A 56,549-nucleotide genomic window follows, 5' to 3' on the forward strand; every position below is an offset into this window, starting at 1 on the left:
ATGCAGCTGGAAGACATTCTTCGCCAGATCAATACCAAGTACATCGATGGTCATCATTCCTCTCCTTCGACTGCCGGTTGCACAACGATGCTCCGGGGTGGGAGAGCCGTCCATCCCATTAGCTGGCGCAAGGAATATGGCGGGCTGAAGACCGACCAGGCACGGCGGATGAAGGATCTGGAGAAGGAAAACCAACGGCTGCGCCGGGCGATCTCGGACCTGACGCTGGACAAGCTGATATTGCAGGAAGCTGCACGGGGAAACTTCTGAGCCCCGCGCGGCGACGGCGCTGCATCGATCATATACGACGGGATCTGCCAGTCCGGCTATCCGAGCGACGGATATGCCGGGTTCTAGGGCAGCATCGATCGACACAGCGTAAAGTGCCGCGTGGGGCGGATGACGAACAGGCGCTGACGGAGGACATCATCGCCTTGGCAAAGCAATATGGTCGTTACGGCTACCGCCGGGTCACGGCGTTGCTGTGCCATGCGGGGTGGACGGTGAACCATAAACGGGTCGAGCGGATATGGCGGCGCGAAGGGCTCAAGGTGCCGCAGCGCCAGCCCAAACGCGGGCGTCTATGGCTCAACGACGGATCATGCATCCGCCTGCGGCCTGAGTATCCTGGGCATGTGTGGGCCTACGACTTCGTCGAGGGGCGCACGCATGACGGCCGCAAGTTCCGCATCCTGACGATCATCGACGAGGCCAGCAGGGAATGTCTGGCGCTTATCGTTGCGCGACAGCTCAAACATGAGGATGTGCTGGCGGCCTTGGCGGACCTGTTCATCTCGCGCGGCCCGCCTGCACATATACGGTCAGATAACGTCCTATGTCGGGAAGCAGCAGCGGGCAAAGGCCAGCAGGTCTCGTTGCGCCGAGTGTAATCGGCGCTGATGATTTTTATGATCCAGATGGCTTCCATCGTCAAGGAATGCGCTCTCGGCCATAGCAAACACAGGATCCAGCAGCCGCGTGGGTCGTGGTCCTCACCGTCCTTAAAATGAGATACGGATGCCAGATGGAAGGCCCGAACATTATCTACAGGGTCGCGGTAGCGCCCTCACGGCTGCACAGAGAGGGGTCCTTCCATCTGGTGTCCGCCCGTTCGACGAACGGACGGTACTCGGTTCCCGTCTTGATGACGGCATGCGCAACGCGCGCCATTTTGGCGGTGAGCGCGGTCATCGCCTTGCGACGGCGATCGGGGTCGTTGGGATACCCGGCGACATAGCGCCCCAGCTTATCGCGGAAGCTGTTGTCGCGCTGGCGGATCGCGACCTGCGTCGCCATCCAGAATGTACGCCGCAACCGGGCATTGCCATACTTTGACAGCTTGGTCCGACCGCGGAACATGCCGGACTGACAGGTAGCGAGGTCGAGGCCACAGAACTTGAGAAACTGGCGATGATGGCTGAAGCGGCGCAGATCACCGGCCTCGGCAAGGATCGTCAGGGCATTGATCGGTCCGATGCCTGGGATCATCCGCAGAAGCTGATAATCGCGGTTCGCGGCCAGCGCGTCATGGGCGATCCGCTCAATCTCATTGCGTTGTTGGATCAGGGTACGAGCCTGAGCGACGACCATGCGGAACATCGTGATCGCAGTGGAATCCTCGTCAATCGGCAGCGCGATCGATGCAGAGGCGGTCTCATAGATATCGTTGACTACCCGGGCCTTGGAGACCTTGCGACCGATCAACGGCCAGGCCTGTTCAGTGAAGGCTTCGCGGCCGATCGAGATGATGCTCCCCGGCGTCGGGAAACGTTCGATCAGCGCCAGGAACCAGTCAGACCGGCTGTTGCCGGCGAAACGCTCGATCTCCGGGAAATACAGCGGCAGGTAGTGGGTCAGGATCCTATGCCAGGCCTGGGTCTTCGCCTTTGATATGGCTTCATGCGTCTTCGACATCTCCTGCAGATCGTTGATACCGGCTGCCAGCGGATCGACATAGCGCTGGGTCGCACCGATCCTCAACATATGCAGGATCACTTGCGCGTCCTTGGAATCGTTCTTGTCCCAGCCATTGTGCAGCGCTTCGCGCGTCCGGGCCAAGGCGACCGACGAGATCAGGCGCAACTCAAACCCGGCGGACAGCAATCGATGCGCCAGCGTGCGGTGATAGTTGCCAGTCGCTTCGAAACCGACAATCACGGGCTTGCCAATGATCGTCAGATCGTCGGCCAGGCGATCATAATCCGCCTTCGTCGCCATCACTGTCATGCGGCGCCGGCGGCCGCCCTCCGGTCGTTCAAGCAGAACTTCCTGGCGGTGCTTGGACATATCGATGGCTACCAGCACGGCGTCGGCGGGAGTAGAACTGCGCTTGGTCATGATCGGTCAGTCTCCAAAGGGTTGAGTCGACAACTTCACTTTAGAGACCTGCTGACCGGTCATGGCCGCCTTGATGAAGTCTGCGGGCGCTACGCGCCCTTGCCTCCATCAAGGCAATCCGGCCTTCAACAGGCCGCTTCCCAATGTGCTATGGGAGCGAATTTATCGCGACCGCTGTCCAGAAATGGCTGGGTCAGATCGGTGTGAAGACGCTCTACATCACCCCAGGATCACCATGGGAGAATGGCTATAACGAAAGCTTCAACGGGTCGCTTCGCGACGAACTGCTCAATGGTGAGATCTTCTACAGCCTCGCCGAGGCCAGGGTGCTGATCGAAGCTTGGCGGCGGCATTACAACACCGTCCGCCCGCATAGCAGCCTGGGATACCGACCACCGGCACCAGAAACGGCGACACCGCCATATCCGGCCTCCGGTTCCGCTTCGCTCCACCTCCGTCCGGATATGGCGGCGATGGGATTAATCCACTAACACTCCAATCGGTCCACTCGGTGGGGGCAGATCACCGGAGCATCCTTAGGTGGTCGATATTGACTATGAAGGGGAGGTGGACTGATGAACGGCGCGATCATCGCCCCCCTCGTCGTTTCCCTCACCCTCTTGCTAAGCTCGCACATTCGTTGCACTATGTAGGCGGCGGGCAGACCATTAGGTGGATGGTTTGCTATGGTTGAAGACAAGATCTTGAGATTGAGTGCAGTGATTGATGCGACCGGCTGCCCGAAATCCCTTATTTACCGCCGCATAAAAGACGGCACTTTCCCGAGGTCGGTGCGAATTGGCCCTCGCTCTGTCGGATGGCCAGCGTCACAAATACAACTTTGGATCCAAAATCCTGAGGGTTACGTCCAGACGTAACCGAACGGATAAAATGCCATTGCGTTTGTTCTTGCAGGTCGAATATCTGCCGCGCTTCAGTAGGTGCGGTTCCGCGTGATATTCAGGCGGCAACCTCATACCAGGTCAACAATTGCCCGGGCGGATAGGTGGTCAAGGCTGTCGCTGATCCAACGGGCATAGTGGCGCTCAATCATTGCCACCGACGTGTCGTGATTGGCAGCCACGAGCCTGATCGGGAGGCCGAATCGTAACCCGCGAACAATTGAGGAGTGCCGGAGAGCGTAAGGTATGACACCTTCAAGATTTACCTTCTCCATGAGATCAATCCACGGCCTCCGCATCTCGGATGGAGTCTTCCAGCCATGGCGACCCGCCCGTTCCCACGCTGCGGGTCCTGTCTGGCGATGATGCCATCGTTCCAAGAGAGGCGCATTGCTTTGCCTTCCTTGGCACGCGGCCCTAAGCACTCCCAGTACATCTTGACCGATCTGCATGCGAATATATGGCTTCGCCTTCCCCCGGCCCTTCGAGGAAGGAGGTATCAACAAGCGCGCATGACCAAACTGAACGTCGCAGACTCGCATTTTAACCAGTTGAGAAAATCTCGCGCCCGTCGCGGCCAAAAGCAAAACAAGGAGAGCGAAGTCGCCTTCCTCGTCATGCTCTTTCGCGGCCTGCACGATCTGACGAATTTGACGATCCTCAAGAACCTGATTCTCTCTCGCAACCTCTTCGTTGGTGGCCATTTCGGAAAAAGTGGGCTTCAGGCCATGCTTGACCGTAACCGCGAAATCGCTTCGGAGAAAACGGCGCTTCTCCTCATAAATGGCGTTAAGCGCGGCCCTGAAATCCGTTACGATCCGCGCCTTCGTCGTCCCCTTGATTCCCTTCAACCCCCTTTGCCACAATTTGAGATCTGCCTCAGAGAGTTCAGCGAGTTTTCGCGCGCACAATTTTTCATCACCAAGGACGTAGCGGGTAAGCTTAAACGATGCGGTGGAACGGACCGCCCTACCTACGCGCTCAGACACTTTTTCGTCGCTATCATTTATGTGGGCTTCGACCGCATCTCGGACTGTGAGCGAGAGGTCAAGGTCAGGCGCCCCCGCCTGGATTCCATCGAAGCTTTCGAACCAGTCGTTGGCACGATCAAGCGCTTGCTTCCAGTTGAATACCGACTGACCATCCGCTTCAGCCCTGTCATCCGCCTCACCGATTTTGATTTGGATATAATCGTCCGAAGCACCGGCCCTGCGGAAGCGCGCGAACCATGTCCCCTTACTCTTCCCGCGATAATAGCCGAGGTGCCGTCCCTCAGACACCACCCGCCAGTAAGGAAGCTTGCGGGATGCCAATCGCGCCCGCGCGCTTCGCTCCTGCAAACGAACCTCTCTGACAACTCGCCCCATCAGGCCACTCTCACTTCCTCAATAAATCCTCGATATTGCGCCATGTCGGCATCCTCAATAAATCCTCAATATACCTACTGGATCGCACAGACCCCTACAAGCATCAATTGTCGCAGAAACGGCGGAATTTCGTTAGTTTCAGGAGGCTTCAAGACGTCTGGCGCACTTCAAAATCTGGCTCTCTCACGGCTGAAACACGGGTTCGATTCCCGTAGGGGTCACCATTTCGGCGATTTTCCGCAGATTTGCGAGAAACTCCGGCAGGTGCGCCCATATCACGAGGTCAGGCGGTCCATTTAGGTGGTCCATATGAGCACTCGATTGCTCTCCCCCTTAAGGCGCAAAAACTCCTCGCAATATCGGTTCCGCATGGTCGTACCGCCCCATTATCGGGGGCAGATCGGCAAGGCAGAAATCAAGCAGTCACTCTGCACGGACGACCTCGGCGAAGCCCGACGACTGGGCACTGCTCGCCAACATGACTGGCTGAAAAAGTTCGAACTGATCGAGCTTGGACTCAAGGCACGGGACTCGCTTGCCGGCACGGATGCGATCGATGGCTATCAGAGGTGGCCGGGTTGGTCTGAACAGGGATCGGCATGGGATAAGTGGATCGTCTGCCGGTTTCGTGATCGAACTGCCGATATGGGGCGTCAAGGAGGGAGGGCGTAGCCCGACCGGAGTGACGCCCCATATCGGCGGCCAATTTCATGCTGCCATCGCCACCGGCAGATTGTCAAAATATGTCTGGTCCGGGGTCCTGGCGCCGAGGCTCGAATGCGGCCTCTTCGCGTTGTAAAAGTTCAGATAACGACCGATCGATGCCCGGGCTTCGCTGACTGCGGCGTAGGCGTGGAGGTAAACCTCCTCATATTTCACCGAGCGCCACAGGCGTTCGACCACCACATTGTCGCGCCAAGCGCCCCGACCGTCCATGCTGATGGCGATTTCCTCGCGCAGCAGCACGCTGGTGAAGGCGAGCGAAGTGAACTGACTACCCTGGTCGGTGTTGAATATCTCCGGCTTGCCGTAGCGCGCCAGCGCTTCCTCCAGCGCCTCGACACAGAAGTCGGCCTCCATCGTGATCGACACCCGCCAGGCTAGGACCTTGCGGCTGAACCAGTCGACAATCGCCACGAGATAGACGAACCCCCTCGCCATCGGGATGTAGCTGATGTCCGTTGCCCAGACCTGGTTGGGCCGCACGATCGGCAGCTTGCGCAACAAATAGGGGTAAATCTTGTGCCCCGGCGTCGGCTTCGATGTGTTCGGGCGACGGTAGATCGCCTCGATCCCCATCTTCTTCATCAGCGTGGCGACATGCTGGCGACCGATCTCGATGCCGTCCTGCCGCAGCAGATCGCGCAGCATCCGACTACCCGCGAACGGAAATTCCAAGTGCAACTCGTCGATACGTCGCATGATCGCCAGATCAGCCTCCGAAACCGGCCTGGGCAGGTAATAGACGCTGCCCCGGCTGATTCCCAATTCCCGCGCCTGTCGCGCCAGCGGCAAATTGTGCGAAGGATCGATCATCGCTTTGCGCTCGGCAACAGACCGGCCTTCCCGAGCGCGCCGGCCAAAAAATCATTCGCCAGCGTCAACTCGCCGATCTTGGCATGCAGCGTCTTCACATCGACCGGCGGTTCGGCCGTCTCCGATGCATTGTCCGAACCAAATACGCCTGCCGCGCCCTCCAGCAACTGGCTACGCCATGTCGTGATCTGATTCGGATGCACGTCAAACTGCTGCGCCAACTCGGCCAGCGTCTTCTCGCCCTTCACGGCAGCCAATGCCACCTTCGCCTTGAAAGCCGGGCTGTGATTCCGGCGGGGTCGTTTACTCATCGCTACTCCTGTCACGCGGCCATCCTGGCCGCCGTCAGGCAGAAAATCCACTTATCCTGCTGTCCAGATTCTCCAGGCCACCTCTATCTAACAGACTGTCCGTCGAGTTGGGCAGTATGGACAAAGCCATTTCTCACGAACGCGATGGGATCGCTCTGGCTGAAACAGACCATCTGAAATGCCCTATGGCGGAGGAATTGGGTCTTCAGTCCGGTGATAGCCATCCTCTGCCGGGCAGTCCCGACCCTGCCTATCGCCACCCATCGATGCAGGCGCTCATCCATTCACGGCACAATGCGACGACCGCGATGCGGAAAGGCGCCGTTTCCGGCAAGGGTGTACGAGGACTGGGCCGCCAAGCAGCCCGCTTCGGCGCGAAAGCGTTGCGATGAATGGCGCGTTTCGATCCGTCGTTTCGCCAAACTATTCGGCGACATCAATGTCGCCGATGTCGACCGGGACATGGTCATCGATTTTCGCGACGCGATGGCACGGCTGCCAACGCGGCCGAAGAAGCATGCGGCATGCTTGCCGCTGCTGGATCAGATCCGGCCGGGCCTACATGACGCTGGTTCGTTCGGCGCATAAATTTCTGGTCCATTGGATGCTGCAAAATCTTAAGCGGCATCTCGATGATGCGGACGCGATCTGAGAGCCCGAATCGGACTCCCTACTCGCCACGACCGAGATGGGCTGCTGAACCGCCTGTCACAGAACGCATGGCCGACTTTTGCACCGCGCGAGGTGGGACGTTATTCGGTCCCCTCGACCGTCGACGCATGCTGGAGGGTGAGAGGCGGCAATTGAATACCCAACGCGTTGAGAGTGCCAGCGCAGTGAACCACGGTGAGCGTAAGCATGGCGTCGCGATGGAATGATTTCGTGTAGCTCAGTACCCGCTGCGCCTGCGCCAGCCAGGCGAGCAGCGAAAGCTCATCACGGCCGAGCCAGCTAGTGCCGGGCACATTGACCCGCATGCCTGCGCGGTGCGCCAGATCACGAAGCCGACCAAATTGCGCCTCATAGAGGAACAGGGCCCGATCATCGGTCTGGTCTCCTCGCAGCATGCGGATGACGCGCTGTTCGATAAACGAACGGCGCTTGAGCGCCATCGCCGTTCGACGCGGCGATCCTCGGGCGATTATTGCCAATGAGACACTCTCTCAATGAAGGTTTTCAGGACATGAAAAATTCGACGGGGACCACCAGTTCGATGCTGTCGCCCTTCACCTCTTCAGGCGGTCTGGGCAGCGGCGCGGCGCGCTTGGGCAGGCTGAGAGCCTCCTCGTCGAGGGAGCGGACGCCCGAGGACCGCTCCAGCCGGACAGACAAGACCTTGCCATCGCGGTTCATGACGAAGCGGATATAGGGCACGCCCTGCTGGCGCCGGAACGCCGCCTCCCGCGGATAGCGCTTCACCTTGTTGAGCGCGCCCAGCACAAGGCCTTCCCAACTGGGTTTGGCATCGCTGGCCTTCTACGCGGGCGGTGCCGGCTTGGTTTCCGGAGCCGTGGTCTTTTCGATCGGCGGGTCGGGATCGATGACAGGCTTGGCCGCAACCAGCGTGACCGGGTTCTGGCTTGGGATCGCGATTTCGGGAACCTCGATCCTGGGGCGATCGGGCTGAAGCTGCGCCTTTTCCTTCTGGACCTGCTCGGGGCCTGGGGGCGCCTGCCGCTGCGGTTCGGGCGGTGCGGCTGGAGCGGCAATGTCGAACAGGCTGAGCGCGGGCGTTGGCTTTGCTGCAGTGTAGACCTGCCAGGACAAAAACAGGCCAGCGGCTATGACCATGGCGACGCAGCAAACCCCGCCCATTCCGAACAGCCGCGTCTGAAGGCTCATGGGCTGGTCCGCATAGCGACCCGACGGCCCCCATTCTGACGCTGCTGATATCGCCCCCATATCGACGAGGCCCATCTGGCGGGCAGGATCGTCCGACGCATCATAGGCCAGAGGAGCCACCCGCGCGCTGCTGCGATTGACCGTCATGCTCTCATTTCCTCACCCAACGGGCGCGGTCGCTCGCCCTGGGCAGGCTGATCTCATCATGCTCGACGATCGCCTGATGGCCGGGCCCTATGTCGAACAGGACATAATAGGGGCCTTTGGGCCGCGCGAAGGTCAGCGTGCCATCCTTGCCCAGTTTGCCGGCCAGCAGCCGCCTGTCGGCATGATCAATTACCTCAAGGCGCTCGCCCTGTGCTGTTTCCCCTTCGGCATAGCCTCCCCGACACCGGACAGTCGCCGGGTCCAGCAACACGCATTTGAGGATCGGTTCATGCGCCAGCGCAGGCATCGACAAGCCGCCGATGATGACGGCCAGCCCACAGGCTAGAGATTTTCTCACAGCTGTCATTTCGTGCGCTCCTGATTGGCGAACCAAGTGACGGTCGCAGGCGAGACGGCGGCCATCGGCCACGATGTCTGATGGACCGCGCCGTCCTTGCCCACGACCGTCATCCATAATTCACTCCTGGCGGTGAGATTGGAGGGCAACTGGATCTGCGTCGAACGCTCCCAGCGCGCGCCCTCGAACGCAACGCCCGAAGCGCGCATGGCGCGTGGGCGATTGACCTTGAGGGTGACGCGCAGGATCTGGTTGTCGCAGCTTTCGCAAAAGCGCAGACGATAGGCTTTCATCGGCACATCCATGTCGACCAGTTCCGGGCCATCACGGTCAGTCTCGGCAAAAGTGAAAGTCCAGGGGCCGACCTGACCATGTATCGCATCCTCGCGTTGCAAGGGCTTGGTCTCCACCTGTGCGAAGGCAACGACGAAGGCCCCGGCGGTCGAAGGCAGCAGAAGCCAGCCGATCCAACGCCGCGATTGGCGGATCGGCACTTCGACCACCAGCGCGGTCTTCTTGCGCGGGCTACGCTCCGTGCTGGCCTTGACCGGCGGCTGCCACGGCCATTTCGGCAGGGCGAAGACGAGTGCGACCGCAGCGAGGCCAATCCATCCGGTCCATATGGCAATGCCGACTCCGGCCGTCACAAGCCCGGCGATGCCAAGCGCCAATGCGCCTGCCAGTAGCACCCAGCCACCAATTCGCGCGCCCAGGCGCCAATGCGGCGCGGGCACGATGCGCAGCAGATGTTTGGCATGGCGCTCCATGCCCACGGCCAGCGCCACAAAGCCAAGGAAGCTCAGCGCCAGCATGGAGAGATGCACGCCGCTCACGCTGCGCCTCCCGCACCGAGCAGCCATGCCGCCGCGCTCAGCAATGCCGTGCCGCACAGCACGACGCCCCAGATCCACCGCAGGCGACGGATATGGAAGGCCCAGATGACGAACCCCGCATAGAGCGCAAAGCTCAACATGGATGCGCTCAGCACCGCTTGCGCCTTGGGAAGCGGCCAGACGAGCGCGAGCAGCACGGTTGCGGCAGAGATCAGCGCATAACCGCCCAGAAATGCGCCTGCGACCCGCGATGCAACCGCCAGGCGGTAGCCCACGGAAACGGACTTGCCCCGGCTCATGCCTGCGCCGCCCGCAGCACGGGTTGACGGGCAGTCGTCGCCGGCACGGACCGCAAACGCCGCTGCACCTTGCGAGCCGTGAAGGCGAAGGCACCGGCGAGGCCCAGCATGGTGAGATCGAACCCGGCGAATACCCAGTCTCCCTCGCTCAGCGAGACCGGCAGACCCCGCCCGGTCGTCAGCGCATTCAGCAGCGGCACGCAGGCGAAAGCGGCGCAGCTTGCCCAGAGCAGTTCAACCCACGCCCTGCGCAGCGGACGGCCCAGCGCGTAGAACAGCGTACCCAGCCACAGCGCGAACAGGCTGTGATATTCCCAGGCCGCACGGTCCATCATGTCGACCGGAAGCAGTCGGTTGGCCCAAAAGAAGCCCGCTACCGCCAGCGGCAAGCCTGCAATCGTGGCGACGTTCAGGCTCTCGACCAGACGCACGCCGAACTGCTCCTGATGCCCGCGGTCTTCGTTCAGATGAAAGCGGCGCCGCTTGACGGACCACAGCACCAGTCCCGTACCGACCATCGCGCAGCCAAGCAGGCCGGACGCAAAATAGGCCCAGCGCCCCCACATATCGGCGTAGAGGCCTTCATGCAGGTTGAACAGCACGCTCTGTGTCACGCCCGGCGCGCCGCTGGAGCCTGGCTCATCGGGCAGGCGCTGGCCGGTGTCGGCGTTGAACCGCATGGTTGCCGCATCATTCCGCCCAAGGCCCATCGGGACGTGAGTGATTTCCACTGCCGGCCCCTCGCCTTCCATCCGCTCGACGGTGATCCAGGCGATCTGATCCATGCCCCACGCCTTGCCGGCCTGTGCGATCATGGGCGCGAGCGGTGCTGCCGGACGGCCTATCGGTGCATGCCTATGCTCTCCGCCTTCGTACAGTTCATCATAATAGGCCCCGCTCGTTTCCGGGTCGGTGCCGTAGACCACGTCCTTGCCGGCAGGCATGTAGGCGAAGAGAAAGAAGACCAGCCCGCTATAGGTGATCATCAGGAAGAAGGGCAGCGCCATCACGCTGACCACATTATGCGCATCCAGCCAGGAACGCTGGCCCTTGCCGGGGCGGAAGGTGAAGAAGTCCTTGAAGATCTTCTTGTGGGTGATGACCCCGCTGACGATCGCCAGCAGCATCAGCATCGTGGCCATGCCGACGATCCGGATCGCCCAGTCATAGGGCAGGTAGTGCAGTGCATAGTGCATGCGGTAGAGGCCAAAGCCGCCCGCCGTCTCTCGCGGTTCGGGATCGGGCGGCAGGACGGCGCCGCTGGCCGGGTCAAGGCGCTCATTGCTGCTGGCGCCATAGTCATGCGTCCCGCTCGGCATTTCCTCCCAGCGGACGGAGAAATTCTGCCAGTCGCGGTCCCCCTGTTGCCGGTAGGGGAAGATGATCTGCCAACTCGCGGCGACCGGAGCGACTGTGGTCAATCGTTCGATGGCCCGGTTGGTCAGGATCGTGCGATCGACCTCAGCCGGCGCCACCGTGACCACCCGCTCAGGCTGCATCCAGCGGCTAATCTCCTGCTGGAAATAGCCCGCCGTGCCGGTCACGAAAACGAAGAACAGCAGCCAGCCTGCCACCAGTCCAACCCAGGTGTGCAGCCAGGCCATCGACTGGCGGAATGCGTCTTTCATGCGATTGCTTTTCAATACCGTTTGGAGAGCGTCTGTCAGTTAGACGTTTGACCGCTGCGGATTTTCACATTTTCTCTCGCAACGTGACACGGCCCATGCCCGCGCGTGGCTTGCTTGACCAAGCAGAGCGACCTCTGGAGCGGGGCCTTCGCCGCCATATCCCGCGCGAAACCTTCGACTGGGAACGCCAGAGGTTTCGCGCGGGTCATCGGCTCAGTAGGTTCCGCGCAGCGTGACCATGAAGTTGCGGGGATTGCCATAAGTCGCCGCGCTGCTGGTGGAGACGCGATACGTCTTGTTTGCCAGATTATCGAGGTAGACACCCAGCGTCAGATGCCGGTTGATCTCGTAATCGGCACTGGCGCCGATCACGGCATAGCCCTTGCGCAAGTCCGAGTTGCCGAACACGCGGACGCCGGCACCAAGGCGCAGCCCCTCCAGCGCATCAGGAAGCTGATAGGTGCTCCACACCCGCGCCGAATGTTTGGGCGCCCAGAGCAGGATCGGGCCGCCTTCGTCGTCTTCCTTGTTCTTGGTCACGTTGAACGTGTATCCAGCGGAAATCTGCCAGCTCTGCGTCAGCGCGCCTTTCAGTTCGGCGTCGAACCCCTTGCTGGTCTGAAGCTTCGCCACGCGCTGCATATAGGTGGTGCCATAGCCGGGGATGACGACCTGCCCCTGCGTTTCATCATTCACATAGACGTTGTTCTTCTCGATGTAGAACACCGAAAAGGCCGCCTGCAATGCACCTCCGTTGAGGTCACCCTTGACGCCGCCCTCGAAGTTGCGGCCGGTGGTCGGCTTGTCCGAAAAGCTGATCTGCGTGGCATCCTCGTGCCACTGGCCGATCGGCACGATGTTCTGCATCGGCTCGAAGATTTCGGAGTAGCTGGCATAGGTCGTCCAGTCGGGCGAGACGTCATAGGTGACGGCCGCGTAAGGCACGAACTTGCCGATCGTCTGGCCCCGGAAATTCTCGTTGCGGCTGTAGCGCCCGCCGATAATCACCTTGACCGGATCGGCAATATGCATGCCCAGCGTGCCCCAGAAGCCGTAACGGCTCGTGACCCAGCCGTCTTCGCTGTAGACGCTGCCCCAAGTGCCATATCCGCTCCAGGTGGCGATTTCGGCCTTGGTCGGCTTGGCGTAGCGATAATAGGTCAGATAGTCTTCGACCGTCACGCCGGCGATACTGCCGATCGGGTTGGTCGAATTGGCGTCGCTGCGCGACCAGTTCGCGCCGACGGCAACGTCGTGCTGCCGGCCAAACAAGGTGAACTTGCCCTTCAAATTGGCGTCCGCCATCGTCTGGTTGGAATAGCCGTGCGACATCCAGCGCATGAAGAAACCGCTGGGGACTGCCGCATCGGAATTGATGCCGATGCCATAATAGCCATAAAGCTCGTCGGAATCGACTTCGCTGCGGGTGAGGTTGACGGTCAGGTTCCAGTCGGGGCTGAAATCGTGGCTGGCCTTGGCGAAATATTGCAGGGTCTGCGCCTTGTCATAGGACCATTCGGGCATCCAGGAATCCCGCTTCGACAGGATCGGCAGATTCTCCGGCGTGCCGAGACTGCCCGAACGCCATGCCAATGTGCGTTCATATTTCTGCGTGTTCAGATCGTCATAGCTCAGGCCCGCCGACAGCGTTGTATGCGCGCCTGCGTCCCATTCAATGATGCCATAGCCGAACTTGTCCTTGGTATAGGCGCCGGTGAAATAGGAATCCGCGTCCTGCCAGCCCGCCACCACGCGCGCCCGCAATGTGCCCGAAGCATTGAGCGGCCCGCCCACGTCAAGCTCGGCGCGGTAATTGTCCCAGCTTCCCGCATAGGCGGCGAACTTGATCTGGCGCTTGGTCGTCGGGCGCTTGCGCACAAGGTTGACCGTGCCGCTGGCGTCCCCGTTTCCCGAATAGAGTCCATCCGCACCGCGCATCACCTCGACATGGTCATAGGCGAGCAGATTGGGTAGGCCGACGCCGTTGATGATCGATTGCAGGCCGTCATGCATGCGCATGGGGCTGCCGCCGTCTATCGTCAAATTCTGCATCAGAAAGCCGCGCGAATAGAATACGGGGGTACGGGCATTATAGGAGGCCACGTAGACGCCGGTCACCTGATCGAGCGCGGCGGTCACGGTGGTGATATCCTTGTCCTCGATCTCCTGCGCGGTCAGCACCGTGACGCTGCGGGGGATGTCGCGCAGGCGCTGCGCCGACTTGCCGCCGACCTGTGCATATTGCCCGGCAAGGGACTTCGTACCCTCGGTCATCGTCAGGGCAAGATCCGCGCCATCGGTGCCGTTGGCCGTCATGGTTGCAGTTGCGCCCTCGACCCTCACCGGCCCCAGCTGGACCGCCCCCTCAGCCGATCTGGGCGCTCTTTCAAGCGTATAGGAGCGCGCACCGCTCTGCCGGAAGGTGAGGCCTGTTCCGACCAGCAGGCGCGATAGCGCCTCGGCCGGGCCATAGCTGCCCTGAAGGCCCGGACTGGCAATGCCGTTCGTCAGGTCTGCATCATAGATGATTTCGATATCGGCTGCCTCGCCAAGGCGGTTGAGCGCAACGGCCAGCGGCCCGGCAGGCACATTATAGCTGCGCCCCTGGGCATAGGCGCTCGTTGGCATGACGATCCCGGCGCCCAGCGCGGTCGTCGCGAGCAACGTCGCCGGAATGACAGTGCGAAATCCCGCCACAGCAGCCTTGCCGGCCTCTACAATCTTCACGTGTTAACCCCCAAAATTCAGGCATCTGATATGAATGGCAATTCGCTAATGCGAAGCGCCTTCAAGAACATGACGTCTCAAATCTCGAAGTGAGAACCGGGGAGCCGAATTTTTTTGTGGGTTCAGCCGTGAATGAAAATCACCCGGTCGGTGAGACGGATGGAAGCCAGCTTCAAGGATGCCTGGAGTGTGTCGAGCGCGGCGACGGGATTGTCGGTGCGGAAAATCCCGCTGACGCGCCGGTTGCCCAGATCGGTGCCGATGATGCCGATATATCCCGGATGATAGCGATTGAGTTCCGCCACCACGGCTCGCAGCGGCTGGTCCACGAAGACAAGCCGTTTGCGGGTCCAGGCGGAGACCGCATTTGCATCGACTATGCGAACGGAACCAACGCCGTTCCTGTCATATCTGACGGACTGCCCTTCCTTCACGATCGCGATGGAGGCCCCGGCGCCCGGCGCTGCCACGCGAACGCTGTGCAGGGTAACGGTAACCTGCGTCCTGTCGGCATGACGATCGACGATGAACCGCGTGCCCAGCGCCGTGGTCGTTCCGCCTTTCGCTTCGACCGAGAATGGGCGCCGGGGATCGCGCGCCACCGAAAAGGCGGCTTCGCCTTTCAGCACATGCACGATCCGGCGATCCGGCTGGTAATCGATGGATATGGCGCTGTCGGTATTGAGCTGGACCTGCGATCCATCGGCAAGGGTCATGGTGCGCTGTTCGCCCGTCGCCGTCATCGCATCGGACCGCAGCGCCGTCGGCCAGTCCCCGATCGCGCCCGCGACAAGAAGGGCGACGCTGGCCGCGACGGCCGGCGCAATCCATTTTCTTTTGCCTTCCGGTCGGCCGACCGGCGGATAGCCCGGCAATGGCGGCTCGCGGAGCCTGCGCTGCGTCACTTCCGAACGAATGGCCGGATGCCCCATGAAGTGCCACGCCGCACGGGCCTTTTCAAAGGCCGGCGGGTGACGGGGATCGCTGCCCAGCCATTGTTCCAGGGCCGCAATGCCATCATCGGTCAGGCCGGCATCCTGCTCAACCGTCCAGCGCGTCGCGGCATCCTCGATCGGATCCGGGGCATCGTCGTCAGCGCCCATAGTGCATTCCGATCGCTTCTCCCGCCTCAACCATGGAAATTTCACGCTCTCCATAATCATTGACGTTCGAAAGCGGCATCCGGACACTCCGCAAGCCAACAAATCGCCTCATTCGCTTTCCCCTAGTCGGGTCATGCAATGTCGCAAGGCCTGCTGGAGATGTCGGACGACCATGCTGCGGGAAATCCCTATCCGATGCGCAATGTCGTCCAGAGTAAGTTCGTCAAATTTGCGCAGGATGAAGATTTCTCTGGTTCGCGCGGGAAGTTCGTCGATGGCGGCCATCGTCACGGCCAGACGCTGGCGATCGGACAGTTCGGTATCGGCTCCAACCATGTCGGCCGGGATTTCCTCGGGGAGCGTATCGGCGGCGTGGAACAGGGCAGCATATCTGCCGTCCGCCCTGATGCGATCCTTCGCAAGATTGGCTGCCAGCCTGAACAGATAGGCCCGCTTGTTCAGGATTGGCGGATCATCCTCGATACGCTGCACCCTGAACCAGAGGCTTTGCGTAACGTCCTCCGCTGCCGGCCGATCGCGCAATATGCTTTCGACAAGTCGCAGGAGCGACGTGCGCTCTTGCAGGAGCAGGCGCGTAAGGGCTGCGGCGTTGTTGAGCATCGCTATCTGCCGACGCATTACGCACATTGATAATCGCTCGCAACAACTCATGTGCCGCTCGTGCATGACTGTTATTGGGGCGGTGTGTTCAATCACATACCGCGCTGTTCCTTGCTTTTGGCTGATGGACAGGGGCAGTGGTTGGCAACGACCCGACGTCCGCTGCAGGATGGATTGCAGCGATCAGGCTCTTCCTCTATGCGCCTTTTTGAGAATCGATCGCAATTGCTCTTCGCCGGATGGGCCTTGCGCATGTTCGCAGGAGCCGGGGGCGTTGAAACAAGCGACTATAGCAGCGCGATTATATGCGGCGCAGCGCCCGGCGCTTGTTGACTATGCCGCCAGCATCCTCGGTGATCGGGCCAGGGCCGAAGATATCGTGCAGGATGCCTGGATATCGTTCGCATCGATCGAAGACCAGAACGGGATCCAGAATCCGGATCGCTTCCTGCGGCGGATGATCCGCAATCTGGCGATCGACGCCCTGCGCCGGACAAGGCGCTATGATCGGATCGCAGGCGGCGATATGGAAGAGGCCGAACGCACGGTCCAGGACAATGCGCCAGGAACGGAGCAGGCCCTGATCGCCCGTCAGGAACTGGCTCGGGTGCAGAGGGCTTTGGCGCGCCTCCCCGAACGCCAGCGGCTGGCCATAGAGATGCACCGCATCGGCCGCTACAAGCTGCGGGAGATTGCGGAGCGGCTGGGCGTGTCCATTCCCTTTGTCCATGGCCTGATCGTGAAGGGGCTGGCGGCCTGTGACGACTATCGCGATGAGTGAACGGCCCATGCACATTTTCCTCCCCCCGCTTAAATTCCGCGCGGCCCGATCGTCTGTGGTCCTGTGGAGGAGCGCCATGCCCAGTCGTCCGATTTTTAGGGCGTGCCGGACTGGCGATGGAGGTGGTCTGTGACGGAAGAAAGCTTGCGCCTTGCAGCCGCCGACTGGCTCGTCCGCCTGCAGGAGCGCCCCGACGACGCAGCATTGAAGGATGCCTTCGACGACTGGCTGGATGCCGATGCCCGTCATGTCATCGCCTGGGCCAGGATGGCGGAAACGGCCGATGCCATCGCCGATGGCGAACCGGCGTTTCGGGACAGGTGGGACGCGGCTCCCGGCGCCATTCTGCCATCGCTTCCGGCGCCCGCGCCCCGCCATGCGGGGTGGCGGTTCCATGGCCGGCGCAGATTGACCATCGCGGCTGTGGCGGCAGTCTGCGTGGGCGTCCTGGCTGGGCCATCGTTGCTGCTGCACCTGCGCGCCGATCATCGCACCGGCGCGGGCGAAACCCTTATGGTGGCGATGGACGACGGCAGCCACATCCGGCTGGGCCCGGACAGCGCCATCGCGGCATCCTTCGACAAGGGGCATCGCGACATCCGCCTCCTGTCCGGGCAGGCATGGTTTGAGGTCCGACCGGACAAGGCCCGGCCTTTCCGGGTCATGGCGGGCCATGTCACCACTAGCGTGCTGGGTACCGGCTTCGACGTGCGGATGATCGGCACGACGACGTCGGTGGCGGTACGTCACGGTCGCGTGCGGGTGGAGGCCCGGGGCACGCCGGCGCGGGAACTGACGGCCGGCCAATGGGCCATGGCCACCGCCGACACTGCGCTGAAAACCGGGACCGAGCAGCCCGACCTTATCGGCGCCTGGCAGAGCGGCGATATTCTGGCGCGCAGACTGACCATAGCCGCCGCGATCGACGAACTGCGCCCATGGTTTGGCGGCCATATCATCGTCACCGACGCCAGCCTTGCAGCCCGCCCGATCAGCGGCATCTATCATGCCAATGATCCGGCGAAGGCGCTGGAAACCATGGTCCATCCCTATGGCGGGCGCGTCACCCGGATCACGCCCTGGCTGCTGATCGTTTCCGGTCGTTGACCGCGCGGAAAGATTTTCGACGGAAAATTACGGTCGCTGGTTAAAAGCTCCACCGCTCAGGCGTCCAGCGAGGGAGAGGAGTTCTTGCGAGGCAATAGCATGTCCGTAACCTCCTCGTGCAGTTGGAGGCAGAATTGACGGACGTTAGCATATTGGGGCAAAATTTCGGGCGCGCGCTGGCCATCGGCCTGCTCGCATCAACGGTGACGGGGGCAGCACTGCTGTCGCCCGCCATGGCGCAAACATCGCCCAACAGCGCGCAGCGCCGCATCAATGTGCCCGCCCAGCCATTGACCGATGCCGTCATCCTGTTCGGCCGCCAGTCCGGGGTGGAGGTGACGGCCGGATCCGATCTGCTGAACGGCAAGATCAGCAGCGCAGTTGCCGGTAGTTTCGCCCCGGCCGAGGCGCTGAGTCGCCTGCTGAGCGGCACCGGCCTGACCTTTCGCTTCATCGGCCCCAAATCGGTCGAACTGCACCCCGCTCCGCAGGCTGCCAATGGCACCGTGCAGCTTGGTCCGGTGCGGGTCGAAGGCGCGGATGGCGGCAGCGGTTCGGGCAGCTTCGCCGGCATCACCAGCGATCCGGTTGCGACCGAAGCCAGCGGTTCCTACACCATTCCTGCGATGAGCACGGCCACGAAGCTGTTGCTATCCCCGCGTGAAACGCCCCAGTCGCTGACGGTCGTCACCCGCCAGCGGATCGAGGATCAGGGTCTTGCCACGTTGAGCGACGTGGTCCGCGCCACGCCCGGCCTCTATCTCACCAAATGGGGCGGCGAGCGCTATCGCTTCAATGCCCGCATGTTCCAGCTCGACAACCTGATGATCGACGGCATGCCGGTGCAATATGAGGAGGCGGCGCTCTCCACCGGTATTCTCGACATGTATGACCGGGTGGAGGTCGTACGCGGCGCAGCAGGACTAATGGAGGGGGCTGGCACACCCGCCGGATCGATCAACCTGGTTCGAAAGCGCCCCACGCGGGAGACGCAGGCGATCTTCACGCTCAGTGCAGGCAGCTGGAACAATTTTCTGGGCACGATGGATGTGGGCGGCGCCGTCAACAGCGCAGGCACGCTGCGCACCCGTGCCGTGGTAACGTATCAGGACAAGGACAGCTTCATCGACGATTACCATAATCAGCGCATGTCGCTTTATGGCATAGTCGAGGCGGATCTGGGTTCTTCTACCCTGCTGACCGTGGGCGCCAGCTACAGCAATGAGGATAATCCCGGCGTCGACTGGAATGGCCTTGGCACGGCCGCGGACGGCAGCTTTCTGGACATAGCCCGCTCCACCCGCATGAGCCCCAGCTGGTCCTATTGGGACAAGAAGAGCGCGACCTATTTCGCCAATCTGGACCATGAATTCGGCAATGGCTGGAAGGCCCGGCTGGCCGCCACCGCAATCCAGAGCGAGATGTCGATGATCGGCACCTTCCTGTCCTATGCCACCTCCGCGGCCGGTGAAACGCGCTTCAATCTGGGCGGCGCGGCGCTCGCCTATCATTATGATCGCGACCAGCTGAGCCTCGATGGCTATGCCTCCGGTCCGTTGACCCTGTTCGGTCAGACCCACGAACTGGTCGTCGGCGGCAGCTATCGCAAGGCGACATGGGACGATATCGGCGCACCCACCGATTTTACCGCGGTCAGCTTCGACCCGCTGGACTGGGACCCGCGTTCCGTGCCCGCGCCCACCATCACGGGCGACTGGACCATGTATCTGCGTGATCAGAAGCGCGAGCAGATCGGCGTCTACTCCACCGCCCGGTTGTCAGTGACCGAACCCTTGACGCTGATCCTGGGCGGGCGTTTCGACTGGTTCAAGCAGCAACTGGCCAATGGCTGGGCCGGCGCCATCTACAGCACCGCCGATTACAAGGTGAAGGGGCAGTTCACGCCCTATGTCGGCGTGGTCTATGATTTCCACCGCAACCACTCGCTCTATGCCAGCTGGACGCGAATCTTCAATCCGCAGAACAACCTGACCCGGACTGGCGCGATCATCGCTCCGCAGGAGGGCGCGAATTACGAAGTGGGCGTCAAGGGCAGCTATTGGGATGGCCGCCTCAACGCCAGCCTGGCGCTGTTCCAGATCGAACTGACCAACCTGCCCATGGCATTGCTCGCCTCGGAATGCGCTGCCGGCCTCACCGCCTGCTACGCCCCCTCCGGCAAGGTCCGCAGCCGCGGCGTGGAGTTTGAAGTGTCGGGCGAACTTGCCAAGGGCTGGCAGCTTTCGGGCGGCTATACCTATAACAGTGCAAAACATCTGAGCAGTTCGAGCTATAATCCGACCGGTATCTATACCGATGGTACGCGCTACGGCACGAACCTGCCGCGTGGGCTGTTCAAGCTTTCGACGACCTATAGTCTGCCTGGTGCTTTCGACCGCTGGACGCTGGGCGGCACGTTGCAGGCGCAGAGCAAGATTTACAGCGCGCCCTATGGCGGCCTCGTCCAGCAGGACGGCTACGCGCTGCTCGACCTGTCGATCAAATATGCCGCATCCAGCCGGGCGACGGTGACGGTCAATGTGAACAATGTTTTCGACAAATATTATTACGAGAATGTCGGGGCACCCACCGGTTCCAACTTCATCGGGGCACCACGCAACGTCCTGGCGACGCTGCGCTACAAGATCTGATCGTCACAGCATGTGGCGCGCTGATGGCAGCGCGCCACATGCTGCCGGCTCATCTGCTTACAATGGCGGCCATCTCTATCGCGAAGGAATGGAATGGGGCGGCGTAATGGCCAACAAACTGCGGTCGAGTTGTACGGCACGAGCGTCTGCTTTCTTGAACTTTGGGCTCAGAACCAGACCGTCGACCCGTGTGTAGCGCATAGACATGTCGGAAGTCTCCCGGTCCATTTAACTGGTCCATGAGGCATCGAAATTGCTTATTGAACAATCTTATAACATACTGTTAAATATATCTCATCTGGAACACCGCCTCCCTCCCGTAGGGGTCACCAGCTTCGATCACATCTGACGAGCAACCGATATGCCGTCGCACTGGCGATCGCGTTTCTCTGCTGGCAGCTGCCCTACATCCCTAGCTCGCTCAGCCCCGGATGATCATCAGGCCGGCGCCCCTGCGTCCATTGGAATTTCCGCTCCGCTGCGCTGATCGGTGCATCATTGATGCAGGCAAGCCGTCGCTGCATCAGGCCACTCTCGTCAAACTCCCAATTCTCGTTGCCGTAGGAGCGGAACCAGTTGCCGCTGTCGTCATGCCATTCATAGGCGAAGCGCACCGCGATGCGATTGTCGGCAAAGGCCCATAATTCCTTGATCAGCCGATAATCCAGTTCGCGCTGCCATTTGCGCGTCAGGAAGGCGATGATCGCCGAGCGGCCATTGACGAACTCGGCCCGGTTCCGCCACTGGCTGAGCGGCGTATAGGCCATGGCCACCCTCGCCGGATCGCGGCTGTTCCAGCCATCCTCGGCCAGGCGCACCTTCTCGATCGCGCTCTCCAGGGTGAAGGGTGGCAACGGCGGTCTCACATTGTCCATCATGCGTCTCCCATCTTGGCAAGGCGATCCTGCAACGCCTGATTCTCGGCTTCCAGTTGCGCCAGCCGCTCATGCAGCGGCCGGACCGCCTGTTCGATCTCGCGCTCGGTGAAGCGCGGCGTGATATGCTGCGGGCAGTTCCAGTCGAACGCCTCCAGCCGCAGCCGGAAGATACGTTCTGCCCGCGCCTTGTAATCCTTGTCCATGACAAGATCGGTCAGCGCCGGATCGGCATCGAGCGCCAGCTTCTCGACATGGACATAGATTTTGAGCCGGGCACGGCGGGGATAGTCCATCAGGATCAGGCAGGCCCGGTCGTTCGCAGCGAGGTTGCCGGTGCTGATATATTGGCGGTTGCCGCGATAATCGGCAAAGGCCAGCGTCCGGTCGTCGACCAGCTTGAGGAAACCGGCCGGACCGCCGCGATGCTGGACATAGGGCCAGCCATCCTCCGACACGGTGGCCATGTAAAAACTGTCGCGGGCCGCCAGGAAATGGGCTTCATTGTCGGTGAAGCGGTCAAAGGCGCGATTGCCGCTGAACGCCGCCCAATGGGCGTACGCGCCCACCTCCGCCTGCGCCGCGCGGACGCTCGGCGTCGTGGCGATATCCAGAAAACCGTAGGACATGGTCTATCTCCCATCATCCGTCCGTTGCGGGGCCATGCATGACCATGGCCCCGCCGGGGGTTCAGCGCGCCGCGACCTTGCGGTCGAGGAAGTCGCGGATCAACGGCGCCATTTCATCCAGCTTGTCTTCCAGGGCGAAATGGCCGGTATCGAGAATATGCATCTCCGCATCGGGCAGGTCACGCTTGTAGGGATGCGCGCCGGGTTCGGGGAATATCTTGTCATTCTTGCCCCAGACGATCAGCGTCGGCGGCTTGCGTTCGCGGAAGAAGGCCTGGAACGCCGGGTAGAGCGGCACATTGGTGCGATAGTCGTAGAACAGGTCGAGCTGGATATCCTTGTTGCCCGGCCGGTCGAGCAAGGCCTGGTCCTGCACCCAATTGTCGGGGCTGATGCGCGACACGTCCCGCACACCATCGGTATATTGGAACTTGGTGGCGTCCAGGCCGACGAGCCAGGCCTGCGCCTCGCGATCCTTGGCCGATCCGCTCTGCCAATAGGTCTTGATCGGATCCCAGAAGGCGCCCAGCCCTTCCTCATAGGCATTGCCATTCTGGATGATAAGGCCGCTGACCCGCTCGGGATGCTTGATGGCGAGGCGGTAGCCGACCGGGGCGCCATAATCCATGACATACATGACGTAGCGCTGGGCGCCGATCTTGCCCATCAGCGTGTCGACCATGTCGGCATAATGGGCAAAGCTATAGGTGAACTGGCGATGGTCGGGCGCGTCGCTCTGGCCAAAGCCCGGATAGTCCGGCGCGATCACATGATAGCGGTCGGCGAGCAGCGGGATCAGGTTGCGGAACATGTGCGACGATGTCGGGAAGCCGTGGAGCAGCAGCACCACCGGGCCGTCGACGGGGCCGGCTTCGCGGTAAAACATCTTCACGCCATCGATGGTGGCGCTGCGATAATGGACGGTGGCGGCCGCAGCCTGCGTGGCGACGGCGCTGGCGGGCGCGGCGATCGCGTCGGCCGAGGCAGCGATGCCGGCGGTCGCCAGCAGCATCGAAATGACCAGTTTCTTCATCATGTCCTCCACCCTGTTGGGGTCGCTGAGCAAGGGCTTCAGCTTCTGGAGACAGAGATAATCCTTGCCCTCATTCCTGATAATTCGAGAAAATTGGAAGTCATTATTCCTATTTACGGAATAATTATCAGCCTTGCTGGAACAGCGGGTTGGCCCGCAACCGCTCGACCGCCAGATCGACGAAGCTGCGCACCTTGGCCGCCGCCCGCCGCCCTTCGGCATGGATGACATGGACCGGCAGCGGCTTTTCCATATGCTCGTCCAGCACCGTGACCAGCCGCCCGGCCGCCAGTGCCGGCTCGACCTGATAGGACAGCACGCGGGTCAGCCCCCAGCCCTGCTCGGCAGCGGCTATCGCCGCTTCATTGGTGTTGCAGAAAAGTTGGGGGTGGACGGTGACGCTGCTCCGGCCCTCCGGCCCGAAATGCCATTCGGGGGAGGCCCATGCCCCGGTCGGGCCGACGATGCGATGATGGACAAGGTCGGCCGGGGTCCGGGGCATGACATGCTGCTCGAAATAGGCCGGCGCGCCACAGATGACCCGCCGCACCGTCCCGACCCGAATGGCGCTCAAGCCCGAATCCGGCAGATGACCGATCCGGATGGCGACATCGATGCCCTCCTCGACGATGTTGACCAGTCGATCGACGAACAGGCTGCGCCCGGTCACAGCGGGAAAGCGATCCAGATAGTCGAGCAGGATCGGCAGCACATACATCTGGCCGAAGATCACCGATCCCGTGACGATCAGCGTGCCGGTGGGGTTGCCATGGGCGCCCGCCGCCGCCGCGTCCGCATCCGCCATCTCGGCCAATATCCGGCGACAATCGTCCAGATAGCCACGGCCTGCCTCGGTCAGTTTCACCGATCGCGTGGTCCGGGTCAGCAGCCGCACGCCTATCTCATCCTCCAGCGCGGAAATCGCCCGCGTCACCGCCGGCGGGCTCAGATGCAATTGCCGCGCGGCTTCGGCAAAACCGCCGGTTTCCGCCACGCGAACAAAGATCCTCATGGCTTGCCAGCGGTCCACACCATCCCCCTCGATCATCACTGCGGTCGAAAAGGATGCGCAGAACCCCATGCGCCGGTCAATCAGCAGGACTGACGCACAAGGTCCGTTGCGGGCGCAACAGAAACGATTATCTCATGGACCTCCACCCCTTCATCATGACGCCTCAGGGTCGCCCCCGATGGAAATGCACAAGGATCACGGATATCACCGCGGAACGATAACCAGGGGGACATGCCGTGCCGATCGACTACCGCAATATGGTTTGCCATGGCCGCCTGCTTTGCGCCTTGCTGCTGCTCCCCTACCCCGCGCTGGCCCAGGGCGATCGCGCCACATCCCCTCCCGAATTTGCCCGCCGTGCCGACAATCTGAAGCCGGGCCAATGGGTCTGGGCGCCACAGGTATCGCCGACCGGGCCGCTGCTCGTCTATGTCGATCTCTCGCGCCAGATCGCGACCGTCTATCGCAATGGCGTGCGCATCGCCGTGTCCACCATATCCTCGGGCAAGGAAGGCCATGCAACGCCGACCGGCGTCTTCACGATCCTGCAGAAGGACAAGGACCATCGGTCCAGCACCTATAATAACGCGCCCATGCCCTATCAGCAGCGCCTGACCTGGGACGGCGTCGCGCTCCATGCCGGCGGCCTGCCGGGCTATCCCGAAAGCCATGGCTGCATCCACCTGCCCTATAAATTCTCGCAGGAACTGTTCGCCATCACCAGCCTGGGCGCGACCGTGGTGGTTCAGGGCAATGCCGCCACCCATATGCGCACCAGCCAGGCGAGCCTGTTGTCGCCGATCAACGACAAGGGCGAGCAGGTCGAATATCGCCCGCTCAAGGGCGAGGAATATCGCTGGCAACCCGAACTGGCGACCAGCGGCCCGCTGACCATCATCGTCTCGAAGAAGGAGCAGCGGATCGTCGTGCTGCGCAACGGCACCGAAATCGGCCGCAGCGTCGCCGAGATCAAGGAGGGCGATCCCGGCTCCCATGTCATCACCCTCACCATGGGGAAGGATGGCAAGACCCACTGGCTCTATGTCGGCCTGCCGGGCCATGAAAATGATGTCGAGAATGTCGTGGACGAAGCGGTGCTGAACCGGGTGCGCCTGCCGCGCGGCTTCTATGACAAGATCCGCAGCCAGTTGAAGCCGGGCACCACCATCCTCGTCACCGACTCCAGCGTCGGCGCCTCGACCGGCGAGAAGCTCACGATCATGGACGCGGTCGCGCCCCAGCCCTGACCATCCATCAAGCATCGCCACGGCGGAGCCCTCTATGCTTGCGGGCGCCCATCCCCATGCGCACAAGCTATCGGAAAGAGCAGCATGCCACAGGAAAGGATGAGGATAATGCCCCGCTTCACCGCCGAAACCGCCATTGCCGCGCTGGAAATCGAGCAACTGGTGATCGACTGGGGCTATGATCTCGACCTCAACGGCGGCATGAATGTCGCGCCGCTCTGTAGCGACGATTGCCATTATCTGGTCGGCGGCACGCTGCATCAGGGCCATGGCCCCATCACCGCCTTCTACACCGCCCGCAACGAGCGGGTCGCCACCCAGCAGAAGGATGGCGTCCGCACCCAACGGCACACCATCACCAATATGCGCATTCAATTCCCGGCCGCCGACCATGGCAGCGCGCAGTTCATGCTGGTCAATTATTCGGGTGAGGGCAAGGCGCCGATCCTGAATCTGGTCGGCCCGACCATCGTCGCCGATTGCCGCATGGAATTCCGCCGGGATGCGGACGGCGAATGGCGCATTTCGCTGTTCGACAGCACGCCGATGTTCATCGGCAATGATCCGTTCCTCAACGCCGCCGTCGTCCGGAAATAGGGCAGTTCGCCGCCCGGCAAGGCTGACATGGAAATGCCGAACCCGGCGCACAATGTTACAGACATCGCCGCAATCTGAAATCGCCGGGCAAAATCACACGCAGACACTTCGCCTGACCAGCGTCAGACGCGGAGTGCAGCGTGATACAACAGCCGATCAATTTCCCGGCCCGGACCGAAAAGACAGACAGGAAGACGCAGTCGATCTGCTTCTTCTTTAACGCGCAGATCCATCATCTTCTGCACGCCATGCCGCTGGCACTGGAATTGTCGCATGATCCACGCTTTCGCGTCGATATCATCGCCGCCGGGGCCGATCATATTGCGCTGGCCCGCGACCTGGCGGCCCGTCATGGCGGCGGCCGGCTGAACTTCATCCATCTCGACAATATCTGGCTGCGCACCCTGTCCCATCTGTCGGGCCATGCCAGCCCGCCCAAGATCGCCACCCTGCTCGCCGCGCGCCGCCGCCTCGCCCGCTATGACGCGATCGTCGTGCCCGAACGCACCTCGCTGCTGCTGCGCCGGCTCGGGCTGGCGGACAGCCGCTTCATCCATACCTGTCATGGCGCGGGCGACCGCGCGGTCGGCTATGATCCGCGCATCGCCCTGTTCGACTTCGTCCTGCTGGCGGGCGAGAAGCAGCGCCGCCGGATGCTGGCACAGGGCCTGATCCGCGAGGATCATTACGCCATTGCCGGCTATGGCAAGTTCGACCTGACCCAGGGCCAGCGCCCGGCCAGCCCCTTCACCGACAATCGCCCGATCATCCTCTACAACCCGCATTTCTCGCCGCGCCTCTCCTCCTGGCAGGCGATGGGCATGGATGTGCTGCGCCAGTTCGCGGCCGATGACCGGTTCAACCTGATCGTCGCGCCCCATGTCCGCCTGTTCGACAATCGCCGCAAGCGCGCCGTAGCCGAGCGCATGCTGGCCGAGTTTGCCGGCCTGCCGCACATCCATGTCGACCTGGGCAGCCGGGCAAGCGTCGACATGAGCTATGTCCAGCTTGCCGCCGCCTATATCGGCGACGTGTCGAGCCAGATCTACGAATTCATCGCCACGCCGCGCCCCTGTCTCTTCCTCAACGGCCATGGCGCGCAGTGGCGCGACGATCCCAACTATGCCCATTGGCATTATGGCCCGGTCCATGAATCCGCCGATCGCATCCCGGACAAGGTCGCCGCCGCCATGGCCGCCCATGGCATGTATGACGCCGCCCAGCGACGCGGCCTGTCCGATACCTTCACCAGCGGCAGCGCGCCCGCCTCGGCGCGCGCGGCCAGGGCGGTCGCGGATTATCTGACGCGCGGCGCACCGGCCGCCAGCCCCGTTCCGACACCCTATAAGCTGCGGGAGGCGCTGCGCCATGGCTGATGCCGATCGCCGCCTCTGGCTCGTCGCCCGCGTCCATGCGCCCGATGAAGGCGGAGTCCAGACCTATGTGGCCGAAACCGCCCGCGCCTATGCCGCGCTGGGCTGGCGCGTCACCCTGTTCGCCAAATCCTCGGCCGGCCCGCGCCGGGTCAGCAGCGACGGCGTCGAACTGATCGATGTCGGCCCGGCCTCGCGCCTGCGGGTCTATGGCCGGCTGTTCCGCGCCATGGCCGGCGCCTGGCTGCGCGGTGAGCGCCCAAAGGCGATCCATGCCTGCACCTGGCGCGCAGCCCTGCCTGCCCTCGTCTTTCCCCGCCCCCTCATCGTGACGATCCATGGCCGGGAAGTCGGTCGCCCGGCCGGCGGTGCCTTCGCCCTGCTGCGGCTGGTGCTGCGCCGCGCCCGGCGCATCATCGCGGTCAGCGCCGTCACCCGCGACCTGCTGGTGCAGCGCCTGCCCGATCTTGCCGCACGCACCATCGTCGCCTGGAACGGGGTGCGCATGCCGGCCGACCGTCCCGCCACCGCGTTCCAATATGGCGACGCACCGGCCCAGATACTGACCGTCTGCCGCCTCGTCGCGCGCAAGAATATTCCGGCCGCGATCGACGCCGCCGCCGCCTGCCTGCGCGAGGAAGCCTCGCTCCACTACACCATCGTCGGCCGCGGCGTGGACGGCATCCGCATCCAGCAGACCGTGCGCCGCCACCAGTTGGAGGATCATGTCCGCCTGGCCGGCTATGTCTCCGACGCGGAACTGGCCGAGCAATATCGCGATGCCGACATCTTCCTCCACCCCCAGATCGCGCTGGAGGACGGCGCCGAGGTGGAAGGGTTCGGCCTCAGCGTCGCTGATGCCATGGCACATGGGCTGGCCTGCATCGTCGGCGCGGATGGCGGCCCGGCCGAACTGGTCCGCGATGGCGTCACCGGCCTGGTCGTCGACGGCAATTCCCCCGGCGCATTGCGCGCGGCGCTCGCGCTGCTGGCACGCGATCCCGCGCTCTGCCGCCGGCTGGGCGATCAGGCCCGGATCTGGGCCGCGAACAACCTGTCGTGGGAACGGCATTGTCGCCTCGTGCTGCACGAACTGCCGACCCGCCGCCCCGCCCCGTCTCGCAGCACGCCCGCACTCACCGAAGGAGGATAGGATGCGCATCTACAGGGGCCCCATCATCCATATCGGCTATCACAAGACCGGAACCACCTGGTTCCAGGATATTTTCTATCCCGCTGTCCGCAATCGTCGCTACCTGCCCCGCGCCGTCGCGCGGGCCGCCTTTCTGGAGGCCGGCGCGCTCCATTTCGAGCCGGACCAGGCCCGCCACAGACTGGGCCAGGACCGCGACGACATCATCCTGTGCGAGGAAAACCTGAGCGGCGGGCTGCATAATGGCGGGCTGGCCGGCAATCTTTCCAAGGATGTCGCCGGTCGCATCCGCGACACGCTGCCCGGCGCGCAGATCGTCATCTTCGTGCGCGATCCCTGCTCCGCCATCGCGTCCGCCTATCTCCAATATGTGAAGGGCGGCGGCACCTTCGGCATCCATCGTTATCTGTTCGGTCGCGACCGGCTCGGCCCGGTGGCGCCCGAGCGGGACGAGGCGCCCGGCTTCCGCCGCGAGCATTTCGACTATGCACGGCTGATCGCTTATTATGACCGGCTGTTCGGCGCGGACAATGTCCATGTCTTCCGCTATGAGGATTTTCGCGCCGATCCGCGCGGTTTCGCCGCTGCCTATGCCGCCCGTTTCGGGCTGGATGTCACGCTCGACCAGCTGGACTGGGGCACACGCAATCCGTCACCCGACCGGCTGCTGCTCTGGGCCTTTCGCGCCGCCAATCTCTTCACCCGGCGCGCCGTCGCGGACAAGGACTGCCTGCTCCATCTGCCCGGCTGGTATGGGCTCAGCCGCAAGCTGCTCCGCCGCGCCAATGCGTCGGGCCGCTTCGGCCGTCCACTGCGCATGCGCGACATATTGGACGAGGGCGCGATCGCCCATTTCAACGACTATTATCGGCATGGCGAGGCCGCCATTGCCGACCGACTGGAACAACAGACATGCCGCGACGCAAAATCACGCGACGGGATGGCCGGGCCGGCGCCGTCCTATGCTCGATCATGCAGAACAGCCACATCCTCCTTGCCGACGATGACGCAGCACTGCTGACGTCGCTGTCGGACTATTTCGGCCGCTATGGCTTCGACGTCGACACCGCCGCCAACCTCGCCGACATGCGCCGCCTTTCGGAAGAAGGTCATTATGACCTGTTGATCGCCGAACCGATGATGCCGGGCCAGCATACTGCCGGCCTGCTGCGCGAATTTGCGTTCGAGCGGCGCATTCCGGTCATCATCCACAGCCGCGCCAGCAGCGACATTGATCGCATCCTGGGCCTGGAAATGGGCGCGGAAGATTATCTGACCAAGCCCTGCAACGCGCGTGAACTGCTCGCCCGCGCCAATGCGGCGCTGCGCGCCCGTCGCCGCCAGGCCGATGCCGGCACCATGGCTATGGCCCCGCGCGACAATAGCTGGGTCGCCTTCCAGGGCTGGCGCTTCGACCTCACCACCCGCCAGTTGTTCGATCCGACCGGTGGCACCATCTCGCTGTCCGAGGGCGAATATCAGTTGCTGCGCGTCTTCGTCGCCAATGCACGCCAGGTGCTGAACCGCAACCAGTTGCTCGACCAGGTCTATGGCGCGTCGAGCGACCATTATGACCGCGCCATCGATGTCCAACTGTGCCGTCTGCGTCGCAAATTGTCGGCCGGCGGGCTCAAGGGACAGACGATCCGCACTGTGCGCAATGAAGGCTATATCTTCGTCCACCCCGTCACGGCTGGCAACACCGCCAACTGATCAAAATACAAGTCAAATTTATCACCCCGCATATGGAGATATGCGGGGCATTTTTCGTTATGAATACAATATAATTTTCAAATTTCTCAAATAATGAAATCAACTGAAACATACGCAACATTTCATAACATGATCAAATCTATCGCCATATCTGTTTTTTATTGGCAACAGATTTGTTAAACCTTTGTGAAACACGGCAAATCGCGTTGACGCACTTCGTCGCACGCATACAAATCTCTCCATCGGCTCGCGTCATCCCAAGGACAAACCAACAGGGCGCGGGCCGGGATAAAAATCCCAAGGGAGATTATTTTCATGCCATCTCACATCCTGCGGCGCCTTTCGGCGTCGACCATCCTGCTCGGCCTGGCGACCCCGGCCTTCGCGCAGACCAGCGCGGCGGATGACGGCGCGACCAGCGACACCATCGTCGTCACCGGTTCGCGCATCGCCCGCCCTGACCTGCAACAGGCATCGCCGATCGCGATCGTCAGCGCGCAGGAATTGAAGCTCAGCGGCAAGGTCAACGTCGAATCGATCATCAACGACCTGCCCCAGCTGATCCCCAGCACGACGGCGGCATCCAATAATCCGGGCGGCGGCGTGTCGACGGCGGACCTGCGCGGCCTGGGCGCCAACCGCACCCTGGTGCTGGTCGATGGCCGTCGCTACGTCTCCTATGACTCCAACCAGATCGTCGATCTCAACACCGTTCCGGCGGGCCTGATCGACCATGTCGAAGTCGTGTCGGGCGGCCGTTCCGCCGTCTATGGTTCGGACGCGATCGCCGGCGTCATCAACTTCGTGACCAAGCGCGACTTTTCCGGCGTCGAAGCAAACGCCAATTATCGCATCAACCAGGCAGGCGACGGCGGTACCTTCAACACCAACCTGCTGATGGGCGGCAATTTCGCCGACGGTCGCGGCAACGCCACCTTCTACATCGACTATACCAAGCGCGACGCCGTCCAGCAGTCGGCCCGCAGCTACACCAAGCAGGCCTATACCGATGACGGCGATGGCGGCCTGGCCGCCGGCGGCTCGGGCTCGATCCCCGGCACCCGCTTCGCCCTGGCCGGCACCCAGTATAAGTTCAACCAGGACGGCAGCTATTCGGCCTATGACGCGACGAGCGACGCCTACAACTATGCGCCGGACAATTATCTGCAGGTGCCCCAGAAGCGCATCCTGCTGAGCGCCCAGACCCATTATGACGTCAACGATCACCTGACCGTCTATGCCGAGGGTCAGTTCATCAACAATCGCGTCAAGAACCGCCTGGCGTCCACGCCGTTCACCGGCTCGGTCTCGCTCGACGTCGACTCCTCCTTCCTTTCGCCGGAATCGCAGGCGCTGCTGTCCGCAGCCGACACCGATGGCGATGGCTATGCCACCGCCGCCATCTATCGCCGCCTCAACGAGGTCGGCGCCCGCATCTCCAATGTCGACAACACCGCCTATCGCACCCTGATCGGTGCCAAGGGCCAGATTGCCGGCGACTGGAACTATGACGGCTATTACAGCTATTCGCGCACCAAGCAGGTCGAAACCCAGACCGGCAACGTATCGCGCAGCCGCGTGGAGCAGGCGCTCAAGACCACCTATGACAGCGACGGCAATCTGGTCTGTTCGGACACCAGCAATGGCTGCGTCCCGCTGAACATCTTCGGCGAAGGCAATATCAGCAGCGAAGCCGCCGCCTTCATCTCGATCCCGGTCAAGAATGTCAGCACCGTGACCGAACAGGTCGCCAGCTTCGCCGTCACCAACGGCAATCTGTTCGATCTGGGCGCCGGCCCGGCCGGCATCGCCTTCGGCGCCGAATATCGCTCCGAACATGGCAGCTATGATCCGGACTATGCCCTGTCCTCGGGCGACGTCGTCGGCTTCAACGCCGGTGAGGGCCTGTCGGGCGGCTATAATGTGAAGGAACTGTTCGCCGAAATCGACGTGCCGCTGCTCGCCGATCTGCCGCTGGTCCACAAGCTCGACTTCAACGGCGCCTATCGCTTCTCGCATTACTCGACCGCAGCCAAGAATGTCGGCACCTTCTCGGCCGGCCTCATCTACGCGCCGATCAAGGACGTCACCTTCCGCGGCCAGTATAGCCGGGCGGTGCGTGCGCCGACCGTCGCGGATCTCTATTCGGGCCAGTCGCAGGACTTCCCGACCGCGAACGATCCCTGCTCGACCGAGGACGCGACCACCAATGCCAGCCTGGCGGCCAGCTGCGTCGCGACCGGCGTTCCGTCGAGCGCGCTCGGCACCGACATCAACGGTGGCAGCTCGCAGATCGACTCGATCACCGGCGGCAACCCGAACCTGCGTGAGGAAAAGTCGGACACCTGGACCGCGGGCGTCGTGCTCCAGCCCAGCTTCCTGCCGCGCTTCAGCCTGACGGTCGATTATTACCATATCAAGATCGACAATTACATTTCGACGCCGGGCACCGCGAACATCATCAAGGCCTGCTATGGCGATCAGTCCAATGGCTGGACGCCCTATGACAGCAGCTATTGCTCGCTGCTGCCGCGCAACGAGAACAGCTATGCGATCGAGGGCGCGGAAAATCTCCTGTCCAACACCGGCGGCCTCAAGACCGAGGGCGTGGACTTCGAGATGAACTACAGCCTGCCGCTCAACTTCGGAGTGTTCGGCGCCAAGACCGGCAAGCTCAGCTTCCGCGTCGCGGGCACCCGTCTGATCCGTTACGACCTGAACCCGGTCGCGGCGATCCCGGAACTGAACCAGAGCTGTGCCGGTCGCTTCGGCGTCTATTGCGGCGATCCCTATTCCAAGCTGCGGCTCAACAACCGCATCACCTGGAGCAGCGGCCCGATCACCCTGGGCCTGACCCATCGCTATCTGTCGAGCGTCCGCGACGACGACGATACGACCACCTATACCGTCGAGAAGATCAAGGCCTACAACCTGTTCGACCTCGGCCTTCAGGTGCAGGCGACGGAAACCTTCGGCTGGTCGCTGGGCATGAACAACATGTTCAACAAGAAGCCGCCGATCATGGGCGACAACCAGCAGCAGTCGAACACCTATCCGTCGACCTACGACGTATACGGCCGCGCCTTCTTCGTGAACGCCTCGGTCAAGTTCTGATCGCTCTGCCGGACGGGCCTACTCGCCTGTCCGGCACCTGCCCCACAAAAAAGCGGCCGCCCTTTCGGACGGCCGCTTTTTCCTTTGATCGACCGGCGCCTCAGCGCGGCGGATTGACCACCACATATTGCACCGACGATCCGACATATTGCGGCTGATACCAGCTATTGCCGCACTGCGAATAGCTGATGCCGTTGACCACCACGGTCGAGCAATCCGGCGGAATGCTGCGCACGATCGACCCGATCGCCGCCGCCGTCAGCGTCACTGCGGCCGCGGTCGCCACCGGATGCCAGTGATCGTCCCAATCATCATCCCACCGGTCATGGCGATGATGATCATAATGGTCGTAGCGGTCCGGACCGCCCCCACGATGCCCACCGCCATGATCGACATTCACATGGACATTATTGACCGTGTTGTGATGCCGGTTGTGATTGACATTGTTGACCGATCCGCCGCGCACGCCCGGCCGCCCGCCGGGATTGGAATTGCCCGGCCGCGCCGCATGGCCGCCGCCCGAGGGCCGCGCCGGTCGTGCGCGCCCGCCGCCACCGCGATTACCGCGGTTCCGGGGCGGCGCCGCCTCTACCGTCGAAGCGGTCATGCCCAGCACCAGCGCCGCCGATGACAACATGACCCGACCGATGACGACCGGTTCAGCCATCAGGGCAAGCGATGCGATGATGGCCAGGCCGCGTTTTGCCTCCATGCTCATTTCGCCTCTCCCTTGCTCAGGTCCACCATGCGGATCGGATTGGCGCCGGCCGGCGCGGTGAAGGCGAGGTCAGCCGCCGACGGTCGCGCGCTGCCGTCCCAGCGCATCAGCGCGCTATATTGCGGCATCGACGGATCGTTCGTGTCGGTGATCACCATCTTGCAGGGCAACTGGCTGCTGTCCTCGATCCATATCTGCCAGTCGACCTTTTCCTGGCGGAAGGCATAATGGGTGCAGGTACGGCCATCGATCGTCTCGGGGCGGATGACATAGCCCGACTTTATGCGGCTGCGCAGCGTCTGGTCCGTGCCCCAGGTGAACAGGTCGGCCAGCGGCAGTTCGATGCCATAGGTGGTGCGCAGGCTGTCGAGCGACTGGCCGATCGAACCGGTCACCGGCACGCTGGCATAATAGTTCAGCCGCGGCGCCAGCACCGTGAACTTGCCGCCACCGAAATAATATTCGCGGTTCTGGATGTCGGATGTGGCGACGATCTTGAACGCGTCGGGCTTGTGGACCTGAATGTCCAGCGCACCGGTGAACTGCAGCTTCTGCCCGGTATCCAGCACCACTTCGGTCGTGACATCCGCCTTCAGCGCGAAGCCGGGCAGCGAGATCAGCTTGGCGCTCATCTTGTCCATGGCGTCCATCGCCGCCGGCTCGACCACGCCCGCCGCCGGCGCGGCAGTCTGCGCATGGGCAGTGGATGCGGCCAGCAGCGCCAGCGGCACACAGAGACATTTTATCCTAGACCTCATCACAAGCTCCTTCTGCCCGGATCGGACGCGCGGCGAGATGCGCGATGCAGCCATCGGACGCCATCTCCCTTGCTGCGGCCGACTATCGCTGTTCCGCCGATACGGCCCATCGGGATAATTGCCGATTTGGCCGCATTTCTTTCCGAGCAGGGCCTGAGCCTGACGGAGCATCAGGCGGAAAGTGCAGTCCTTCTTCCCGCCTGATGCATGACCACACCCGGGGGGATGGGTGGCAGTCATTTCATGGGCCGGTAGTCCCGGCCGATCCCTGCTGCCGGGTGGTCATTTGCGCACCATCCCGGCCTTGTCCTGTCGCTATCAAGCTAGAGCGCCGCCGGGGCCGGCCAAGTCGGGATTTGCCCTGATCGGCCTTTTGCGCCGATGCCCGTCATCCGGCGCGCGCCTAACATGCTGCTATCCAACGCTCCGCGCCGCTTTGCGCCCGCGCACCGGGAACAGATCGTTACTGTGCCGTCCCAGGGTTTATCATGATCGCCAATCCCCGACGGCACGCCTAGGATCACCGCAAGATTTCTCGCTGATGGAGCGGCGATCATGACGGAAGACATTCCCAATCTGCCAGCCGATCTGGGTGCAAAACGCACCGTCATGGCCGCGGATCGCACCTTGATGGCGTGGATTCGCACCTCGCTCTCGATGCTCAGCTTCGGCTTCACCATCTACAAATTTCTCGACGCCGCGACGGAGAAGACGGGCCATGGCGATTCCCAGAGCCCGCAGCATATCGGCCTGTTCCTCGCCGGCATGGGCACGCTGGCCATCCTGCTCGGCACATGGGGTTACTGGATGACGCTGTCCGACCTCAAGCAGACCAACCAGTTTCATCTGGGCCGGCCGGTGCTGGTCATGGCGCTGATCATGTGCGTGGCCGGCATCGCCCTGTTCGCGGCCATTGCGACACGCGCCGTATAGGCGCATCAACAGGATCGACAGACAAGGAGTATCGGTTGACCGTGCCATCCCCCCTCGCCCCTGCGGCCACTGCGCCGGACAACATGATCCATATTCCCGGCGGCCGCTTCATCATGGGGTCGGACCATCATTATCCCGAGGAAGCGCCGGCCCATCCGGTCGAGGTCGACGCCTTCTGGATCGATGCCACCCCCGTCACCAATCGCGACTTCCGTCGCTTCGTCGAGGCGACCGGCCATCGCACCACGGCGGAGATCGCCCCCAATCCGGACGATTATCCCGGCGCCCAACCGGACATGCTGCGCCCCGCCTCCTTGGTCTTCACGCCGACCGAACGCCCCGTGCCGCTGCATGACTGGAGCCAGTGGTGGCGCTATGTCTTCGACGCCGACTGGCGCCATCCGCTCGGCCCGGACTCCTCGATCGATGATCTAGACGATCATCCGGTGGTCCACGTCACCTATGATGACGCCGCTGCCTATGCCGCCTGGGCCGGCAAGGCGCTGCCCACGGAAGCGGAATGGGAATTTGCCGCGCGTGGCGGCGTCGATGGCCAGGAATTTGCCTGGGGCGACGAACTGTTGCCCGATGGCAAGGCGATGGCGAATTTCTGGCAGGGCAATTTCCCGTCCGAAAATCTGCTGATCGACGGCTATGAACGCACCTCGCCGGTCGGCAGCTTCCCCGCCAATGGCTATGGCCTGTCCGACATGATCGGCAATGTCTGGGAATGGACCGAGGATTTCTATTCCGCCCGGCACCAGGGCGATCCCTCGCGCCCCTGCTGCGCGCCGCGCAACCCGCTCAACCAGGCGCGCGAAGCCAGCTATGACCCGCACCAGCCGCACATCCTCATCCCCCGCCGTGTCCTGAAGGGTGGCTCGCACCTCTGTGCGCCCAGCTATTGCCGGCGCTATCGCCCCGCTGCGCGCCATGCCCAGGCGATCGACTCCTCGACCAGCCATATCGGCTTTCGCTGCGTGATCCGCGCCGCCTGACAGGCAGAAGGGGCGTCGCGCCGACCCGCACGACGCCCTTTCCTGTCAGAACCCGACCTGCATGAAGACCGCCGGGCCGCTAAACCGATATTTCATCCGCCCGGCCCAGCTATCCTTGTCGACATCGACGCGATAATTGACGTAGCGCCACATCGCGCCGACCCCGACATTCCGGGCAAAGCGCCAGGTCATGGCCGCTTCGGTGTTGAGCAGCCGGCCCTTATAATCGTCGACCTTGAGCGACAGATAATCCGCCCGCGCGCTCAGCGTCAGGTCGGTGGCGATCCGCTGCGTCGCGAACAGCCCCACCGTCGGCAGCGGCGCCAGCGCCTTGCGACGACGTTGCGTGCCGCTCACCTGCGTTTCCCCCAATCGGGCATCCCCCTTGAGCGTCAGGGTGAAATCGGTCGCATGCAGCCCCAGCGCCGCGCCGACGCGGGTGTCAGGGGTGCTCACGAACGCATAGCCGAAGGTCAGCCGGTAGACATCGCTATCGAAGCCGCTCTCCACCCGCACCCCGGCCGGATAGGTGACATCGTCAAAGACTATATCGCGCGCCACCGTCTTTGACCCGTTGCGGCTCAACGAATAATATTCGCCCATCACCGACCAGTTGCCGCCCAATCTGATCCCCGCCGCGACCTGCGGCAGTGCCTTGTGCTTGTCGAGATCAAGGTCCGATTCCAGGTCGATATTCGTGCCGCCATCCGGATTGGACGCGGGTGCGACCCGGACATGGGAACTGACCGATGGCCAATAGGCCCCCACCTCGATCCAATATTTGTCGTCGAGCGATTGCGCATGCACGGGCGCTGCGGCTACCCACGTCATCACGACACAAATGCCGCCAAGCCTGATGCTGTGACGCGCCATTTCGTCCTCCCTGTGGCCAGCGGCCGCTCATTTGATATGGCGACCATGACGCCTGCCCCCCCTTGTGCGCCCTTGCGTAGAGCTTGGGCATCGGGGTCATTGCCTAGGAGAGCGGAGAATGTTGCCGCGGTAAACCCGATGCCGTCATCACCATTGGCCTGTAAAGCGGCCGGAAAATGCCGTGCGGGCCGGTCCCCCCATCTCGGGGTAAATACCCGGTCGTCAAATCAGGCCGCTCAACCATCCATCGGCATGCGCGACTCAGGAGCGTCGCGCAGACCGCCGACCACATCCGCGCGTTACAGTAGGTATATTTCCTTAGACCTAAAATTATACATAAAACTCACATTTCTTCAAAGTATACAATGTCATACTTTAGTCCATTAACGCTGTTAAACGGCCATTTCCCATAGGTTTCGCGGCAGCAACCCGCCAAACATCCACCAATGCAGAAAGCATCTCAAGTTCGCGAAAAACTCCGACTTTTGCATCGCCTCGACCATTGCTACATAGAAATACCCCCGGTATACTTCCTGATAACAGGGTCGCTCGTTAGTTAGTCCATTTTCACGCGGCATTTGCCGCGCAGATGATCTTTACGCGCCGGGACTTTCGCCCCGGTCGAATGATACAGGGCATTTTAGCTGGTGAGGGAGACGTCATGCTCGAACTACATCAAGCGGGGGCACCCTATTATCCGGAGTTTTTCGGTGACGAACGTGGTAGTGCCACAGTTCCGGCGCCGATCTATCTGGTTCCGCCGAGTCCGTCCCATACAACATCCCGTGCAGAGCTGCAGCGACTGATCAACAGCATTCCGGTCAAGATCGTGGTGGTGGATCGCGATGCCTGCATCGTGGCCATCAATGGCGCCTGCCAGCCCTATCTCCGCGCCGTTGGCCTCGACCTGCATCTCGTGGCAGGCCAGAGCTACTATGCCGTCAAGGCGCGTTTCGCCGCGCCGCCGCAGGATGCCCGCAGCGTGAGCGAACATGTCGCCGCCCTCTGTCAGCACAACACGCCCTTCAGCCAGACCCTCAGCTTCCCGCTCGCCGGGCAGGACATCCGCATGGTCGTCCATGGCGAACGCCTGCCGGGCGCCGAGGATCTGTTCATCCTCAGCCATCTCGACGATGAAGATCCGGAAAGCGAAACCGCCAATCCCCGTCGCTACCACCTCTCGATGCTGCAGGCGGAGGAAGAGGAGCGCAAGCGGATCGCCCGCGAACTGCATGACGAAACGGCCCAGCAACTGGCCCTGATGCAGTTCAACCTCATGACGCTGCGCAACAGCGACATGAGCCCCCAGGCCAACGACGCCTATCAGGCCATGGAAATCTCGCTCAAGGCGATCCAGGACCAGGTGCGGACGCTCAGCTATCTGCTCCATCCGCCCGAACTGGCGGAGGATGGTATCGAGGCGGCCCTCGCCCATTTCACCCGCGGCTTCGCCCGCCGGTCCGGGATCCAGGTCGAATTTCGCTGCCTTTCGGGACCGATCAAGCGCGACCCGGACATGGAGATCGCCTTCTATCGCGTGGCGCAGGAAGCACTGGCCAATGTCTACAAACATGCCGATGCCCGCCACGCCGTCGTCCGCCTGCGACGGACCCAGACCAGCTTCACCCTGGAAATAGAGGATGATGGCCGGGGCGTGCCCGAACATATCCTCAACGGTCAGGGCCGCGACATCGTCGGCGTCGGCCTGTCGGGCATGCGGGAGCGGGTCGTGGCCCTCGCTGGCCAGTTGGAAGTCCGCCGCACCGGCGCCGGCACGCTCGTCACCGCGACCATACCGCGCCGTCGCCAGACCGACTGACCTCGCCTGATCGGCGGCGCAGGATCAGGCCCGCCCGCCGATCGCCCGCCGATCAGGGTTCGACGATATTGTTGCGCACCGCATAGCGCACCAGCTCCGCCGTCGTTCCCAGCTTCAGCTTGTGCATCGCCGCCGCGCGGTGGGTCTCGACCGTCTTCACGCTGATATCGAGCAGATGGGCAATCTGCTTGTTGATCTTGCCCTCGGCGATCAACTGAACGATCTCGCGCTCGCGCGGGGTCAGCGTGGCGACATTGCTGCCGGCCACGCTGCTCTTCACATAATGGTCGAGCAATGTTTCGGAGATCGCCGCCGAGAAATAGGGCTTGCGCAGCGACAGCGCCTCGACCGCCGACTGCAGATGCTGGCCGCTGTCGGACTTGAGCACATAGCCGCGCGCGCCCGCACGCAGCACCTCGACCAGCAGATCCTCCCGATCATGCATCGTGTAGATCAGTATTTCGATCCGCGGGAATTCCTGCTTGAGCGCGCGGGTCAGTTCCAGCCCGTTCATCAGCGGCAGCGAATAATCCAGGATCGCGATGTCCGGCTGGGTATCGCGCGCCGCTTTCAGCGCGTCATGCCCGTCCGATGCCTCGGCGACGATCTGCCAGCGATCCTGGGTTTCGAGGAAAGTCCGACCCCCCTGGCGCAAGGCCTGATGATCGTCGGCAATCAATATCCGCGTCAATGGCTTGCTCATCCCTTACCCCTGTCCACTCCCGATGGCGCCCATGATGAGCCCGCCTATCTTTGCGGCCCGCCCGCCTGAAACAATGGGGGTTTTCCCCCGCATCGGCCGATATTGCCCCGACAGCGCGCAAAGCCGCCAATATCGGCCTTTCCGTCATGGTCCACGTGGAGCCTGGCAGCGGAAAATCTGCCATGTCCCGCTTTGCTTGGCGAGAGGAAAGCATGGTTATCGTGCATTTTCCTGATCTTAGCATCGATCATAGGGTTTTCTGCGATGCGAGCGTCCCCCAACCGGATCGGGGATTATCCCGATGGCCCCACCCGCCGCGCCGATGGATGATGGCACCGGGCTTCATGGCCTTCAGGGAAATTGGGGACAGATGATGCGCAACGTGAAGACCTGCCTGCTGGGCGTTCTCCTGCCGCTGGCCGGTGCGATCAGCACCCCGGCGAAGGCCGTCGAGGGCGCAGCCAGCCTCTATGTTCCCGGCACCGGCGGCCCAGCGACCGCCGTGATGCCGCCGCTGGAGGGTGTCTATTTCGACGACACCATTTACATCTACAATGGCAGCGCGAGCGCCAGCAAGGAATTCGTCGTCGGCGGCAATGTCGTCGCCGGCCTCGATGCAACGATCGTCGCCGATTTCCTGACGACGCTGGTCGTGCCCTCCACCAACTTCCTGGGCGGCACATTGTCGATGGGCGTGACCGTGCCGGTCGGTGCGCCGATGATCGATGCCAATGCCGTCGTTACCGGCCCGTTCGGCAATCTGCGCAGCCTCAACGTCCATGATTCCGCGCTGGTCGTCGGCGATCCGGTGTTCAACACCATGCTCGGCTGGAAGGCGGGCAAGCTCCACATCCAGGCCAGTAGCATGGTCAACATCCCGGTCGGCCATTATCGCGAGGATCAGTTGGCCAATCTGGCGCTGCATCGCTGGGCGGTCGACACCTCGCTGGCGCTCAGCCTGCATGATGATGAGAGCGGCTGGGATCTGACCGGCAAGACCGGCGTCACCTTCAACGGCAAGAATGACTATACGGAATATGACAGCGGCAACGAGTTCCACCTCGAAGGATCGGTGGAAAAGGCGCTGTCGAAGAAATTCTCCATCGGCGCCCAGGGCTATTGGCTCAAGCAGATCAGCGATGACAAGAGCAGCGGCGCCCTGCTCGGTGCCTTCCGGGGTGAGGTGGTCGGCGTCGGCGGCACGGCCGCGCTCAATGTCACCATGGGCCGCTCGCCCGCGACCTTCCGCCTGCGCGCCTTCAAGGAACTCGACGCCACCAACCGCCTGAAGGGCGAGGCCTTCTTCCTCAGCCTCACCCTGCCGCTCTACATGAAGATGCCCCCGCAATAGCGCCGGGGCATCCCCTCTATAGCTGCCGCAGCGCCCTTGCGGGCCGCACCGACATCAGCGGGATCGATCCGGCAAGGCCGATCCCCAGCGTCAGCACCGCTCCGCCCGCCAGCGTCACCAGCACCACGCCCCAGTCGGGCGCCCAGCCAAAGCTGAACAGCTGCACCACCACATACCAGGCGGCGGCCCCACCCAGCAACAGCGCCACCAGCGCCAGCAGCCCGGCCAGCACGCCATATTCCAGCGCCTGCGCCCCCAATATCTGGCCGCGCGTCGCCCCCAGCAGCTTCAGCACCACGCTGTCATAGCTTCGGCTCTGCCGCCCGGCCGCGATCGCGCCGATCAGCACGGCGACACCCGCCAGCACCGTCACCGACGCCGCCGCCAGGATCGCCCCCGACATCTGGTCCAGCAAGCCGGACACCTGGCCGATCACCTGCCCCACCTCGATCACCGACGCGCCGGGGAAGCTCGCCAGCAGCGCGCTGGTCACCGCCTGCTCCTGGCGCTTGTCGGGCAGGCTGATCGTCGCGGTCAGGCTGTGCGGCGCCGACGCCAGCGTGCTCGGCGAAAAGACCATCACATAGTTGAAACCCATCGTGTCCCAGTTGATCTTGCGCAGCGACGCGACCCGCGCCTCGATCTCGCGGCCCAGGATCGACACGGTAATGCGATCGCCGACCCAGATGTCCAGCGCCTTGGCCTGGTCGGCGTCCAGCGACACCAGCGGCGGCCCGACATAGTCGCGCGGCCACCAGCGTCCTTCCACGATCTCGCTCCCCTCCGGCAGGGTCGCGCTATAGGTGACGCCGCGCTCGCCGCGCAGGATCCACGCCCCTTCCGGTTTTTCCTTGAGGTCGGCGACGCGCTTGCCCGAATAGCCGGTCACCGTGCCACGCAGGATCGGCACGACATTCAGCTTCGCCGCCGGCACGCGCCTGGCCATCAAGGCGCGAAACTGCGCCTCCGCCCCGGCCGGCATGTCGAGTATGAACAGGTTGGGCGCCTGTTTCGGCACGGTCCGGCCAATCTCCGCCTGGATGCTGGTCTGGATCGCCGCCAGCGTGACGAACAGGGTCAGCGCCAGCCCCAATGCCACGGTCAGCGCCGCGGTCTGCGCGCCGGGCCGATGGAGGTTGGCAAGCGCCAGCCGCAGCAGCGGCCGCCGCGCATGGGGCATGCGCCGCGCCAGCCACTTTATCCCCTGCCCCATCGCCAGCAGCAGCAACAGGGTCGCCGTAATGGCGCCCAGCATCGCCGCTGCGAACATCGGCGTACGCGCCGTCAGCAGCACGACCGCGACCAGCAGCGCGATCGCTCCGCCGACCAGCGCCAGCGTGTGCCGGTCGATCCGCCGCCGCCCGTCGACCAGAGTGCGCAGGATCGCCGCCACTGGCTCGGTCCGCGCACGGGCCAGCGGCGGCAACGTGAAGATCAGCGCGATCAGCAGGCCATAGGCGGCGCTCGTCGCCAGCGGCAGCGGATAGAGGTGGAAGCCCGGCGCCACCGGCAGCATGTCGCCCGCCGCCCAGACCAGCAAGGGCGGCGACAGCGCGCCCGCCACCAGCCCGGCCAATATGGCCAGCCCCGCAACCACCCCGATCTGCAGCAGATAGATGCGCTGGATATCGGCCGATGTCGCGCCCAGCACCTTGAAAGTGGCCAGCGCGCCGCGCTTGATCGCCAGATAGGACGCAACGCCATTGCTGACGCCGATCCCGGCAATCACCAGCGCGGCCAGGCCGATCAGCGACAGGAACTGGCCCATATTCTCGATGAAGCGGTTGGTGCCCGGCGCTGCCCGCTCGCGGTCCTTATATTCCCAGCCCTGCTCGACATAGCGCTTCTCCAGCCGCTCGCGCAGCGCCTGCGCATCCGCCCCGGCCGGCAGGCGCAGCCGATATTTGGCACGGTAGAGGCTGCCCGGCTGGATCAGTCCGGTGCGGTCCAGCCCGTCCATCGACACGATCGCCACCGGCCCCAGGGTAAAGCCCTCGCCCACCCGGTCCGGCTCGTCGGCGATGATCGCCGCCACCGTGAAATCGGCCGTGCCATAGCGCAGCGCGTCACCGACGCCGATCGCCATCCGCTCCGCCAGGGCCGGGCTGATCAGGATGCGGTCGGCCGCCAGCGGCGCATAGCGTCCATGCTGCAACGCCAGCGTGCCATAAAGCGGATAGGCATCGTCCACGCCTTTCAACTCGGTCAGCAGCGGCGGCGCCTCGAGCCCGCCGCCCTTGTGGACCATGGCGCGCAGCCGCACCGTCTCGCTCATCCGGCCCAGCCGCGCGATCGCCTGCTGGTCGCGTGCGTCCATCACCCGCTGGGTCATGGCTATCTCGACATCGCCGCCCAGGATCATCTGCCCCCGCGCCGAAATCTCGCCGGTGATCGCGCTGGTCAGGCTGCCGATCGCCGCCAGCGTCATCACGCCCAGGAACAGGCAGACGAACAGCAGCCGCAAGCCGCGGAATCCGGCATGCAGGTCGCGCCGCGCGATCCGCCAGCTTGCCCCCCACCCCAATGGCGTCACGCGGCAACCTCGCCGCTCAGCTGCCCGTCCCGCATCTCGACGGTCCGGTCACACCGCGCCGCCAGCGCCGGATCATGGGTGATGATCAGCAGGGTCGCGCCGCTCGCCTGCTGCCTAGCGAACAGCAGGTCGATGATCGCGGTGCCGGTCGCCTGGTCCAGATTTCCCGTGGGTTCGTCCGCGAACAATATCGCCGGATCGGGCGCCATGGCCCGCGCGATCGCCACGCGCTGCTGCTCGCCGCCCGATAGCTGGGCGGGATAATGGGACAGGCGATGGCTCAGGCCCACCGCCGTCAATTCCCGCGCCGCCCGCTCGAACGGATCGGCCAGACCCGCCAGTTCCAGCGGCACGGCGACATTTTCCAGCGCCGTCATCGTCGGCAACAGGTGAAAGGATTGCAGAATGATGCCGATCCGCCCGCGCCGCGCCCGCGCCAGCCCATCCTCGTCGAGCGCGCGATAATTGACGCCCGCCACGCTGACCGTGCCGCCGCTCGCCTGTTCCAGCCCCGACAGGATCGCCATCAGCGATGACTTGCCCGATCCAGACGCGCCCAAGATCGCCAGGCTCTCGCCGCGACGAATATCCAGGTCGATCCCCTTCAATATCTGCGTGTTGCCGAGCGAGAGGGTGACATTGCGCGCCTGGATCGCGATATGGGGGGCATCGATGGTCGCATGCATGAAGAAGGAAGGCTCCTTGGCGAACGGTTTCCGGCTATATGGGTTCTCGCTGCTGCTTGTCCAACTGCTCGCCGCCTGTTCCCCAACGAAGGAGCAGGCGCTTGCCCCCGCCGACAATAGCGCCGCGAACATGACAGCGAAGGCGACACAGCCAATCGCCGATGGCAAGCTGGTCGTTGTCTTCGGCGACAGCCTCTATGCCGGCTATAATCTTCAGCAGGATCAGGGCTTTGCGCCAATCCTTGAACAAGCCCTGTCACAACAGGGGATCAAGGCCCATGTCGTCAATGCCGGCGTGTCGGGCGACACCAGCGCGGACGGCCTCGCCCGCCTCGCCTTCGGCCTCGACGGCCTGCCGCGCAAGCCCGACCTGGTCCTCGTGGGCCTGGGCGGCAACGACATGCTGCGCGGCCTCAGCCCGCAGGCGACCCGGACCAATATCGACGCCATCCTGACCGAACTTGCCAAGCGCGGTATCCCGGCGATGCTGACCGGCATGATGGCCTCGCCCAATATGGGACCGGACTATGCCGCCGCCTTCAACCCGATCTATCCCGATCTGGCAAAGAAGCACGGCGTGCTACTCTACCCCTTCTTCCTCGACGGCGTGATCGGCCAGCGCAGCCTGCTGCTGCCCGACGGCATCCACCCCAACCCGCAAGGCGTCCAGCGCATCACCGCCAAGGTCGCGCCGTTGGTGGCCAGGCAGTTGGGGGAGTAGACCGCGGGCGAAAATCGGGTGTCCGTCAAAATGGCTAAAATGGGTGGGAACAAGACATTCCTCCCCGGCACGGGGAGGGGGACCGCTCGCGTAGCGAGTGGTGGAGGGGCACAGGCCGGATAGCGCAGCGCCAAGAGGCACCTGCCCCTCCGTCAGCGCTTCGCGTCTGTTCAATGGAGACCCGTGTCTCCATTGAACTCCCCGTTCCGGGGAGGAATGTCCACTTCTGGTCGTTAGCCGTCAAAGCCCGACATCGTCATTGCGAGCGTAGCGAAGCAATCCATCTCGCGCCGGTGGATTGCTTCGCTACGCTCGCAATGACGGGAGATGGTTGTTTTCAGATCCTCAGCCGTCCCCCAACACGCGCCCGCCTTTACCCCAGCCGGAATTCCGCCCAGATCGGCAGATGGTCCGACGCCTTGCGCGCGGCGGCGCTTTCGTGGACGCCGCTGTCGACCAGGCGGATGCGGCCGCAATGCATGATCCGGTCGAGCCGGGCGACCGGGCGGCGCGCGTGAAAGCTGCGGCCGCAGGGCGCGAAGCTGTAATGGCGGGCAAAGTCGGCCAGGCAACCGCGCTCGGCGCTCCATTCGTTGAGGTCGCCCATCAGCACCGTCGGCAGGGCATGACCCTGCGCCGCGGCATGGATCACCGCCGCCGCCTGCTTGCGCCGCCACAGGCCCGACAGGTCGAGATGCATGCCGAACACGCGCAGCGTCGCGCCCTTGATCGCGACCTCCGCCATGGTCGCGCCGCGCGGCTCCAGGCAGGGCAGGTGCAGCACGTCATAGGCGGCGACCTCCGCCTCCTTGCGGACGATGATGGCATTGCCGTGCCAGCCCATGCTGTCGGTCTGGACATTGAGCGGCACCGGCTTGTATCCGCTCTGGCGGTCGAGCAGCAGCGGCGGGATCGCGGCATAGCGTATGCCGAAGCGCCGGTCGGCCTCCTGCAGCGCGATGATGTCGGCATCCACCTCGTTCAGCACGTCGATCACCCGCTCGGGCGAGCGGCGGCGGTCGGTACCGATGGCCTTGCGGATATTATAGCTGGCGACGCGGATCGTGGCGGACATGCTGCTTCAATGCGCCAGCGGCGCGGGGGTTTCCAGCCTCGATGCAAGATCGCGTTTGTGTTCCTTTTATGTTCTGTTATGCGTGGACCATGGCCAAGGCAAAGCGCAAATTCGTCTGTCAGCAATGTGGCACCGTCTCCGGCCGGTGGCAGGGGCAGTGCGATGACTGCGGCGAATGGAACAGCATCGTCGAGGAAGCGGCCGAAACCGTCTTTTCCGCCAAGCATGACCTGCAGGGTGGTGGCCGGGCGATCACCCTGATCGGCCTCGACAGCAAGGTGGAACTGCCCGCGCGCACCAGCACCGGCATCGCCGAGTTCGACCGGGCGCTGGGCGGCGGCATCGTGCCGGGGTCGGCCACGCTGATCGGCGGCGATCCGGGCATCGGCAAGTCGACCCTGTTGCTGCAGGCGGCGGCGCGGGTCGCCTCGCGCGGGTTGACGGTCGCCTATATCAGCGGCGAGGAAGCGTCGGACCAGGTGCGGCTGCGCGCCCAGCGGCTGGGCCTGGGGAATGCGCCGGTGCAACTGGCGAGCGCGACATCGGTGCGCGATATCCTGACGACGCTGAGCGAGGGCGTGCCGCCCGCATTGCTGATCATCGATTCGATCCAGACCATGCATAGCGACCTGATCGAGGGCGCGCCCGGCACCGTCAGCCAGGTGCGCGCGTCGAGCCAGGAACTGATCAAATTCGCCAAGCAGCGTGGCACCGCGCTGATCCTGGTCGGCCATGTCACCAAGGATGGCAGCATCGCCGGTCCGCGCGTGCTGGAACATATGGTCGACACGGTGCTGGCGTTCGAGGGTGAGCGCAGCCACCAATATCGCATCCTGCGCGCGATCAAGAATCGCTTTGGCGGCACCGACGAGATCGGCGTCTTCTCGATGGTTGCCGAGGGGCTGGAGGAGGTCGCCAATCCGTCCGCCCTGTTCCTCACCAATCGCGACGAGACGGTGACGGGCGCCACCGTCTTCCCCGCGCTCGAAGGGACGCGGCCGGTGCTGGTCGAGATCCAGGCGCTGGTCGTGCGGCTGTCGAGCGGGGCAACGCCCCGGCGCGCGGTGGTCGGCTGGGACAGCGGCCGGCTGGCGATGATCCTCGCCGTGCTGGAGGCGCGCTGCGGCCTCAGCTTCTCGACCTGCGAAGTCTATCTCAATGTCGCGGGCGGCTATCGCCTGTCCGATCCCGCCGCCGACCTCGCCGTCGCCGCCGCTTTGATGTCGGCCTTGTCGGAACGGCCGGTGCCCGCCGATGTCGTGCTGTTCGGTGAGATTGCGCTGTCGAGCGAAATTCGCCCCGTTTCGCACACGCCGCTGCGGCTCCGGGAATCGGCGAAACTGGGCTTCAACCGCGCCTTCGTGCCGGCGTCGGGCGCGGATGGGGTGAAGGGGATTTCGGTCAGCGGCTTCCGCACCCTTGCACAGCTGGTTGACCAGATGCTCGGGCGCGGATAGCCAGCGCGGCATGAACGCCGTCGATATCCTCGTCCTCCTCCTCATCGGCGGTTGCGCCATATTCGGCCTGCTGCGCGGGTTCGTGACCGAAACTCTGTCGCTGATCGCCTGGGTCGCGGGCATCTTCGCGATCAGCCTGTTCCATGCCTCCGTCACCGAATTGCTGACCAGCTTCGTCGGCAGCGAGAGCGGGGCGGCGGTGCTGGCCTTCTTCCTGATCTTCGCCGTCACCTTCGGCGCAGGCAAGCTGCTCGCTCGCGCGATCGGCCAGCGCACCCGCCAGTCGGTGCTCGGCCCGATCGACCGGGTGCTGGGCGGCGGCTTCGGCGCGATCAAGGGCCTGATTGGCGCGACCCTGGTCTTCCTTGCCTTCTCCCTCGTCTACGACACATTCTACGGCAGCGGCGCGCGCCGCCCCGACTGGCTGTCCGACGCCCGCACCTATCCGCTGCTCAACGCCAGCGGCAAGGCGGTCAGCGAATTTGTCGACGAACAGCGCGCGCAGAAACCGGCGGAGTCCGATCCGGCGGCGTGACCGGGTTGGATGGCTTACGGCCATCCCACCGACGTCATGCTGAACTTGTTTCAGCATCCATCAAGCCTAACAAACCATTGGTCTATTGGGAGGAATGGACCCTGAAACAAGTTCAGGGTGACGATGATGGGATGGGCGGTGCTTGATCGAAACTCGATCCGTCAATCCCGCATGCCGCTGTCCTACAGATCTGCCCTGCTCTAAGCTGGGGCATGACGCTGCCGCTCATCCTGCCTCCGCTATCCATGCAAATGGCGCGCGACGGGTGCGTCGCTGTCGCTGCGCAGGTGCGCGGGTGGGGCCTTGTCGGCGCGCGCCGGGCGCGTCTGCCGAACCTGTCATGGCGCGTTACCGGTGCGTGGGCGGTGCATCATGGGGGCGAAGCAGGTGCAAATGCCCCGAAAAGGCCGTTTACACTGTGAACTTCGGTCGTGACCCGCGCGGAATTGTGTCCTTGGGCGGGCTACAGCCAGCCCTTGGCGCGATAGGCTTCGACCGTGGCCTTGATCCCTTCCTCGGTCGGGATTTGCGGCGTCCACAGCCGCTTGGGCGGCTGTTTGCGCTTGGCGACGACCCAGTCGGGATGGCAGAAATAATCGACCCGGTCGGGGGTCAGCTTGGCGTTGCGGCCGCGCACCAGCCGGTCGAGCCGGGCGGCGGTCGCCAGCAGCCATTGCGGCGTCGCGAAGGTGCGGACAGTGCGGCCCACGGCCCGGCCGATCGCCTGGCCGAATTCCTGATGGTCCCAGCCGCCGGGCGTCGCATCGTCCGCCTCATAGGTGCGGGTCTGGCTCTGCTCCTTTTCGCAGGCGAGCGTCAGCAGCAGGCGGGACAGATCGGCGACATGGATCACCGACAACCGGCCGCCGGGTGGCAGCAGCATGATGCCGCGCTTGGCCATGCGGAACAGTTCCAGCATTTCCTGGTCATTGGGGCCGTAGATGGCGGGCGGACGCACGATCGTCCAGTCGAGACCGCTGGCCTTGACATGGCGTTCGGCCAGTTCCTTCGACCAGCCATAGTCCGACATGCCCGGCTCGCGCGCGGCCAGCGAGGAGACATGGACGAGCCGGCGCACGCCGCGTTTGCGCATGGCGTCGACCACCGCCATCGTACCGCGCGCATTGCCCGCCTCGAACCCCTCTCGATCGGGCGCGTTCACGACGCCCGCGATATGGATCACGGCATCGGCGTCACGCACCAGCGTGTCGAGCGCGGCGGTATCGTCGAGCGAACCGGGCACCCATTTGAGATGCGCGCGCGGCGGCTGCGCCCGGCGGGTGAGGGCGTTGACCTGAAGACCGGCGGCCAGCGCCTGATCGAGCGTTTCGGCGCCGACGAAACCCGTCGCGCCGGTCATGGCAATTCTAAGGGACATAATAGGTCAGACCATCGCCATATGATCGCGATGGACCAGCACGGAGCGGGACATTTCGCCGAGCAGGGCGGGAATGTCCTCGCTGCGGCGGCCGGCGATCTTCGCGGCAGCCTCGCTGTCATATTCGGTCAGGCCACGGGCGATCACCCGGCCGTCCTGATTGAGAATGTCGACCACGTCGCCGCGCGCGAACACACCCTCGACCCGCGCGACGCCGGCCGGCAACAGGCTGTTGCCCTTGCCCAGAGCGGCTTCGGCGCCGGCATCGACGATGATCCGGCCAAGCACGGTGAGGCGGCCCGAGAGCCAGCCCTTGCGCGCGCCCTGGCTTTCGGCGGCCAGGAAGATGGAGCCGCGGCCGCCATTGGCCCAATGGCTGAGCGGGGCGTCGACCTTGCCCGAGATGATGGCGAGATGGGCGCCGGCGCCGGTGGCGATTTGCGCCGCCTGGATCTTCGACACCATGCCGCCTGATCCCATGCCCGAAGCCGAGCCGGTGTCGGCCATGGCGGCAATGCGCGCGTCGATGCGCTCTATCCTCTCGATCAGCATGGCATTCGCATCGGCGTGCGGGTTGGCGGTGTAAAGCCCGTCCACGTCCGACAGCAGCACAACCGCGTCGGCCCGTGCCGCCTGTCCGATGCGCGCCGCGAGGCGATCATTGTCGCCAAAGCGGATTTCCGCCGTGGCGACGCTGTCATTCTCGTTCACCACCGGCACGACGTCGAGCGCCATCAGCCGCTCCAGCGTGGCCGAGGCGTTGAGATAGCGGCGGCGATGCTCCAGATCGTCGAGCGTCACCAGCATCTGCGCGGCGGTGATGCCCTTTTCATGCAGCAGGCTGGCCCAGCATTGCGACAGGGCGATCTGGCCGGTGGCGGCCGCCGCCTGCGCATCCTCCAGGCTGCCGCGCCCGCCCTTGGGCAGCTTCAGCCGGCGCGCGCCCAGCGCGATCGCGCCCGACGACACGATGATGACCTGTTGCCCGGCCGCCTTGCGCGCGGCGACATCGGCCACCAGCGTGCGCAGCCAGTTGACGCGCACTTCCCCGGCCGGATCGACCAGCAGCGCCGACCCGATCTTGATGACCAGGCGGCGGACCAGGGCAGGGGGAAAGCCGGACAGAGTGTCGGTCATGATCGCTACTGAATAGGAGGGCGGGGTGATCCGTTCAGATCGGCGACCAGGTGGCTTCGCCGTCGCTGTCGTCGGCGTCGTCCTCTTCACGATCCTCGTCGAGCATTTCCAGCACGGCGTCGAGCAACGGCGTGACGCCTTCGCCGGTCGCGCCGGAGATGATGAAGACATCTTCCACGCCGGCCTGCTCGCGCAGCTGCTCGGCAATGTCTTCCATCAGTTCCTGGCCCAGCAGGTCGCCCTTGTTGAGCACGACGATCTGCGGCTTTTCGTCCAGCCCCCCGCCATAGGCGGCGAGTTCGTCGGTGACGATGCGGAAGGCTTCGACCGGATCGTCGCCGGTCGCGTCGATCAGGTGCAGCAGCACGCGGCAGCGCTCGATATGGCCCAGGAACCGGTCGCCGATGCCCGCGCCCTCGGCCGCGCCCGCGATCAGGCCGGGAATATCGGCCAGCACGAATTCGCGATCACGGTGCAGCACCACGCCAAGCTGCGGCTTGGTGGTGGTGAAGGCATAGGCGCCGACCTTCGCCTTGGTGTTCGTCACCTGGTTGATCAGGGTCGACTTGCCGGCGTTGGGCATGCCGACCAGGCCGACATCGGCCAGCAGCTTGAGCCGCAGCCAGACCCACATTTCCTGGCCCGGCCAGCCGGTGCCATGCTGGCGCGGCGCCCGGTTGGTGCTGGTCTTGTAGGACAGGTTGCCACGGCCGCCGTCGCCGCCGCGCAGGAAGCTCACACGCTGCCCCACCTCGGTGAAGTCGGCCAGGATTTCCTGTTCCTCATATTCGGGATAGCCGTCTTCGTCCTCGGTCCCCTCGATCGGCTGGGGATCGGACAGGATCTGGGTGCCGACCGGCACCTTGACGACCAGGTCGTTGCCGCCGGCGCCATAACGGTTCTTGCCCATGCCGGGCATGCCGCGCTGCGCCTTGAAATGCTGGGTGTAGCGGAAGTCGATCAGCGTGTTGAGGCCGGCCACGGCCTCGAAGATGATGTCGCCGCCCTTGCCGCCATTGCCGCCGTCCGGGCCGCCATATTCGACATATTTTTCACGCCGAAAGCTGACCGCGCCGGGACCGCCCCAGCCGGACTTGATATAGATTTTTGCTTGATCGAGAAAATGCATGGCGCGCCCATAGCGTCTTCTTGGGCAAAATTAAACCTTAGCTTGCGACACTTTTGCCGTCGCCGTCAACCGCGCTTCTTCGGTCAGGGCGGACACCAGGCTACGGGCCGCCAGTTCGCGCGCTTTCTCGCGGTTGAGGCCCAGTGCAGCGGCCATCGGGCCGCCCATCTGCGAATCGCCCAGCGCCAGCAGGACCAGCATCAGCGTATTGTCGCGGATCACCTCGGCCAGTTGCGGGCGCAGTGCCGTCGCGGCCAGCTTGTCGACCAGCCGGTGGATCGCATCCACCACCGGGTCAAGTGCATCCTCATTGCCCGACGCCAGCATCCAGCTGGCCAGCGCACCGGCGCCGCCTGCGTCGAACGCGTCGAAGGTCATGTCGACGATCCGCCGGGGTTCGACCTCGCCACGCCGGGCAGCGTTCACCGCGTCGCCGATCGTGGCGGTGATGGCGTCGGCCAGATAGCCGGCGAGCGCTTTTTGCAGGCCGGCGGCCGATCCGAAATGATGGAGCAGATTGGCGTGGGTGCGGCCGATGCGATTGCCCACCGCCTTCAGCGTGACGGCCTGCGGCCCCGCTTCCAGCAGCAGGTCGCGGGCGGCTTCCAGCGCAATCAGGCGACTTTCGTCGGGGCTGAGGCGCGAGCGCTTGAGGGGTATCGGTTCGGGCAACGTGTCTTGCCCATGACACAGGGGGCGGGGGAAGGCCATAGCCATGTGCGGGGTCGCTTGACCGGCCCATGCGCGGCCGCCCATAGATTGGCGATGACCGATGCACCCATCCTCACCACCGACCGCCTGATCCTGCGCCCGCACCGGGTGGAGGATTATCCCGCCTGCCAGGCGCTATGGGCCGATCCGGACGTGGTGCGCTTCATCGGCGGCGCGGCGCTCGATGCGCAGGCGGTCTGGTTCCGCATCCTGCGCTATGCCGGCATGTGGGCGCTGCTCGGCTATGGCATGTGGGCGATCGAGGATCGCGCCAATGGCGAATTGCTGGGCGAGGCCGGGCTGCTCAGCGCGGCGCGGGGGCTGGCCGAACTGGACGGCGTGCCGGAAGCGGGCTGGGTGCTCGGGCCGGCCGCCTGGGGGCGCGGCATCGCGACCGAGGCGATGGCGGCGATCTTCGCCTGGACCGATGCGCATCTGGCGGCGCCGTCAATCCGCTGCATCATCGCGCCCGACAATGGCGGGTCGATCAAGGTGGCGGAGAAACTGGGCTTTGCCGCGCTGGCCGAAGTCGATTTCCATGGCGCGCCGACCCGTGTCTTCGATCGGCCCTGTCAGAGGTGAGACGCGGGCGCCCTGATCGGCGCCCGCACACTCCAGTCAAGCGGCAAGCGCCGGCAGCGCGTCGCCATATAGGTCCAGGGCAAAGTCCACGCTCATGCGGGCGGCCTCGCCCTCGTCGAAGACCAGACAGTCGGCCTCGGCCCCGCGGGCGGGGCTGTAGCGCCGCTCGATCGTGCCATTGGCGCGGAAACCGATCTTGCGCAGGACATGGCCCGACGCGCGATTGTCGGCGAAATGAACGGCGCGGACTGCCGGCAGATTATGCGCGCGGGCGATGCTCATGACGGCGCGGGCCGCCTCCGTGGCGAAGCCCAGGCCCCAATAGGGGCGGGCGATCCAATAGCCCAGTTCCGGCGTGCCATCCTCGGCCTCATGGATGCCGCAGCCGCCCACCAGGCGCGGCGCGCCCTGGGTGCGGGTGAAGGCCAGCAGGCGCGGCATGCGCGAATCCTGCGGCAGCGCCAGGAAGGCTTCGGCATCGGCCAGGTCATAGGGGGCGGGTGCGCGGCTCAGATTGCGCAGGACCGCGTCATTGCCGATGGCCTGGGCCAGGGCGGGGGCATCTTCCATCCAGCCTGGCCGCAGCAGCAGGCGGGGGGTACGGGCGAACATTCACGTCTCTCCTCTTCGTGCGCGCCAATAGCTGCCAATCATGACGGCTTGACGACGGTCTTCTCTGGCTGAGCCCCGCCCGCACGACGCGCGAGAAGGCCAGTAGTTCCAGAGGTTTGAGGGAAATCGGGAGGAGTGCCCGGTGATGTTCGTCAGAACGGAAAAAGGGCGCTCCCTGTGAAGGGGCGCCCTTTTTTCCCTCGATCCCGATCGACGCACTTATGTGCGCAACCGATCAGGCGGGACGTCCCTTTTGCGAAGGACGACCCGTCATCGATCGTCCGTTATTCGGCTGCCGCGGCTACCGCGTCGACCGATACATATTTGCGGCCGAGCTTGCCGTCGTGGAACACGACGCGACCTTCGCCGAGGGCGAAGAGGGTGTGATCCTTGCCCATGCCGACGTTACGGCCGGGATATACGCGGGTGCCGCGCTGGCGAATGATGATGTTGCCGCCGATCACTTCCTGACCGCCGAACTTCTTCACGCCAAGGCGCTTCGACTCAGAATCGCGACCGTTACGCGACGAACCGCCAGCTTTCTTATGTGCCATGACCTAAACTCCTTATCTAAGCTGCGCTCAGGCGATCGACACGATCTTGAGGATCGTGTGATTCTGGCGGTGGCCGTTCTTGCGGCGATAGTTGTGACGACGACGCTTCTTGAAGACGATGACCTTCTCGCCCTTCGCCTGCGCAATGATTTCGGCTGCGACGGTCAGCTTGGCTGCGTCCTTCAGGTCGCCGCCTTCGCCGGCCAGCAGGACGTCGTCCAGCGTAACCTTGTCGCCGGCTTCGCCAGCGAGCTTTTCAACGACGATCTTATCTCCGGCGGCGACGCGATACTGCTTGCCGCCCGTGCGCACGATAGCGAACATGGCTTGGTCTCTTCTCGTTCAAATCTGCTTTACGCAGATCGTCGAGGACAAAAAGCCTGTTCGACCCGCGCGGGAATGTGGCCCGGTAGTGGAATGACTCGATTCTGTCAACCGCCATGGGCCCAGCTTGTGGGCTGGTTTTTGGCTCTTAGTCTTCCTACATCGGGGATGGAAGGGAATATAAGCGCCGATGAGCAGATTACATCCCCAGGATGCGACCGGCAAGGGCAGGCTGCCCTTCATCGCATCGCTGTGGGCTGCGATCCTGGTCGCGCTTCTGTGTGCGATCGCGCCGGACGGTCCGCCTTCCAGCAAGCTCAATGGCTCCGCCTTCAGTTCCGCCACGACCGGCGTGGTGCTCAAGGCGCGCTCGCTGCCCGCGCCGCATCTGGCCCGCGCGCCCCGCCCTGATGGGGATGGGGTCGCCTTGCCCTGGCTGCTGGCGGCGGCGCTCGCCCTCATGCTCTCCTGGCGCCGTCGGGCGCCCGACGCCCCCCTGCCGCTGCGGGCAGGCCGCTACAGCCATCTTCGCGCGCGGAGTCGCCGCGCCCGCGCCCCGCCTGCCTTCCTCTGACATTTTCCTCGCCCGCCATGGCGGGCGTCCGTCAGACAGAAGGAATTGAGATCATGCCCCGCAAAAGAAAGATGCGCGGTGGCCGGCGCAATCCGCCCGGCTGGTTCATGCCCGTCGTCATGGCAGGGCTCGGTGCCGCCGGCGCCCTGCTCTCGATCGCGATGCTCGGCATCGTCGAATAATAGACAATGTTCCGCGCCGGCGGCAGGATGAAGGCCTGCTGCCGGCGGACAGGGAAGGAATTTCATGCCCCACCACACGCCCCTTATCGGGACGATCGTTGCCGGCCTCGTCGTGGCCTTCATCATGGGCGCCGTCGCCCATCGCCTGAAATTATCGCCGCTGGTCGGCTATCTGGTCGCCGGCATCATGGTCGGCCCCTTCACCCCCGGCTTCGTCGCCGACAGCGGCCTCGCCAATGAACTGGCCGAAATCGGCGTCATCTTGCTGATGTTCGGCGTCGGCCTGCATTTCTCGCTCAAGGATCTATTGTCGGTCAAGGCGATCGCCGTGCCCGGCGCGATCGTGCAGATTGCGGTCGCAACCCTGCTTGGCATGGGCCTTGGCTATCTGATGGGCTGGCCGCTGATGGGCGGGCTGGTCTTTGGCCTGGCTTTGTCGGTCGCCAGCACGGTCGTGCTGCTGCGCGCGCTGCAGGGGGCGGACCTGGTCGAAACCCGGCGCGGCCGGATCGCGGTCGGCTGGCTGATCGTCGAGGATCTGGTGATGGTCCTTGCCCTCGTCCTGCTGCCGGCGCTGGCGGGGGTGATGAACAACGCCGATGCGGGCGGTGGGGCGAGTGCCCTGATCGCGCCGCTGGTCGGCACCTTGCTCAAGGTCGTCGGCTTCGTCGTGCTGATGCTGGTTGTCGGCCGCCGCCTCATCCCCTGGGCGCTGCACTGGGTGGTGCATAGCGGGTCGCGCGAGCTGTTCCGCCTCGCCGTGCTGGCCATTGCGCTGGGTGTAGCTTTCGGTGCCGCCATCGTATTCGACGTGTCCTTTGCGCTGGGGGCCTTCTTTGCCGGCATGATCCTGGGCGAAACCCCGCTCAGCCGTCGCGCGACCGAGGAGACGCTGCCGCTGCGCGACGCC

The 56,549-nt window shown here is 63.7% G+C and carries 54 protein-coding genes and 3 pseudogenes (1 of these 57 running past the window's edge); 26 read left to right on the forward strand and 31 right to left on the reverse strand.

Going from position 1 to position 56,549, the window contains the following annotated elements; genetic code table 11:
* Window positions 1–123: 123 nt before the first annotated feature.
* Window positions 124–830: pseudogene (locus CG471_RS09945) on the forward strand (IS3 family transposase); the annotation flags it as partial.
* Between the two features lie 210 nt (window positions 831–1,040).
* Here CG471_RS09945 and CG471_RS09950 read toward each other — a convergent pair.
* Window positions 1,041–2,337 (reverse strand): annotated as a pseudogene (locus CG471_RS09950) (IS110 family transposase).
* Window positions 2,338–2,489: 152 nt separating this feature from the next.
* Here CG471_RS09950 and CG471_RS09955 point away from each other — a divergent pair.
* Window positions 2,490–2,828, forward strand: a pseudogene (locus CG471_RS09955) (transposase); the annotation flags it as partial.
* Window positions 2,829–3,023: 195 nt separating this feature from the next.
* On the forward strand, window positions 3,024–3,215 hold the full coding sequence (locus CG471_RS09960) for an AlpA family transcriptional regulator (protein WP_099231769.1): 192 nt from the start codon (window positions 3,024–3,026) through the stop codon (window positions 3,213–3,215).
* A 95-nt stretch (window positions 3,216–3,310) separates the two neighbouring features.
* On the opposite strand, the gene CG471_RS09965 is transcribed toward CG471_RS09960, so the two are convergent.
* Window positions 3,311–4,606: a tyrosine-type recombinase/integrase gene (locus CG471_RS09965; protein WP_099231770.1), complete on the reverse strand. Its 1,296-nt coding sequence runs from the start codon at window positions 4,604–4,606 to the stop codon at window positions 3,311–3,313.
* A gap of 309 nt (window positions 4,607–4,915) precedes the next feature.
* Here CG471_RS09965 and CG471_RS09970 point away from each other — a divergent pair, with 309 nt between their 5' ends.
* Window positions 4,916–5,278: a DUF6538 domain-containing protein gene (locus CG471_RS09970; protein WP_180275660.1), complete on the forward strand. Its 363-nt coding sequence runs from the start codon at window positions 4,916–4,918 to the stop codon at window positions 5,276–5,278.
* Window positions 5,279–5,314: 36 nt separating this feature from the next.
* Here CG471_RS09970 and CG471_RS09975 read toward each other — a convergent pair.
* Window positions 5,315–6,453, reverse strand: a protein-coding gene (locus CG471_RS09975; RefSeq protein WP_099231772.1) for an IS3 family transposase whose coding sequence is annotated in 2 segments (ribosomal slippage) — window positions 5,315–6,186 and window positions 6,186–6,453 — 1,140 coding nt in all. Because the reading frame shifts where the segments join, the coding sequence is not laid out codon by codon here.
* 336 nt (window positions 6,454–6,789) lie between these two features.
* Here CG471_RS09975 and CG471_RS09985 point away from each other — a divergent pair.
* Window positions 6,790–7,041 carry a hypothetical protein gene (locus tag CG471_RS09985; protein WP_099231774.1) on the forward strand — a complete coding sequence of 84 codons (252 nt, stop codon included), beginning with the start codon at window positions 6,790–6,792 and terminating at the stop codon, window positions 7,039–7,041.
* Window positions 7,042–7,205: 164 nt separating this feature from the next.
* Here CG471_RS09985 and CG471_RS09990 read toward each other — a convergent pair whose 3' ends face one another.
* The 10 genes from CG471_RS09990 to CG471_RS10030 form a co-directional block, all read right to left on the reverse strand.
* A complete protein-coding gene (locus tag CG471_RS09990) occupies window positions 7,206–7,565 on the reverse strand; it encodes a hypothetical protein (RefSeq protein WP_099231775.1) in 360 nt (119 codons plus the stop codon).
* 64 nt (window positions 7,566–7,629) lie between these two features.
* The gene (locus tag CG471_RS31225) at window positions 7,630–7,893 is read right to left on the reverse strand and encodes an energy transducer TonB (RefSeq protein WP_257211490.1); all 264 of its coding nucleotides are present in this window, start codon (window positions 7,891–7,893) and stop codon (window positions 7,630–7,632) included.
* A gap of 36 nt (window positions 7,894–7,929) precedes the next feature.
* Window positions 7,930–8,442: a hypothetical protein gene (locus tag CG471_RS31230; RefSeq protein ID WP_257211491.1), complete on the reverse strand. Its 513-nt coding sequence runs from the start codon at window positions 8,440–8,442 to the stop codon at window positions 7,930–7,932.
* A 4-nt stretch (window positions 8,443–8,446) separates the two neighbouring features.
* On the reverse strand, window positions 8,447–8,809 hold the full coding sequence (locus tag CG471_RS10000) for a hypothetical protein (RefSeq protein WP_004207406.1): 363 nt from the start codon (window positions 8,807–8,809) through the stop codon (window positions 8,447–8,449).
* Window positions 8,806–9,633 carry a DUF3325 domain-containing protein gene (locus CG471_RS10005; RefSeq protein ID WP_099231776.1) on the reverse strand — a complete coding sequence of 276 codons (828 nt, stop codon included), beginning with the start codon at window positions 9,631–9,633 and terminating at the stop codon, window positions 8,806–8,808. The genes CG471_RS10000 and CG471_RS10005 overlap by 4 nt, the downstream gene beginning before the upstream one ends.
* Window positions 9,630–9,932, reverse strand: a complete 303-nt coding sequence (locus CG471_RS10010; RefSeq protein ID WP_099231777.1) for an iron transporter — start codon at window positions 9,930–9,932, stop codon at window positions 9,630–9,632. The genes CG471_RS10005 and CG471_RS10010 overlap by 4 nt, the downstream gene beginning before the upstream one ends.
* Window positions 9,929–11,560: a PepSY domain-containing protein gene (locus CG471_RS10015; protein ID WP_099231778.1), complete on the reverse strand. Its 1,632-nt coding sequence runs from the start codon at window positions 11,558–11,560 to the stop codon at window positions 9,929–9,931. The genes CG471_RS10010 and CG471_RS10015 overlap by 4 nt, the downstream gene beginning before the upstream one ends.
* A gap of 213 nt (window positions 11,561–11,773) precedes the next feature.
* Window positions 11,774–14,287, reverse strand: a complete 2,514-nt coding sequence (locus CG471_RS10020) for a TonB-dependent receptor (RefSeq protein WP_143560179.1) — start codon at window positions 14,285–14,287, stop codon at window positions 11,774–11,776.
* Window positions 14,288–14,409: 122 nt separating this feature from the next.
* On the reverse strand, window positions 14,410–15,390 hold the full coding sequence (locus tag CG471_RS10025) for a FecR family protein (RefSeq protein WP_180275661.1): 981 nt from the start codon (window positions 15,388–15,390) through the stop codon (window positions 14,410–14,412).
* Between the two features lie 108 nt (window positions 15,391–15,498).
* On the reverse strand, window positions 15,499–16,077 hold the full coding sequence (locus tag CG471_RS10030) for an RNA polymerase sigma factor (protein WP_306552739.1): 579 nt from the start codon (window positions 16,075–16,077) through the stop codon (window positions 15,499–15,501).
* Window positions 16,078–16,285: 208 nt separating this feature from the next.
* Between CG471_RS10030 and CG471_RS30595 the strand changes: the two genes are divergently transcribed.
* The 3 genes from CG471_RS30595 to CG471_RS10045 all read left to right on the forward strand — a co-directional run bounded on the left by CG471_RS30595 (window position 16,286) and on the right by CG471_RS10045 (window position 20,550).
* Complete coding sequence (locus CG471_RS30595) at window positions 16,286–16,792, forward strand: RNA polymerase sigma factor (RefSeq protein ID WP_037517457.1); 507 nt, start codon at window positions 16,286–16,288, stop codon at window positions 16,790–16,792.
* 129 nt (window positions 16,793–16,921) lie between these two features.
* Window positions 16,922–17,899 carry a FecR domain-containing protein gene (locus tag CG471_RS10040; RefSeq protein ID WP_180275662.1) on the forward strand — a complete coding sequence of 326 codons (978 nt, stop codon included), beginning with the start codon at window positions 16,922–16,924 and terminating at the stop codon, window positions 17,897–17,899.
* Window positions 17,900–18,033: 134 nt separating this feature from the next.
* Window positions 18,034–20,550: a TonB-dependent receptor gene (locus tag CG471_RS10045; protein ID WP_099231812.1), complete on the forward strand. Its 2,517-nt coding sequence runs from the start codon at window positions 18,034–18,036 to the stop codon at window positions 20,548–20,550.
* Between the two features lie 404 nt (window positions 20,551–20,954).
* On the opposite strand, the gene CG471_RS10050 is transcribed toward CG471_RS10045, so the two are convergent.
* The 4 genes from CG471_RS10050 to CG471_RS10065 form a co-directional block, all read right to left on the reverse strand.
* Window positions 20,955–21,425 carry a nuclear transport factor 2 family protein gene (locus tag CG471_RS10050; RefSeq protein ID WP_099231813.1) on the reverse strand — a complete coding sequence of 157 codons (471 nt, stop codon included), beginning with the start codon at window positions 21,423–21,425 and terminating at the stop codon, window positions 20,955–20,957.
* Entirely contained in the window at window positions 21,425–22,054 is a 630-nt protein-coding gene (locus tag CG471_RS10055) for a pyridoxamine 5'-phosphate oxidase family protein (RefSeq protein ID WP_099231782.1), read from the reverse strand. Before CG471_RS10055 ends, CG471_RS10050 begins: the two co-directional genes overlap by 1 nt.
* A gap of 61 nt (window positions 22,055–22,115) precedes the next feature.
* Window positions 22,116–23,087 carry an alpha/beta hydrolase gene (locus tag CG471_RS10060; RefSeq protein WP_180275665.1) on the reverse strand — a complete coding sequence of 324 codons (972 nt, stop codon included), beginning with the start codon at window positions 23,085–23,087 and terminating at the stop codon, window positions 22,116–22,118.
* Window positions 23,088–23,214: 127 nt separating this feature from the next.
* Window positions 23,215–24,099, reverse strand: a complete 885-nt coding sequence (locus CG471_RS10065) for a LysR family transcriptional regulator (RefSeq protein ID WP_257211492.1) — start codon at window positions 24,097–24,099, stop codon at window positions 23,215–23,217.
* A 236-nt stretch (window positions 24,100–24,335) separates the two neighbouring features.
* Between CG471_RS10065 and CG471_RS10070 the strand changes: the two genes are divergently transcribed.
* The 7 genes from CG471_RS10070 to CG471_RS10100 all read left to right on the forward strand — a co-directional run bounded on the left by CG471_RS10070 (window position 24,336) and on the right by CG471_RS10100 (window position 33,296).
* The gene (locus CG471_RS10070; RefSeq protein WP_099231783.1) at window positions 24,336–25,346 is read left to right on the forward strand and encodes a L,D-transpeptidase; all 1,011 of its coding nucleotides are present in this window, start codon (window positions 24,336–24,338) and stop codon (window positions 25,344–25,346) included.
* A 108-nt stretch (window positions 25,347–25,454) separates the two neighbouring features.
* Window positions 25,455–25,943 carry a nuclear transport factor 2 family protein gene (locus CG471_RS10075; protein WP_099231784.1) on the forward strand — a complete coding sequence of 163 codons (489 nt, stop codon included), beginning with the start codon at window positions 25,455–25,457 and terminating at the stop codon, window positions 25,941–25,943.
* 140 nt (window positions 25,944–26,083) lie between these two features.
* The gene (locus tag CG471_RS10080; RefSeq protein WP_099231785.1) at window positions 26,084–27,319 is read left to right on the forward strand and encodes a glycosyl transferase; all 1,236 of its coding nucleotides are present in this window, start codon (window positions 26,084–26,086) and stop codon (window positions 27,317–27,319) included.
* A complete protein-coding gene (locus CG471_RS10085) occupies window positions 27,312–28,469 on the forward strand; it encodes a glycosyltransferase family 4 protein (RefSeq protein WP_099231786.1) in 1,158 nt (385 codons plus the stop codon). Before CG471_RS10080 ends, CG471_RS10085 begins: the two co-directional genes overlap by 8 nt.
* Before the next feature lies 1 nt (window position 28,470).
* Window positions 28,471–29,490 (forward strand): sulfotransferase, encoded by a 1,020-nt coding sequence (locus CG471_RS10090; RefSeq protein WP_099231816.1) that lies wholly within the window; start codon window positions 28,471–28,473, stop codon window positions 29,488–29,490.
* On the forward strand, window positions 29,442–30,182 hold the full coding sequence (locus CG471_RS10095) for a winged helix-turn-helix domain-containing protein (RefSeq protein WP_099231817.1): 741 nt from the start codon (window positions 29,442–29,444) through the stop codon (window positions 30,180–30,182). Before CG471_RS10090 ends, CG471_RS10095 begins: the two co-directional genes overlap by 49 nt.
* Before the next feature lie 315 nt (window positions 30,183–30,497).
* A complete protein-coding gene (locus CG471_RS10100; protein ID WP_099231787.1) occupies window positions 30,498–33,296 on the forward strand; it encodes a TonB-dependent receptor in 2,799 nt (932 codons plus the stop codon).
* A 100-nt stretch (window positions 33,297–33,396) separates the two neighbouring features.
* Here CG471_RS10100 and CG471_RS10105 read toward each other — a convergent pair whose 3' ends face one another.
* Window positions 33,397–34,014, reverse strand: a complete 618-nt coding sequence (locus CG471_RS10105; protein WP_099231788.1) for a hypothetical protein — start codon at window positions 34,012–34,014, stop codon at window positions 33,397–33,399.
* A complete protein-coding gene (locus CG471_RS10110; RefSeq protein WP_180275664.1) occupies window positions 34,011–34,772 on the reverse strand; it encodes a DUF2092 domain-containing protein in 762 nt (253 codons plus the stop codon). Before CG471_RS10110 ends, CG471_RS10105 begins: the two co-directional genes overlap by 4 nt.
* Window positions 34,773–35,327: 555 nt before the next feature.
* Between CG471_RS10110 and CG471_RS10115 the strand changes: the two genes are divergently transcribed.
* Together CG471_RS10115 and CG471_RS10120 are read left to right on the forward strand one after the other, a co-directional pair.
* On the forward strand, window positions 35,328–35,705 hold the full coding sequence (locus tag CG471_RS10115) for a YidH family protein (protein WP_004207429.1): 378 nt from the start codon (window positions 35,328–35,330) through the stop codon (window positions 35,703–35,705).
* A gap of 83 nt (window positions 35,706–35,788) precedes the next feature.
* Window positions 35,789–36,703, forward strand: coding sequence for a formylglycine-generating enzyme family protein (locus tag CG471_RS10120; RefSeq protein WP_099231818.1), 915 nt, complete (start codon window positions 35,789–35,791; stop codon window positions 36,701–36,703).
* Window positions 36,704–36,748: 45 nt separating this feature from the next.
* Here the strand turns inward: CG471_RS10120 and CG471_RS10125 are convergent, their stop codons facing one another.
* A complete protein-coding gene (locus CG471_RS10125; protein WP_099231790.1) occupies window positions 36,749–37,576 on the reverse strand; it encodes an outer membrane beta-barrel protein in 828 nt (275 codons plus the stop codon).
* 661 nt (window positions 37,577–38,237) lie between these two features.
* Between CG471_RS10125 and CG471_RS10130 the strand changes: the two genes are divergently transcribed.
* Window positions 38,238–39,395 carry an ATP-binding protein gene (locus CG471_RS10130; RefSeq protein ID WP_099231791.1) on the forward strand — a complete coding sequence of 386 codons (1,158 nt, stop codon included), beginning with the start codon at window positions 38,238–38,240 and terminating at the stop codon, window positions 39,393–39,395.
* Between the two features lie 52 nt (window positions 39,396–39,447).
* Here CG471_RS10130 and CG471_RS10135 read toward each other — a convergent pair whose 3' ends face one another.
* Window positions 39,448–40,098, reverse strand: coding sequence for a response regulator transcription factor (locus CG471_RS10135; RefSeq protein WP_099231792.1), 651 nt, complete (start codon window positions 40,096–40,098; stop codon window positions 39,448–39,450).
* 301 nt (window positions 40,099–40,399) lie between these two features.
* Here CG471_RS10135 and CG471_RS10140 point away from each other — a divergent pair, with 301 nt between their 5' ends.
* Window positions 40,400–41,449: a transporter gene (locus tag CG471_RS10140; protein WP_099231793.1), complete on the forward strand. Its 1,050-nt coding sequence runs from the start codon at window positions 40,400–40,402 to the stop codon at window positions 41,447–41,449.
* Window positions 41,450–41,465: 16 nt separating this feature from the next.
* On the opposite strand, the gene CG471_RS10145 is transcribed toward CG471_RS10140, so the two are convergent.
* Together CG471_RS10145 and CG471_RS10150 are read right to left on the reverse strand one after the other, a co-directional pair.
* The gene (locus tag CG471_RS10145) at window positions 41,466–43,982 is read right to left on the reverse strand and encodes an ABC transporter permease (protein ID WP_099231794.1); all 2,517 of its coding nucleotides are present in this window, start codon (window positions 43,980–43,982) and stop codon (window positions 41,466–41,468) included.
* The gene (locus CG471_RS10150) at window positions 43,979–44,668 is read right to left on the reverse strand and encodes an ABC transporter ATP-binding protein (RefSeq protein ID WP_099231795.1); all 690 of its coding nucleotides are present in this window, start codon (window positions 44,666–44,668) and stop codon (window positions 43,979–43,981) included. The genes CG471_RS10145 and CG471_RS10150 overlap by 4 nt, the downstream gene beginning before the upstream one ends.
* Between CG471_RS10150 and CG471_RS10155 the strand changes: the two genes are divergently transcribed.
* Entirely contained in the window at window positions 44,667–45,389 is a 723-nt protein-coding gene (locus tag CG471_RS10155; RefSeq protein WP_099231796.1) for an arylesterase, read from the forward strand. The two genes, CG471_RS10150 and CG471_RS10155, sit on opposite strands and share 2 nt — an antisense overlap.
* A 373-nt stretch (window positions 45,390–45,762) precedes the next feature.
* Here the strand turns inward: CG471_RS10155 and CG471_RS10160 are convergent, their stop codons facing one another.
* A complete protein-coding gene (locus CG471_RS10160; protein WP_099231797.1) occupies window positions 45,763–46,464 on the reverse strand; it encodes an endonuclease/exonuclease/phosphatase family protein in 702 nt (233 codons plus the stop codon).
* Between the two features lie 89 nt (window positions 46,465–46,553).
* On the opposite strand from CG471_RS10160, the gene radA reads away from it, so the two are divergent.
* Both radA and CG471_RS10170 read left to right on the forward strand, forming a co-directional pair.
* Window positions 46,554–47,921 carry a DNA repair protein RadA gene (gene radA / locus CG471_RS10165; protein WP_004207917.1) on the forward strand — a complete coding sequence of 456 codons (1,368 nt, stop codon included), beginning with the start codon at window positions 46,554–46,556 and terminating at the stop codon, window positions 47,919–47,921.
* A gap of 10 nt (window positions 47,922–47,931) precedes the next feature.
* The gene (locus tag CG471_RS10170; RefSeq protein ID WP_099231798.1) at window positions 47,932–48,456 is read left to right on the forward strand and encodes a CvpA family protein; all 525 of its coding nucleotides are present in this window, start codon (window positions 47,932–47,934) and stop codon (window positions 48,454–48,456) included.
* 463 nt (window positions 48,457–48,919) lie between these two features.
* Here CG471_RS10170 and CG471_RS10175 read toward each other — a convergent pair whose 3' ends face one another.
* The 4 genes from CG471_RS10175 to CG471_RS10190 are packed head-to-tail and all read right to left on the reverse strand — an operon-like array spanning window position 48,920 to window position 52,811.
* Window positions 48,920–49,816 (reverse strand): NAD(P)-dependent oxidoreductase, encoded by an 897-nt coding sequence (locus CG471_RS10175; protein ID WP_099231799.1) that lies wholly within the window; start codon window positions 49,814–49,816, stop codon window positions 48,920–48,922.
* 24 nt (window positions 49,817–49,840) lie between these two features.
* Window positions 49,841–50,971, reverse strand: coding sequence for a glutamate 5-kinase (proB, locus tag CG471_RS10180; RefSeq protein ID WP_099231800.1), 1,131 nt, complete (start codon window positions 50,969–50,971; stop codon window positions 49,841–49,843).
* A 34-nt stretch (window positions 50,972–51,005) separates the two neighbouring features.
* Window positions 51,006–52,100 (reverse strand): GTPase ObgE, encoded by a 1,095-nt coding sequence (gene obgE, locus CG471_RS10185; protein ID WP_017499840.1) that lies wholly within the window; start codon window positions 52,098–52,100, stop codon window positions 51,006–51,008.
* A gap of 30 nt (window positions 52,101–52,130) precedes the next feature.
* Window positions 52,131–52,811, reverse strand: a complete 681-nt coding sequence (locus CG471_RS10190; RefSeq protein ID WP_037517135.1) for a TetR/AcrR family transcriptional regulator — start codon at window positions 52,809–52,811, stop codon at window positions 52,131–52,133.
* Between the two features lie 54 nt (window positions 52,812–52,865).
* On the opposite strand from CG471_RS10190, the gene CG471_RS10195 reads away from it, so the two are divergent.
* Window positions 52,866–53,393: a GNAT family N-acetyltransferase gene (locus CG471_RS10195; RefSeq protein ID WP_099231801.1), complete on the forward strand. Its 528-nt coding sequence runs from the start codon at window positions 52,866–52,868 to the stop codon at window positions 53,391–53,393.
* 36 nt (window positions 53,394–53,429) lie between these two features.
* On the opposite strand, the gene CG471_RS10200 is transcribed toward CG471_RS10195, so the two are convergent.
* The 3 genes from CG471_RS10200 to rplU form a co-directional block, all read right to left on the reverse strand.
* Window positions 53,430–54,005, reverse strand: coding sequence for a GNAT family N-acetyltransferase (locus CG471_RS10200; RefSeq protein WP_099231802.1), 576 nt, complete (start codon window positions 54,003–54,005; stop codon window positions 53,430–53,432).
* Between the two features lie 284 nt (window positions 54,006–54,289).
* The gene (gene rpmA / locus CG471_RS10205) at window positions 54,290–54,559 is read right to left on the reverse strand and encodes a 50S ribosomal protein L27 (protein ID WP_004207902.1); all 270 of its coding nucleotides are present in this window, start codon (window positions 54,557–54,559) and stop codon (window positions 54,290–54,292) included.
* Between the two features lie 27 nt (window positions 54,560–54,586).
* Window positions 54,587–54,883, reverse strand: coding sequence for a 50S ribosomal protein L21 (gene rplU, locus CG471_RS10210; RefSeq protein ID WP_004207901.1), 297 nt, complete (start codon window positions 54,881–54,883; stop codon window positions 54,587–54,589).
* 190 nt (window positions 54,884–55,073) lie between these two features.
* Between rplU and CG471_RS10215 the strand changes: the two genes are divergently transcribed.
* The 3 genes from CG471_RS10215 to ybaL all read left to right on the forward strand — a co-directional run.
* Entirely contained in the window at window positions 55,074–55,457 is a 384-nt protein-coding gene (locus CG471_RS10215) for a hypothetical protein (RefSeq protein WP_099231803.1), read from the forward strand.
* A gap of 53 nt (window positions 55,458–55,510) precedes the next feature.
* Window positions 55,511–55,639, forward strand: coding sequence for a hypothetical protein (locus tag CG471_RS31235; protein WP_257211493.1), 129 nt, complete (start codon window positions 55,511–55,513; stop codon window positions 55,637–55,639).
* Between the two features lie 64 nt (window positions 55,640–55,703).
* A protein-coding gene (gene ybaL, locus CG471_RS10220; protein ID WP_099231804.1) for a YbaL family putative K(+) efflux transporter crosses the window boundary here: on the forward strand, window positions 55,704–56,549 show its 5' portion. The gene runs 789 nt beyond the window's last position; only the first 846 of its 1,635 coding nucleotides appear in the window; the start codon lies at window positions 55,704–55,706; its stop codon lies off the right edge, out of view.

Origin of the sequence: Sphingobium sp. IP1, assembly GCF_002708645.1 — a bacterium.
Taxonomy (GTDB): domain Bacteria; phylum Pseudomonadota; class Alphaproteobacteria; order Sphingomonadales; family Sphingomonadaceae; genus Sphingobium; species Sphingobium yanoikuyae.

Coding starts and splice junctions, on each gene's coding strand:
- CG471_RS09960 (WP_099231769.1), top strand. CDS start 3,024: ATGGTTGAAGACAAGATCTTGAGATTGAGTGCAGTGATTGATGCGACC.
- CG471_RS09965 (WP_099231770.1), bottom strand. CDS start 4,606: ATGGGGCGAGTTGTCAGAGAGGTTCGTTTGCAGGAGCGAAGCGCGCGG.
- CG471_RS09970 (WP_180275660.1), top strand. CDS start 4,916: ATGAGCACTCGATTGCTCTCCCCCTTAAGGCGCAAAAACTCCTCGCAA.
- CG471_RS09990 (WP_099231775.1), bottom strand. CDS start 7,565: ATGGCGCTCAAGCGCCGTTCGTTTATCGAACAGCGCGTCATCCGCATG.
- CG471_RS31230 (WP_257211491.1), bottom strand. CDS start 8,442: ATGACGGTCAATCGCAGCAGCGCGCGGGTGGCTCCTCTGGCCTATGAT.
- CG471_RS10000 (WP_004207406.1), bottom strand. CDS start 8,809: ATGACAGCTGTGAGAAAATCTCTAGCCTGTGGGCTGGCCGTCATCATC.
- CG471_RS10010 (WP_099231777.1), bottom strand. CDS start 9,932: ATGAGCCGGGGCAAGTCCGTTTCCGTGGGCTACCGCCTGGCGGTTGCA.
- CG471_RS10015 (WP_099231778.1), bottom strand. CDS start 11,560: ATGAAAGACGCATTCCGCCAGTCGATGGCCTGGCTGCACACCTGGGTT.
- CG471_RS10025 (WP_180275661.1), bottom strand. CDS start 15,390: ATGGGCGCTGACGACGATGCCCCGGATCCGATCGAGGATGCCGCGACG.
- CG471_RS10030 (WP_306552739.1), bottom strand. CDS start 16,077: ATGCACGAGCGGCACATGAGTTGTTGCGAGCGATTATCAATGTGCGTA.
- CG471_RS10050 (WP_099231813.1), bottom strand. CDS start 21,425: ATGGACAATGTGAGACCGCCGTTGCCACCCTTCACCCTGGAGAGCGCG.
- CG471_RS10055 (WP_099231782.1), bottom strand. CDS start 22,054: ATGTCCTACGGTTTTCTGGATATCGCCACGACGCCGAGCGTCCGCGCG.
- CG471_RS10060 (WP_180275665.1), bottom strand. CDS start 23,087: ATGAAGAAACTGGTCATTTCGATGCTGCTGGCGACCGCCGGCATCGCT.
- CG471_RS10065 (WP_257211492.1), bottom strand. CDS start 24,099: ATGAGGATCTTTGTTCGCGTGGCGGAAACCGGCGGTTTTGCCGAAGCC.
- CG471_RS10075 (WP_099231784.1), top strand. CDS start 25,455: ATGCCCCGCTTCACCGCCGAAACCGCCATTGCCGCGCTGGAAATCGAG.
- CG471_RS10085 (WP_099231786.1), top strand. CDS start 27,312: ATGGCTGATGCCGATCGCCGCCTCTGGCTCGTCGCCCGCGTCCATGCG.
- CG471_RS10090 (WP_099231816.1), top strand. CDS start 28,471: ATGCGCATCTACAGGGGCCCCATCATCCATATCGGCTATCACAAGACC.
- CG471_RS10095 (WP_099231817.1), top strand. CDS start 29,442: ATGCAGAACAGCCACATCCTCCTTGCCGACGATGACGCAGCACTGCTG.
- CG471_RS10100 (WP_099231787.1), top strand. CDS start 30,498: ATGCCATCTCACATCCTGCGGCGCCTTTCGGCGTCGACCATCCTGCTC.
- CG471_RS10105 (WP_099231788.1), bottom strand. CDS start 34,014: ATGAGCATGGAGGCAAAACGCGGCCTGGCCATCATCGCATCGCTTGCC.
- CG471_RS10110 (WP_180275664.1), bottom strand. CDS start 34,772: ATGAGGTCTAGGATAAAATGTCTCTGTGTGCCGCTGGCGCTGCTGGCC.
- CG471_RS10115 (WP_004207429.1), top strand. CDS start 35,328: ATGACGGAAGACATTCCCAATCTGCCAGCCGATCTGGGTGCAAAACGC.
- CG471_RS10120 (WP_099231818.1), top strand. CDS start 35,789: ATGATCCATATTCCCGGCGGCCGCTTCATCATGGGGTCGGACCATCAT.
- CG471_RS10125 (WP_099231790.1), bottom strand. CDS start 37,576: ATGGCGCGTCACAGCATCAGGCTTGGCGGCATTTGTGTCGTGATGACG.
- CG471_RS10130 (WP_099231791.1), top strand. CDS start 38,238: ATGCTCGAACTACATCAAGCGGGGGCACCCTATTATCCGGAGTTTTTC.
- CG471_RS10135 (WP_099231792.1), bottom strand. CDS start 40,098: ATGAGCAAGCCATTGACGCGGATATTGATTGCCGACGATCATCAGGCC.
- CG471_RS10140 (WP_099231793.1), top strand. CDS start 40,400: ATGGCCCCACCCGCCGCGCCGATGGATGATGGCACCGGGCTTCATGGC.
- CG471_RS10155 (WP_099231796.1), top strand. CDS start 44,667: ATGAAGAAGGAAGGCTCCTTGGCGAACGGTTTCCGGCTATATGGGTTC.
- CG471_RS10150 (WP_099231795.1), bottom strand. CDS start 44,668: ATGCATGCGACCATCGATGCCCCCCATATCGCGATCCAGGCGCGCAAT.
- CG471_RS10160 (WP_099231797.1), bottom strand. CDS start 46,464: ATGTCCGCCACGATCCGCGTCGCCAGCTATAATATCCGCAAGGCCATC.
- radA (WP_004207917.1), top strand. CDS start 46,554: ATGGCCAAGGCAAAGCGCAAATTCGTCTGTCAGCAATGTGGCACCGTC.
- CG471_RS10170 (WP_099231798.1), top strand. CDS start 47,932: ATGAACGCCGTCGATATCCTCGTCCTCCTCCTCATCGGCGGTTGCGCC.
- CG471_RS10175 (WP_099231799.1), bottom strand. CDS start 49,816: ATGACCGGCGCGACGGGTTTCGTCGGCGCCGAAACGCTCGATCAGGCG.
- proB (WP_099231800.1), bottom strand. CDS start 50,971: ATGACCGACACTCTGTCCGGCTTTCCCCCTGCCCTGGTCCGCCGCCTG.
- obgE (WP_017499840.1), bottom strand. CDS start 52,100: ATGCATTTTCTCGATCAAGCAAAAATCTATATCAAGTCCGGCTGGGGC.
- CG471_RS10190 (WP_037517135.1), bottom strand. CDS start 52,811: ATGGCCTTCCCCCGCCCCCTGTGTCATGGGCAAGACACGTTGCCCGAA.
- CG471_RS10195 (WP_099231801.1), top strand. CDS start 52,866: ATGACCGATGCACCCATCCTCACCACCGACCGCCTGATCCTGCGCCCG.
- CG471_RS10200 (WP_099231802.1), bottom strand. CDS start 54,005: ATGTTCGCCCGTACCCCCCGCCTGCTGCTGCGGCCAGGCTGGATGGAA.
- rpmA (WP_004207902.1), bottom strand. CDS start 54,559: ATGGCACATAAGAAAGCTGGCGGTTCGTCGCGTAACGGTCGCGATTCT.
- rplU (WP_004207901.1), bottom strand. CDS start 54,883: ATGTTCGCTATCGTGCGCACGGGCGGCAAGCAGTATCGCGTCGCCGCC.
- CG471_RS10215 (WP_099231803.1), top strand. CDS start 55,074: ATGAGCAGATTACATCCCCAGGATGCGACCGGCAAGGGCAGGCTGCCC.
- CG471_RS31235 (WP_257211493.1), top strand. CDS start 55,511: ATGCCCCGCAAAAGAAAGATGCGCGGTGGCCGGCGCAATCCGCCCGGC.